Source organism: Hydrogenobacter sp. T-2, assembly GCF_033971325.1.
GTDB classification, from domain to species: domain Bacteria; phylum Aquificota; class Aquificia; order Aquificales; family Aquificaceae; genus Pampinifervens; species Pampinifervens diazotrophicum.
The window spans coordinates 1,207,445-1,262,017 of sequence record NZ_CP117180.1; the positions used below are offsets into that span (position 1 = coordinate 1,207,445).

Here is a 54,573-nt window from a genome sequence, read left to right on the forward strand (position 1 = left end):
AAAAGACCCATAATGCTAATAGACCTTGACAGGTGCATAGGTTGTCTTTCTTGTGAGGTTGCCTGTAAACAGGAAAAGGGGCTTGAGAACTTTGGCATAAGACCCATGAAGGTCTTCAGAGTAAGTGGCATTGGAGACAAGGCGGATGCCTTCTTTCTGCCTATGAACTGTTTTCACTGTGAGCCAGCACCCTGCGTTTACGCCTGTCCTACCTCCGCCATGAGGAAAAGAGAGGATGGCATAGTCTATGTGGAAGAGCTAAGGTGCATAGGCTGTAAGGCGTGCATAATTGCCTGTCCCTATGGAGCTATAGCCTTTAATCCTGCCACCATGAAGGTGGAAAAGTGTGATTATTGCTACAAAAGAGTGGATGCTGGACTTTTACCCTCTTGCGTGTCTAAGTGTGTTACCAACTGCCTGTATTTTGTGGAGATAGAGGATGTGCCAAAGGAAAGACATACCGCAAGAAGAATAGACTCAGAGCTATATAGAGAGCTTTTCCGCTGGAGGTTAGAAGAAGAACCTCTTGAGGTCCAAAACAATCCCTAAAAAGACACCCAGAGAGAGAAAAGGTCCGTATGGAAGAGCAAACTGCAGGCTTTTGTTTTTCAATATTATAGGTAGTGCATACAAAAGACCAAGCAAAGACCCCAAAAAGACCGCATATACAACACCCCAAAGACCAGCCACAGAACCTATAAAAGCCATGAGCTTTACATCTCCAAAGCCAAGCCCCTCTATTTTTCTGAGCTTTGTGTAATAGAGGTATATAAGTAGAAAGAGGACACCACCCACAAAAGCACCAAGTAGGCTTTCCTTTAGGCTAAAGTCCTGCCTTAAGACAGACACCACAAGCCCAAAGGCAAGTCCACCAAGCGTGAAAATATCTGGAAGTATAAAGGTATCCCAGTCTATAAGGCTTGCCACAAGAAGCATGGAGAAGAAAACAAAGAAAACAAGGCTCAAAAGAGGCTCTTCAAACCTTACTCTGCAGAGAACTGCCAAAAAGCCAGTAAAGGCTTCCACCAGAGGATATCTGATGGATATTTTTGCTCCGCAATGTCTACATCTACCTTTTAGGATAAGGTAAGAAACTATGGGAATGTTGTCATACCATCTTATTCTTTGACCACATTGAGGGCAATGAGAGGGAGGAGAGACAATAGAAATACCTCTGGGTATTCTATATATTAGCACGTTGTAAAAACTTCCCAGGCTTGCACCAAGTAAGAACAAGAAAACGTATTCTAAAAGTTGAAGGAACTCCACTGTGGATTAAAATTATAGTCATGAGGAAGGTCTTATACATACTGATTATTGTTTTCTTAGCCTCATGTCAGCAAAAGCAAAATGTGTCAAGTTTTGAGATAAAGGACATAGTGCCAAAGCATGAATACGCTATGCTTATAGTGGAGAGTGAGAGCTGTATTTACTGCAAACAGCTAAAAAAAGACCTTCAGAGCCCGAGCTTAGCTTCGGAGTTAGAGAACATGGATGTTTACAGCGTGCTTTATGAGAGCAACGCAAGAGTGAGATATATCCTCAAAGGGCAAGAGCATGTAAGCACGGAAGAGGAGCTTGTAAGGGCACTAAAGGTCAACTCCTTCCCTCAACTCTTCTTCTATGATAAGGAAGGCAATATAGTGCTTCATCTACCAGGCTACCAGCCACCCAAAACCCTTGCTTGCACTATTAGGTTTGTAAAAGAGGGAAAATATAAAGACACCAAGTATATGGACTACCTCAAGGCGGAAGAATGCATCTAAAAGCCATACTCTTTGACTTAGACGGGACGCTCATAGACTCTTACAGAGACATAGCCATACATCTCAACAAAACTCTAAAGGACTTTAACAAACCTCAGGTTGAGATACAAGAAGTCAGATACATGGTGGGAGGCGGTGCAAAAGAGCTTCTAAAAAGGTTCTTCCAAGATGGCATCCTTGAAGAGGCTCTAAAAGTTTTCAGAGAGTATTATCTCAAAGAGCCTGTTATTCACACAAAGCCCTTTGATGGCATAATGGAAGTTCTTGAAAGAGCAAGAAGCAAGGGTATAGAGCTTGCGGTGGTTACTAATAAGATGGAAAGCCTTTCTAAGGTCATACTTCAGGAGCTTGGTATGGCAGAGTATTTTTCAGTGGTGATTGGGGGAGACACGCTTTCTGAGAAAAAGCCTTCACCCTTGCCTGTGCTGGAAGCCCTAAGACATGTTGGTGCCTTGCCTTCAGAGGCTATCATAGTGGGAGATACGGAAGCGGACCTAAAGGCAGGCAGGCTCGCAGGTGTAAAAAGGGGTCTTGCCCTGTGGGGTTATGTTAAAGTTCAAGAAGAAGTTCCAGATTTTGAACTCCATAGCCCTTTGGATTTAGCCAATTTTTTTAATCCTTGATAACCTCAAAAACCTTAAGCCTTGAGGTAGAACCTCTTAGAAGTTGGACCTTTGACTTTGAAACTCCAAAGTGCTTTGCCAAAAGCTCTATGATTCTCTCATTGGCTCTACCATCTTCTGGTGGTTCTTTTACCGCAACCTCATATATGCCTTCCTCTACTTCTTTTACCCACTCCACCTTTGATTTAGGCTTAGCTCTTACTCTCAGTATCATTCTTCGGGCAGTTCTCTAATAGCCTTGTATTTTATCGTATATAACACCACAAAACCGTCTATGCCATGCTCTCTTGCAAGGCTTGTCTCCACCTCAAGCACTTGACCGCCTTCCTGCTCTATTGTGGATAAAACCTCGTTGAGCTTTTCGGTAATCTCTCTATCATTGCCCTCAAGGGAAATTACCATGCACCTGTATGCCATGCTTAAAAGTATATCTCATCAAGGCTATTAATTCCCTTATAAACCATAAAAAGCCTCTCAAGTCCTATGGAACAGCCCGCACAGGGAGGAAAGTCTCTGTAGGACTCAAGAAGCTCCTCGTCAAAGGGTAAATCCCTACCCCTTGCGAAGTTTTCCATCCTTCTTCTTATCTCCTCAGGGTTTGTTTCTTCACTCCAGCCGTTGGCTATCTCTATGCCCTTTATATATAGCTCAAACCTCTCCGCATAACCATCTACCACTTTGGCGTAAGAGCTTAATCTTTGAGGAAAATGGGTTATAAACTCAGGCTTTTCTCTGCCAAGATTTCTTTCCACATCCACATATATTCTGAAAAAGAGACTTTCCCAGTCTTCTTTGTCGTCAAATTCGTAGCCGTAGGCAAGTAGGTTGTTTTTGAATATTTCCTCATCCTCCGAAAGCACCACACCCGCATACTCCTCAAAGGCATGCTCAAGCCTTGTAGTCTTGTATTCCTTTGAAATTCCCAAAAACTCAAGCAAGTCAGCTATTTCTCTTATGAGATAACTGTAGTCCGCCCCAATCTTATACCACTCAAGCATGGTAAACTCTATCTTGTTGAGCCTTCCGCACTCATTGTTTCTGAAGACCTTTGCCACTTGAAATATGTCCTTTTTGTGCTTTGAGAGTAGCTTTTTCATAGAAAACTCTGGCGAGGTCTGAAGCCACAGAATCTTTTCCTTACCGCACTCCACAACCTTAAGCCCGATAGGCTCTACATTCAAGTCAACGTTGGGAAACTCAAGAAGCACGGGTGTATGGACTTCAAGATAACCTCTTTCTCTGAAGAATTCCCTTACTTTCTGAATAAACTCAGACCACTCAAAGACCATCTAAAGGATTATAACATGGGGAGAGCGACGGGAGTCGAACCCGCGACCCGTGGATCCACAGTCCACTGCTCTGCCAACTGAGCTACGCTCTCCTAATCTTTTTATTATAATCCCCTTAGCTCTTTCCTGCAAGGTTCATTATAAGGGCAGTTGCCACTGCACCAGCCATCTCCATTCTCAGCACATAAGGTCTTAGAAAAAGAGGCTTAAAACCTTTGCTTTTTAGAGTCTCCACCTCTTCAATAGACAGACCACCCTCAGGACCCACCAGAACACCGTAGCTTCTCTTAGTGAGGTCAAGGCTCTTTATATCAGCCTCTGCGGAGAAGTTATCAAGCACAAGAGAAACCTCTTCTTTGGCTTCCAACTCATATAGCCTTATAGGTCTACCTATCTCCATAGGTTTCGGTCTTTTGCATTGTTTAAAAGAGGCAAGGCTTAGCTTTTTCCATCTTTCCAACTTCTCTTCAACAACGCTTAACTTCTGAAAGCCTCTTTTACACACCAAAGGTATCAGCAAGTTTGCCCCTGTCTGGCTTGCCCTGTCTATTACTTCCTCCATAAGTCTTAGTTCTAAGGGTATACACTGGTATAGATTTACCTCTGGCTTTGGCAAAGGAATGTTTATCTCTTCCAGAGGCTTGCACAGAGCGTAGCCTTTTTCAATAGACAAAAGGATACTCAAGAATAACCTGCCTTCACAAAAAACCTCAAGCCTGTCTCCTTTTTTAACTCTTAAGGCTTTAAGGTGATTAAACTCTTGACCACCTATAACTAAGAAATCCCCCTCCTTACCAGTGCATATTAGCCTTTCCATAAGAGGAGCGGGGCGAATGCCCCGCCTGCGGTTACTTTACAGACTCTCTGAGTTCCTTCGCAGGTCTGAAGGCAACTACCTTTCTGGCTGGTATCTTTATCTCCGCGCCGGTCCTTGGGTTGCGTCCTTTCCTTTCTGCCCTTGTGCGAACTGCAAATATCCCAAATCCAGGGACAGCTACTCTTTCGCCCTTTTTAAGAGCTTCAGAGACTGCCTGAATGGCAGACTTGAGGGCGGCATCAGCTTGCTTTTTAGTAATGCCTGCCCCTTTGGCTATGGCTGAAACAAGCTCAGCTTTGGTCATGGCGTTCCCTCCTTACAAGGTTTTTTAGCAGTTTATAATGATATACCAAGTTAAGTCAAGATGCAAGAGTATTTTTGAGGATTTTAAACATGAGAAGCATAATTTTTGCAATTCTTGCAAGTTTTATGTGGGGGACAGCCCCAGTGCTTTTTAAGCTTGGTTTGAGAGGGGAGGTGCATCCTATAAGTGCCTTAGTTTTTCACAACCTTTCCGCCTTCTCGCTTGCGTTAGTGATTACAATTGTTATGGGTATGAAATTGAACTATCCATTTAGAGAAGTTATGCTTATAATGGCAGGTGGCATAATGTCAGGCTTTCTTGGACTCTTCTTTTTCTTTGAGGCTGTTAAGCGTGGAGAGGTATCGGTGGTAGCCCCTATAGCTTCCACATCACCCATTTGGGGTGCGCTTATTGCCTTTCTACTTCTTGGTGAACCCTTTAGCTGGCTCAGAGCCTTTGGTATACTTCTTGTGGTATGTGGAATAGTTTTAATAAGCCTATCCTCTGGCAAGTAGCTCTGGCTTTTCTGACAGGTTTTCTGTTATACCTGCCTTTTTCTAAATATGAGCTTTGGTTCTTTTTTCTTCCCGCTTTTATACTCCTTCTTCATATAAGGTCTGGACTTTACTGGCTTCTTTCTGGCTTTGTTTTCTTTTTTCTCTCCTTGAGGTGTGCCAACATCGCCAGTATAGACTACGGTGGCGTTAACCCTTTTCTTTCTTACGGGCTTTTCAGTCTATTTGCACTATTTCTTAGCCTCTACCAGTTTTACCTACCCTTCTGGCTGTGGAAAAGGCTTTTTGGAGGCAATTTATGGCTCTTACCCCTTTTGTATGTGGTCTTTGAAGTAATCCGCTCAAACTTTCCCTATGGAGGCTTTCCTTGGCTTATCGTGGGCTCTCTTTCCGTATACCTTCCTATTGTAAAACACAGCCTTCTGTATGCAAACGTCTATATTCAGAGCCTTTTTTTGATATACACCGCACTGTCTCTCTTACGTAGAAAGCTAAGGCTAACCATTTTTGTGTGGATTGTTCTTCTACTTATGGGCTTTTTTGCCCTCAGAGAAAAGGAAAAGGCAATGGAAAAAGCACCAGCTTTAAGGGTTGCACTGGTGCAAACCGCAGTGCCTCAGGAAGACAAACTCCAAAGGGAATCCTTTAGGAAACATGCAAGAGAAATACTTAAGCTGGTAGAAGAGGCTAATAAGAAGGGTGTGGACCTTATAGTTCTTCCAGAATCCGCCTTTCACTTTTTCTACTCAGAGGAAGATGATGAATACAACTTTGAGCTAAGGCTACTTAGCCAGAAGACACCCATTCTTGTAGGTCTTATTGACATAAGAGAAGGTCTAAAACCCTACAACTCCGCCTACCTTTTAAAGGATGGCATTGCTATCCAGAGCTACGACAAGATAAGACTTTTCCCGATAGGAGAATACATGCCCTTTCCCTTTGGCTTTCTAAAAGAGATTTTTCCAGCCATAAGTGGCATAGACTACGTCCCAGGTAAAAGTCTAATGCCTTTAGAATACAAAACCATGAGGATAGCCACACCCATATGCTTTGAAGTAGCCTATCATGGTCTTGTTATGGAGCTTTCTAAGAGGGCAAACCTCATAGCAGTCCTTACCAATGACGGCTGGTTTAAGAACTCTGACTGTGTAAGCCAACACTACCTCTGGGCAAGGGTAAGGGCTTTGGAAACCGGTAAATATGTGCTTTGGGTAAACAACTCAGGAGACACTGGCATAATAGACCCTATGGGTAGGGTCCTTGAGAGGATGCCATATATGAAAAGAGGTGTAGTTTATGGAGAGGTCTTACTTATTGACTAACCTACCAAACCTCTTATCCCTTCTTAGGCTAATACTTAGTCCGACGCTTCTTTTTGCTCCAAAGGATTACATAATTTTTATCTTTCTTCCACTTGCTATCTCTGACGCTCTGGATGGATTCCTTGCAAGGAAGTTAAAGGCTCAAACAGAGCTTGGCAAGGTGCTTGACCCTTTGGCGGACAAGGTAATGGTCCTGTGTGGACTTTTTGTATGCACCTTTAGGTTTAATCTTTTGCCTCCTGCCTTCCTTTACGCTGTTTTGTCAAGAGACTTGTTTCTCCTTATAGGCGGGCTTGTCCTTACCAGCAGATATGGAAAGGTTCCTTCCGCAAGGTTTTTAGGTAAGGCTTTTACCCTTACGCTGTCCCTTTTTATTCTTCTGTGTCTTGCAGGTTATTCTTCTCAGTTTATGCTCTGGGTTAGCGCGCTTATGCTTTTTCTTTCTTGGTTAGACTATGCCCTCTTTGGATTAAAAAGGCTCAGAAGTCAAACTTCCTTCTCAACCTAACTCTTGCCTCTTGAGTTCTGTCAGAGTAGTATCTGCCACCTATGGAGGTGTTGGGTGTGAGTTTTACATCTCCACCTGTATAAGTTTCCTTTGGGTTTTTCAGAGTGCTTTGCCTGTGTTCTACCGTTATTCTTGGAGTTAGGTCTTTGGAAATAGTCGCATTCAACCCAACCTCTCCTGTGGGAGATACCGACGGTGATACCTGGACTCTTATATCAAGACCTGTTGCGCGGTTTGCACCCTTTAGGAGACCACTTATCTGTGGTATCTGGCTTATAAGGGCACTGCCTACTGGTATTAGTCCTTCCGCTTCTCCACCACCGAGGACCAGCGCGGTGAGCACCTCTCTTATATCTCTGGGTGGCTCAGACCTGACTATCACCTTTGGATATTGAGGGTTTCCCTTAAGGTCAATTATTATGCTGTAGTCTGGTGTAGGGGTCAATATGGTAAGGTCCATCTGACTGTCCTTATTTGTAAGAGTTAGCTCGCCCCTTCTAACATAGAACTCCCTTTCAAAGTATCTCAAAGCACCTCCCTTAAGGTAAGCCTTTACCGTATAGTTGGGCTCATAAAAAGTGCCTCTTATCTTTGCAGAAAGGTCCGTATACACATAGCCCTCTGGAAGATTAAGTCTTAAAGGTTCAGAAGAGACAATAGATAGGTCAAGATTGACTCTCTTATAGCCTTCAGGACTTGCTCCAGCCCCTCTGTTGATTCTTTGCACATTAAGGACTCCAGAGGTATAAAACTCACCCTTTATATTTAAGTTCCTATAATCGGAGCTTAAAAGTCCCTTTCCAGAAACAAACATATTTGCTCTTATGGCATCACTTCTGTAGAGAATAGGTAGTTGTGTAGCTTCAAAGCTAAGCTGTGCGGTTTTTTCATCTCCCTGCAAGCCCAGAAGAATAGAAGCCCTTTCGTTTCCGCTTAGCCTTGCAAAGCCAGAGAGTTTGTTATCTTTAAAGCTTACCTCAAGCATGCCAGAAAGTGGAACTGCAAGGTATCTAGACCTAAGGGTTATCCTTTCAGAGCTTGCCTTGAAACTCAATCTGTCTGTGTAAGACAGCTTATAGGATATCTTACCCTCAGCATCCGCAAGGACCCTGCTTCTTATCACAGAAAAAAACCTGCTAAGATCAATAGTTCCTTCAGAGGAAAGCCTTAAACCATCCTCATAAGAGAGGTCAAGCCAACCTTCAATAACTCCATACATCTTACCCTTGAGTGAAACACTTTTAGCCTCATATTCTCCCTTTTGAAACTCTATGATTGAAAGTCTTTCTTGCCCTATGCTAAGTGTAAATGGTTCAACCTCTATGCTACCTCTTTCTATGCTTCCATACAATTTCACCTTAGGCACTACAAGGGTGATAACACCCTCTTTAAGGGTGAAACCTTTTATTAAGGCGTTTAGTTTGTCTTCCCTCATTTCTAAGTTTGCACTAATTGGGAAACTGTAGTTTTTATATTTACCCCTGCCTAAAACCTCAAGATTTATATCCCTATTCCTCCCACTCAAGCGGTATTCTGAGGCTATAAAAAGATCGCCTTGAGTGTGCTTTAGAGTGCCCTCAAGTTTGTAGGAGAACTCCCTGTAGTCATAATAACCTCTACCTCTTAGCTCATCTTTAAGGTCAAAGGAGAAGAAAATTTTCTGACCCTCTAGCCTTCCCTCAAATCCACCCTCTGGGTAAGAGAACTGAAAGGCATTTACATCCCATAGTTTTCCTCTAAAGTTGCCCTTTAACTGCTCACCCATTTTTTCTATCTCAAAGGATAGACCAGCCCAAGAAGACACCTTTTCTCTTACAACTCTACCTTCAATTCTTCCAGAACTCCATAGCCTGTTTTCTTTTACTTTCAAATCCACCCCTCCACTCAAAGATTCCAACTCAACGCCTGCATATAGAAGGTCCAAGCCTTCGAGCATTAAACTACCAAAGAAATCCTTATTCTTTAAAGAGCCTCTTCCTGAAAGAGAATAGCCCACTCCACTGAGGTTTATCCTATAGTTTTCTCCTTCAAGAAAAAGTTCGTAGTTGGAGTTTCCAAGGCTTATATCTCTTAAAAATAGGTTCTCAAGCCTTCCTCTTCCATAGCTAAATGCTTGACCTTCTTGAAGCCTAAAAGATCCATTGTAGGAAACTACCGCAGATAATTCCTTTTGCTTTATACTGTATCCTATTAGGTTCACGTTTCCCGTAAAATCTCTACCGTAGAAACTTCCGCTAAAGGAGAATAAGAAAGGTTGAGATACAGACAGCTCCATGTTTCCCCTTATCACACCTTCATAGTTGAGAGACAACCTAAAGCTGACGCCCATAAGCTCTTGGGTCTCAAAGTTTACTACAGGAGAATAGGACTGGAGATTTAAGGTCCTTTTTCTTAGGTCAAGCTCAAGCTGTCCATTAGCTACCGCAGAAATGCTCTGTTTTATTCCAATTAGCCGTCGGTCTACCGGAAAACCTCTAAACGTCGCCTGCAAGATTCCTTCCCTTAGAGAATAGTCAACTTCGGCAATAGTGAAGCGGTCTGTTATTACCGTTTTAATCTGGCTTCTTTCCCTCCATTTCCAAAGGTATTCTCCTTCCAACTTTAGATTCCTGAATTCCTTCCTATTTTTTATATCAAGCATCTCTGAAGACCCAGAGAAGTTCGCAATTACTTGAGTGTAGCTAAGATTTCCTGATAGTTTTATTTTAATCCTCGTGAGAGAAAAACTCTCCCTTTGAATAGGCTCTATGTATCCCTCTGCGTCAAAGCTTCCCCTCTTTCCTTCCCATACTCCCTTTAAGCTAACTTCATAAAGTTCGCTTTTCACTTGAGCTTGGTCTACTATAATTCTCTTCCCCTCTATGTGGGCTTTTTTAAGAAAGACCTCAATGTGGTGCATGTCCTTATAATGCTGCCAATAAGCCTGCATCCACCCAGTAGAATAGAGCTCTCCTTTTCTTAACTCTATCCTTGGTATAAAAAGAGTGAGACTTTCTCCATTATGGACATGGTTTGCGGAAATGTATAGCTTGTCTATCCTCAGGTTTAACCTACTTGCAAGTTTTACAAGAGGTCCAAAGTCATAGTCAAAAGGTTTATCAGAAGGTGGAGCTTTGGAAACCTCTATAAAACTAAGCTCACCAGCCTTAATATCCCATGGTCTTATAGCTCCGTCGTAGACAAAGATATGAAAAGCTTTTTCCTTAAGAGGCACATATAAAAGAAAACTCCTAAAGCTTAGACCCCTTTCAAAGCTAAGTCTTATCCCCTCTACCTCAATCTCTATGTTCCTCGCCATAAGATAGGGCTTTATAAAAAGAAAGTAGAGGGCAAGGAGCAGGAGTATAAAATAACCTATCACCTGCATAGATTTAGGTTATCATAGTTTCCATGGACAGTGTGCTTCTTATTCTCTTTGCCTACCTGTATGGCTCAGTGCTTTTTGGAGAGCATATAGCGAAGGCAAGAGGTGTGGATATAAGGTCTGTGGGTAGTGGAAACGTTGGTGCTACCAATGTGGGAAGAGCACTGGGTAAAAAATACGCTGTTTTGGTCTTTCTACTTGACTTTTCCAAGGGTTTAATTCCTATGCTTCTTGCAAGGCTCTACTTTGGACTTGATAGCTGGACTGCCTTTTTTGTAGGTCTTGCAAGCCTTCTGGGGCATATGTATCCAGTTTTTCACAACTTCAAAGGTGGAAAGGGTGTGGCTACCGCCTTTGGCACTCTTACTGCGGTCTCTCCACTAATTGCGGTTCTTTCCATAGCCTTCTGGGGGCTTATATTTAGGTGGAAAAGTATAGTTTCTGTTGCTTCTCTTTCTGCTTCCGCTCTTGCGGTTTTGCTCCTTCTTTTTTCAGATTACCCCTTCAAAATATTCTTTATGGCACTCCTTATGTTCTTCCTTATCCTATACAGGCACAAGGATAATCTTGCGAGGCTCTTAGAGGGTAAGGAACACAGCTTTAGGTCGTGATAGCGGTTATTTCTTTTAACCTAATCTTGCTCCTTTTCAGAGTGTTTTATGTAGTTTACTACCCCCTTGACCTCACACCAGAGGAAGCCCAATACTGGGATTGGTCGAGGCACTTAGACCTAAGCTACTATTCAAAACCACCTATGGTTGCCTATTTGAACTTTTTGACAAGAGAAATCTTTGGTGTTTCAGAGCTTGCGGTAAGGATAACACCTATAGTTTTTTCCTTTCTACTTTCTTTGCTTACTTACCTTTTTGTAAAAAAAGTTTTTGACGAGAGGTCTGCCATAATAGCCTCTACCTTGCCACAGATAACCATAGGCTTTGGCATAAACTCTCTGCTGATGACCACAGATGCGCCTTTTATCTTCTTTTGGTCTTTGAGTCTTATGGTGCTGTTTTTTGCTTTTGAGAAAAACCTTCTTTGGCTCTGGCTTTTGGCGGGATTTTTGGGTGGTCTTGCCTTTTTGAGTAAGTATCCAGCGGTTTTTCTTGTTCCCTGTGCACTTTTATATGGCATCTTCTTTAAAAGAAGCCTGCTTAAAGACTACAAGCCTTATCTTAGTCTAATTCCCGCCTTTCTTTTATCCTTGCCTGTTTTGTATTGGAACTATAAGCATGACTTCGTCTCCTTCAAACATGTTTCTACCCTTGCCAGCAAGTCCGCAAGCCTTTTAAACTTTGGCTCTTTCCTTGAGTTTCTTGCAGGTCAGGTTCTTTTGCTTTCAATTATTCCCTTTCTACTTTTGCCATACCTCTGGTTCAAAAACATAAAGAAAGAAAAAACCGCTTTTTTTGTTTTTTTCTCCCTTATACCCTTTCTCTTCTTTGCGGTGCTTTCTATTTTCAAAAGGGTAGAAGCCAACTGGGCTGGGTTTTCTTACTTTTCCGCCTTTATTTTGGTGAGCCTATATCTTTCAAAAAGCAGGCTACTTTTGCCTTCCTACCTTCTGGCAGGACTTTTGTTTGTGTTTTTGCACTTTACTCCTCTTCTTGATAAGGTTGGGCTTGGAGGGCTTCTCCCGCCTCACAGAGACCCCACAAAGGCAGGCATAGGTTGGTCTCAACTGGGAGAGGTAGTTTCAGAAATGAGAACAGCACAGGAGAGTATCATAAGCCCCCACTATCAAATTAGTGCGGAGCTCGCCTTCTATGTAAGAGGAAACCCAAGAACTTATTGCATAAACCTTGGAAGAAGAATGAACCAGTATGACCTTTGGGAAAAGGACTATGAAGGCAACGCCATCTTTGTCGATTATGCACCCATAAACCCAAGAGTCCTATCCGCAAGTGAGGGTATAATAGAAGAGGCAGAGCTTCCCATCTTTTGGAGAGGTAGGGAGATAAGGAGGTTTTACATATACAAGCTCAAAAATCTTAAAAAAGTGGAGGAAGAGATGCCAGGGAGTTATTAGGTTTTTAATGAGTTTATACTTGGTTGGGTTTTTCCTCTATTATTCTCTGCCCTATGTTTATGTTGACCATGTAAACTATTCCATTCCTTCTCCAGTGCCTATACCCTTTCAAAAGCGATGCGCATGCGTTATAAACCCCAAAAGCGTCTACAACAGCCCCTTGGGAAACCCGAGGAAGCTTCAAGAAGAGTTAGAAAAGAGAAATGCTTTAGCTTGTCATATGGAAGAGGAAAGAGTAAAGGGCTACCAAGATATCGGGCTTAGTAAATGGCTTTTATATTTTCTCTTTGAATACATACCTAAAACCCTTCTTCTTGAAAAGCCTTCAGACCCCTATTCTCTCATTAGTCTAAGCCAATGTAAACCCCTGGCATCAGATATGCCAATAATCATTTCCCTATGGAAGTTAGACATACCCAGTTACAGCTTTATACTGAGAGATAGGAAGAACCTATACTATGCAGGTCAGTGCGACCCTCACGAGAACACAGCCCTCATACCCTTCACAGGAAGCAAGAACCCACAAATATACGCGTATTCGCGAGCGGGTTTTTTCTTCCCAGGCGACCAGTTTAAAACCCCTGCAGTGCTAAGTGCAGACTTTTACGAAAAGAGAGTTTTGATATTTCTCTTAAGGGATGGCACAATATATAAGGTCTTTGACCAAAGGTCTATAAGAGAAACTCTACAAGATAGTGGCAATTATAGTGTGCAGGTCTACACTTACCGTCTTCGTTTTTGGAGGTTTTACTTTGGGCTTAGGTTTCTCTCCTGCACCCCAGCCTTTCACGCCATATAAGAAAGACCCATCTTATCGCCATATCTATGGATGAGAACCTTCTTTAAGTCCATGTATTTTTCAAGGTTTGGGTCTTCCTCAAGGGTCTTTTTTGCGTCTTCCTTTGCAAGCTCAAGCATAACCCTGTCTTGAGCCCTTGCAAGGTTTGCCACCATAAAGCCAAAGTATCCTGACTGAGAAACACCCAATAGCTCTCCAGGACCTCTCAGCTTTAGGTCTTCCTCTGCAATCTCAAAGCCGTTATTAGACTTTACCACAACCTTTAACCTCTTCATAGCCTCTTGGTCCTTCTTTAGTTCATCTGGCACCACAAGGTAGCAATAGGCTTGTTTGTCTGACCTTCCTACCCTTCCTCTAAGCTGATGAAGCTGAGAAAGACCAAACCGGTGTGCGGATTCTATAACCATAAGGGTTGCGGATGGCACATCCACGCCCACCTCCACCACAGTGGTAGCCACAAGGATATCTCCAGTGTCTTTGAACCTCTCCATAAATTCTCTCTTTTCTTCGTCCCTTAGCTTTCCATGAAGCAATAGCACCTCCTTGTCTGGAAAAAGGCTTTTCCACCTTTCATATTCCTTTACTGCGGACTTCATATCAAGGCTTTCTGATTCTTCAATAAGAGGATAGATAACATAGACCTTGTTTCCCAGCGAAAGCTCTCCCCTTACTGCCTGCAAAACCTTGTCAAACTCCGAATCAAATAGGAGCTTTGTAATAACAGGTTTTCTACCAATAGGCATCTGGTCTATTATTGAAAGGTCAAGGTCTCCATACAAGGAAAGAGCAAGGGTTCTCGGTATGGGCGTAGCACTCATCACAAGGCTATGAGGATAATAACCTTTACCCTTCTCCAAAAGAAGTTTCCTCTGCATAACACCAAAACGATGCTGTTCGTCCACCACCACAAAGGCAAGCCTATGAAACTCCACGCTCTCTTGAATTAGGGCGTGAGTGCCTACAAGCACCTTTATGTTTCCCCTTTCTGTATGAAAAAGCACGCTTTTTCTCTTAGACCCCTTTACAGACCCAGTCAAAAGACCCACATGAACCCCAAGAGGCTCAAGAAACTTCCTAAAGTTTTCGTAATGCTGAAGTGCCAATATCTCCGTAGGGACCATTATGGCACTTTGATAGCCTTCCCTTGCAAAGGCGTAAGCTATAGCCATAGCCACAACCGTCTTTCCACTTCCCACATCACCCTGCAAAAGCCTATTCATAGGTCTGTCTTCCTTTATGTCCGTCAGTATTTCCCTTATAGCCTTCATTTGAGCCTGAGTGAGCTTAAAAGGCAAAGAAGCTAAAAATTCCTTAATATGCTTTTCTGGTTCTTTGAGGGCTACCGCAGGTTGGCTCTTTACCTGAGACTTTATAAGATGTAAAGAAAGCTGAAACAGGAAAAGGTCTTCGTATATGAGCCTTTTTTGAAAAGGCGTGGAAAAGCTGTTTAGGTCTTCTTCGGAAAACCCGATTGGTCTATGTAAAAGGTATAGGCTTTCTCCAATAGGTGGGAAGTTTCTCTCTTTTATGACCCACTCAGGAAGATATTCAGGCATATACTTTGTAGTTTCAGAAAGTTTGTAGAGAATGCTCCTTATTCTTTCGTGTCTTTTCTCTGCGGATATACTCCTTAGCTCTCCGTCCACCCTTATATAGTAAAAGGGCAAAACCCTTCCAACCTCCGTCTCTTTTAGAAACTCGGGATGAACCATATACCTTTCGCCCGCAAACTCCTTTAGCTTTCCATAGACTATAAGCTCTTGACCTTTTCTGAAGCTATAAAGAGGTCTTTTGTCCTTGTAGCGAAACCTCAAATATAGGCTTTCTGTGCTATCCTCACACAAAACCCAAGCGGGATATTTTTCTTGTGGGTCATAACCTGTGGCAACCACTTTAACCTTTAAGGCTACCTTCTGCCCAGGCTTTGTGGTCTTTACCGTGTATAAAAGCCTTCTGTCTTCATACCTCAGCGGAGCAAACCAAAGGGCAGAATAGAGGTCTTTTATTCCAAAGGCTTTGAGGGTCTTCTTTTCCTTCTCATCAAGTATTTTTAGTTTATCCACAGGTTTGAAAAATGCCTCTATAGGCTTTTTCTCTACCTTGGAAAAGTCTACCTCAAGGGTAGGTAAAGGATGCCTTAGCCTATCCTCAATGACCTTTAGAATAGCCTTTTTCTTCTCAAAAGGAAGTTTGTCAAAATCCCTTAACATTTCAAGGTATGAGGGCTCAAGGCTGTCCTTTAAAAGGTTAAAAAGATACAGACCAACGCCAAAACTCCTCCTGAGACGCTTATAGTCTTCCTGGGATAAGTCTTTTATGAGCTTTACTGCCTTTTCTACTTTGTTCTCAGACATGGTTCAGTTGCTGGTTATTACCGCTTATAGCCCTTTTTGGCTGAGCTTCAAAAAACAAAGCACTACCACCCACAAAAGGTTCTACGTAAGTCCGATATTTTGATGGCATACAAGCCACAAGCAAGTTCACTATCTGCCTTTTCCCACATGCCCATTTAACAAAGGTTTTGAGTTTTCCCGGGAGAAGGGTCATAACAATTTTCTATTATATCTGTTAAGCCTAAAACCTATGCTTGTTATAATTTTCGTGTGTTCTCAAAGGACATAGCCTTAAAAGACATATTTGAAGAAATCCCACACAGACTTAGCAAAATACTTGCACCCGCACCCATAAAAGAGCTACTGCCTACCAACTTCCCTTCCACAGAGCTAAGGGTGGACTTCTTGGCAAGGCTTGAGGATGAAAGCATACTGCATATAGAGTTCCAGTCATTTAACGACACTAATATGCCCTTTAGAATGCTACGCTATTACCTTGCCATATTAGAGAGATATCCAAGCAGTCCTATAAAACAGCTCCTTGTGTATGTGGGAAACAGAAAGCTCAGAATGAAGTCAAGGCTAAGGCTTAGAAACCTTACCTTTAGCTATGAGATGCTTGACATAAGGCAGATAGACTGCAAGGTGCTTTTGGAAAGTCCAGACCCTATGGATAGGCTACTGGCATGTCTTTGTAGGGTTGAGGGCGAAGACTATCTTATCCAGAAGCTCATAAGGACTATGGAAGGCATGAACGAGGAAGAAAGAAAGGACTATCTTTTGAAAATCTTGACGCTAACGGAACTAAGACCTAACTTAAGGATAAGGCTAACAGAGGAGGTCAGGCACATGCCTATAGTGGTTAGACCTGAGGATATAAGACTGCCAAAGAGTATATGGTTATAACTCTCGCAGAGGGTAAACTTGGCTATGTGCCACAGGGTTTGCAAGGAAAGGTAATAAAGATAAAAGATAGAGAGTTTCTACATGCTTTAATTAAAAAGTTGATAAGTTCTGAAAATCTTTTGGAAGTATTAGGGCAGGAGCTGAAACTTTGACCCATAAGGTATATAATAACTCTCTGTGAAATTTCCACCGCAGGAACGGTTTTTCAACTTTGAGGAGTCAGAAAAGTTAAAGAAGTTTTTCCTAAAGGCTTGTGAGGTTTTTACTGAATATAGGTATATTATGCTACCTTCCATTGAGCTATACAGTCCAAGGCTTTATGATGAAGGTGCTTTCGTCGTAGGGAATTTGCAGGATGGAAGTCTTTTGTGTCTAAGAAAAGACTGGACGGTAAGCCTTGCAAGATTCTTAAGCCTTCAAAGGGATCTGGAACTTCCTCTTAGAGTTTTTTACTTTGGAAATACCTTTTCCACCAATATGGAGTTTGAGAGTTTTCAGGTGGGAATTGAGCTTCTTGGAGAGGCTTCTCCAAAGGCGGAAGTGGAAGTTATTCAAAAGATTGCAGACTATCTGAGGGCTTGTGGCCTTTCTGAGCTAACCGTAAGCGTGGGGCATGTGGGAATAGCCAAGGGTCTTCTCAAAAGATACGGAGAGGGATACAAAAAACCCTTGCTTGAAAAAAACTTCTCGGAGCTCTCCCACGCACCAGAGCTTAAGGACTTACTTACCACACAGGGCGATCCAGAGGTCTTGCAAGAATTCAAAAAGAAACATCCAGAGTTTTCCACAGAGTGTCATGAGCTGTTAGAAGTTTATGAAAACCTCAAAGACTTTAAGCTACTCTTTGACCTATCTGAACTTCGTCCTCAGGACTACTATACGGGGCTTGTCTTTGAGTTTTTCCACCCTTACCTTGGTTATCCTGTCGCTGGTGGTGGTAGGTATGACGGTCTTTATAAGACTCTTGGAAAGGAGCTGTGTGCGGTTGGCGGTGCGGTTTATCTTGATAGACTACTTGAGCTCTAAAAACTCTTCAAGTTTTGTTAGCTTTTCCCAGGGAAGGTTTTCCTTTCCAAAGTGCCCGTAGCAAGCGGTCTGCCTATATATGGGCTTTCTTAAGTCAAGAAACTCTATCATCTTCTTAGGGCTTGTGTGGAAAACCTCTAAGAGCCTTTCTCTTATCTTCTCTCTGTCCACCCTTTCTGTCCCATAGGTTTCTATATCAAAGGCTATTACCTCGCTCATACCAAAGGCGTAAGCCATTTGCACCATGCACCTATCTGCAAGACCGCTGGCTACCACATGCTTTGCCATCATGCGTGCCATATAAGAGGCGGTTCTGTCAGTTTTTGTTGGGTCTTTGCCAGAAAAGGCACTGCCTCCAGAATAAGCCACATCTCCATAGGCATCAGAAACTATCTTTCTACCAGTCTGTCCTGCATCCGCTACAGGACCACCAAGCACAAACCTTCCCGACGGGTTGATAAGAATACGTGTATCCCTTGATACTAAGCTCTGAGGCACTACCTTTTTGACCGCCTCTTCCGTAATAAAGTCCCTCAGCTTTTCAAGTTGAGTTTCTGGGTCATGTTGACAGAAAACTATTATGTCCTTCACAGATAGGGGTTTGTTGTCTTCGTATAGCACCGTTATTAGAACCTTGCCGTCAGGTCTGAGAAAGGGTGCCTTGCCAGACTTCCTAAGTTCAGAAATCTTGTGAGAGAGTCTGTGGGCAAGGCTTATGGGCATAGGCATAAGGCTTTCCGTTTCCTTGCAGGCATAACCCACGACCGTTGCAGTATCTCCTGCACCCTCTGAAGATATACCGAGCACTATCTCAGGGCTCTGTTCCTCTATGGAGGTTATTACCGCAGAGGAATCCGCATCAAAGCCGTGCTCTGGTCTGTTGTAGCCTATTTCTTTTATGGTCTTTCTGACAATGCCTGGTATATCCACATAGCTTTCTGTAGAGACATGACCTGCCACAAAGGTCATGCCAGAGATGAGAAGTATTTCAAGGGACACCCTGCTGTATGGGTCTTTCCTTAGAAATTCGTCCAGGAGAGCGTCCGCTATGAGGTCTGCTAACTTGTCTGGATGTCCCTCCATGGGGGACTCTGCCATCTTTATTGTCCTGCCCATGGAGGTTTATTATAAACTACTCAAGTATCTCAAGAACCACCCTTTTGTTTATCTTCCTTCCCATGGAAGAAAGGATGGTTCTGAGAGACCTTGCAATGCGACCGCCCCTTCCTATAACCTTTCCGAGGTCGTTTTTGTCAACCCTGAGCTCAATAACCACTGTTTTTTCTCCTTCAATTTCCTGCACGTTTACCTTCTCAGGGTTGTCCACAAGGGATTTGGCAGTTATTTCTACGATATCCCTTAGCTGGCTCATGGTTTACCTCCTGTTAGAGTATTTTTGAGTTTTTGAGTATGGCTTTTGCTCTTTCTGTAATCTCAGCTCCTTTTTGGAGCCACTCTTTTAACTTTTCTTCCTTTACCTCTATAAGCCTTTTGTTTACAGGGTCATAGGTGGCTATCACATCTACCACCTTACCATCCCTTGGTGCTTTTGCGTCCGCCACCACAAGCCTGTATATGGGGTGATGCCTTCTTCCGTATCTTGATACTCTTATCCTTAATGCCATTTTTTTTGCCTCCTCAGAGCAGTCAATGTATTATACACTATTTTCTTATAGAATTCAAGACCACACTAAGAGAAGAAAATGCCATCATAAGCCCCGCATACTCAGGCTTTAGGTATATGCCCTTCAAGTATAATAGCCCACCAGCTATAGGTATGCCCACAAGGTTATAAATAAAAGCCCAAAAGAGGTTTTCCCTTATCCTTCGCATGGTTTTAACCTTTATGTCAAAGAACTCTCTTAAGCCTTCAAGCCCTCTGAGCAAAATCACATCTCCTGCCCTCTTTGCCATATCTGTGCCAGAACCAAGAGCAAATGAGAGGTCCGCGCGAGCCATCGCAGGAGCGTCGTTTATACCGTCGCCTGCAAGCCCAACCCTGTAGCCTTCCGCTTTTAGCTCCTCTACCTTCCTTAGCTTGTCTTCAGGCTTTGCCTTGGCAAAAAACTCTGCTATGCCTAACTCTCTGGCTACCACCCTTGCTTTGTCCTCTCTATCTCCTGTGAGCATGCAAACCCTTATACCTTTTGAAAGGAGAAAATCCACCACCCTTTTTGCCTCTGGTCTTATGCGGTCCTCAAAGTAGAACTCCGCCAGCTTTGTACCATTTTTGTAGAGAGCTACACCTTCTTCTGACCTTCCAAGCATGTAATCTCCACATATTACACCAACTCCAGCCTCCTCTTTGCAGTTTTCAAAGTTTTCTCCTTCTAGGCCCTTTGACCTGCAAAAATCCCTTATAGACTGAGAGTAGGGATGGTTGGAAGCCTTTGCAAGACCACAGGCTACAAAAAGGGCGGAGCTGTGGTAGAGCTTAAGGTCAATAAGTTTGGGCTTTCCCTCTGTGAGAGTGCCAGTTTTATCAAGGAGCAGGATGTCTATTTCCTTTTCAAGGGCGGATGGGTCCTTTATGAGGACACCTCTTTTGTAGGCTCTAAAGAGCCCTACAGTAAGTGCAAGAGGAACCGCAATGCCAAAGGCACAGGGGCAAGAAACCACAAGCACCGCAAGGGAAAAGTTAACTGCCTTCTGTAGGTCTCCAGTGGAAGCATACCAAAATAGAAAGGTCAAAAGAGAAAGCAAAAGCACGAACTGAACAAAGTAGTGGGAAAACCTGTCCGCAAGGCGATGAATTCTTGGCTTTTTGCTAAGGGTCTCTTCTACAAGTCTTACGAGCAAGTTGGCATAACTACTGGAAAAGGTCTTTTCCACCTTTGCCTTTGCAAAACCAGAAAGCACCACACTACCAGATATGAGCCTATCACCAACAGATTTTCTAACGGGCAGGCTCTCTCCGCTTACAAGGGACTCATCCACTTCAAGAGAGCCTTCTAAAACTCTGCAGTCTACAGCTACCATATCACCACTTCTCAGAATTAGCGTATCGCCTACAAAAACCTCCAAGGGAGTTTTTTCTATCTCCCTTCCATCCTTGAAAACCCTTAACCTTACTGTTTGCAAAGAAAATAGGTCTTTTAAGCCTCTTAGGGCTTTGGACTTTACCCACTCTTCAAGGAACTTGCCAGTTTTTACAAAGGTTATGAGAAAGGCGGATGTTTCAAAGAAGGGCTCTCCAGGGAGAAAGTCAAAGAGAGTAAGAAGGCTATACAAAAGGGCAGAGGTGCTACCTAAGGCTACCAGCAAGTCCATATTGCCTACCCTTGCCCTAAGGGAACTTATTGCACCCTTGTAGAAGCCATATCCACCAATAAGCTGAATAGCTATAGCAAGCAAAACCTGTGTATAAAGACTAGGTGTGCTATGCACGAACATGAGAGCCATTATCAAAAGGCTTGAACTCCAGCAAAAAAGAAGTATCTCGAGAGACCTCTTTTTACCCTCTACCTTTTCAACCCTGTAGCCCAGAGATTCTATGACCCTTCCAATCTGGTCAGGGCTCAAAAGCTCCTCATCAAAGTCTACTGCTACTCTTCCCAACTCAAAGGAAACCTCTACCCTTTGAATACCCTTTAACCTCTTAAGGCTTATCTCTATAGCTCTTGCACAGTTTACGCAGGTCATTCCAGAGACTTTCAAACTTGCACGCATAGATTAAGTATGAGGTTTTGGGCATGTTAATTTCAAGAGGTTTATTTTGCTTTGTTTTTTAGATAATCTAAAACCCTTTGTGGGTCTGCGGAGGGGTCTACACCCCTGTATATTTTCTCCACCTTTAGCTCAGGGTTTATAAGCACTGTGTCTCTTGAGCAAAAGCCCGCTATTACAGTGACTCCATAAGACTTTGCCACGCTACCCTTTGGGTCGGAGAGAAATTCCACAGAAAGGTTGTATTTTTCTCTAAACTTCCTTATGCTCTCCACACTGTCAGTGCTTACTCCAAAAACCTTTACCCTTAGTCTTTCAAACTCTGGCATGAGCCTTGTATATTCCTTTGCCTGTGCAGTGCAACCCGGAGTGTCCGCCTTTGGGTAAAAGTAGAGGACTACCCACCTTCCTCTGTACTCTGAAAGGTTAACAGTTTTACCCTCGTGGTTTTTAAGACTAAAGAGGTAGGCTTGTTGACCTTCTTGCAGTGGAGCACCTGCCTGAGCTATACCAAGCAGAGCAAGGACTTTTATAATAAACTCCTTCATATTACCACCTCCAAAAGGAATAGGCTATTAGCAAAACACCAAGAGACAGAGGGATAAAACCCACATAAAACCAAAAGGTGGCAGAGCCTATCACAAGAAGAATACCACCCAGCTCAAGAATTTCCTTTCCCTTTGCCCTTGCCAAAGCACTGTAGCACCTTGACTGGATATAAAGCCCAACACCAGAAACAAAGGCAGTTATAAGAAGCCTTTTTATGTCAAAGCCATAGGAATCAAGCACATGCTTTGCCCATAGCCCACCCACTATGGCAAGCAAAAGCCCAAGCCCAAAGGTCTTTTTTAGCTCTCCCAAAGAGGACCTCTCCAAAAGCCCAGCCATACCATACATGAGAGCAAGACCACCAACCACTGCAAAAACCTCATGCAAACCACCAAGAGGAAGGATAAGAGTGCCAGCAAGAGCAAAAGTCTGTGGCTCTAAGTTAGTAGTCTTTTTAACCTCCTGCATCTATATATAAACATAAGCCTAAGGAATAGCCTTAACAAGACATTTGGTAGTAGGCTCTCTACGGTAAGATGGTCTTCTATCACCGTTGAGTTTCCCTTTGGTATGAATTTGTGTCTGTGTTCCCAGTGTCTTATAAAGAAAGGCTTTTTAAGAGCTATATCTGTAAAGCCAAAGGCTCCCACATCCCTTATAAGGCTTTCCATTATCGTAAAACCGAGAAACTTCAGCCTTATCACCATACCCTCCTTTAGCTCCTCTTCTGGCTCTACCTTAAAAAGAAAGGATAAGGGCGTTATCTTGAGGAGATTTGCTGAATTGTTAAAAAAGCCTCTTACTAATTCCATGGGTGCTGTAAGGTTACAGTAGGAGAAAAGTTCCATCTTCTTGAGAAAGTTTAATGGCTTTATGCAAAATGGTATGATATTTATCATGTGCTGGGTGAGAAATTTGGTATTATCAAGCAGACCTCCTGAAAAAGCTGTACCCAATAGCATAAGCATATACATACACAAGCACACAATTTAATGTCTCCATCCACTACCAGCATTAAAAAGTTTTATCTAACTTATAACACTCTCTACAACCTGCCTCTTACTTCCTAATTCCTTGCTTTCACACAGGGACTGTTTCATCCATTGTGTAAAAATAAAGTAAGGAGGTGTTAATATGAAAAAGCCAAGCAAAGAAAAAGTAGAGCAATGCCGTAGGGAGTTCAGCGAAGTCCTAAAAGACTTTATGGCTCAAACCATAGGCAAAATGCTACAAGCAGAGCTGGATGAATTCCTCTTATCTACAAGAGACATACAAGACATCCTTGAAGACATCTACGGCACAAGACTATCTGCAAGCACCATATCAAGGTTAACTGACAGAATAATGCCAGAGGTCAAAGACTGGAATAGACACAGATGGCTACAAAGAGATACTTGGCTTTTGGCTTGCAAGACAGGAAAGTGCTAGCTTTTGGGTAAATGTCTTGAATGACCTCAAGGCAAGAAGAGTAGAGGACATACTTGTAGTGGTAAGCAACGAGCTAAAAGGTATACAAGAAGCAGTAAGGAGCGTATATCCCATAAGCGACCATCAGAAGTGTCTGGTTCACAAGGTAAGGAACAGTCTAAAGAAGGTCAAATACAAAGACAGGAAGAGAGTAGCCAGTGCATTGAGGGCAATATACATGTCTACCACGCAGATGCAAGCTAAGGAGAACTTTGAGAGGTTTAGGAGGGAATACCAAGTAGAGTATCCACAGGTAGTGAGGGACTGGGAAAGAGAGCTTGAGGAGATATTGACCTTTTACAGATATCCCTATGAAATAAGGAGGATGTTGGCGACTACGAACTTTGTGGAGAGTATAAACAGCAAGATAAGGAAGGTAATATATGGCAATTTGTTGTGCCTAAAGGTATTGTGAAGGGGAATGAGGACATAGATTTTGACATGGTTGATTTTACAGTTGAAGAGGGTTAAGCTGGGGAAGGGCATAATTCTACCTACCCCTTAGAGGGTATAGGTATGCAAGCCCTCTCCAGCTTTATGATAAAATATTAAGCGTAGAAAAGAGGGCTAAACTACTCCTGCCCTATGGTGAGGGCTTTAAGGTGCGAGCCCCTTTCCTACTTATTTACACAGATGCTTTTCAGGGTATATAATACAGTTGCCCTGCTATAGAGCAAGGGCATATTGGGATGAATACCCGAAAAGTATAAAAGCTATACTGAAGGTCATAGATGGTATAATTTACACAAATTTTGAAACGGCCCCTTCTATAAGTAGTGTTCTTGGACAGAGCAAGTGGCTACCAAGGTGTAACTTAGATATAGGTCAAAAACAAGCGAATGAATGTCTAAAAAGGCTTATAGGGTAAGGTTTGTTAGATAAGGAAGGCATAGTTTTTCAAAAGGAATGCGAAGAAGGCGATAATTTAGTAGGCAAATTCTTCCTATCTCCTTAACAATCTAAAGGCAAACCCGCTTAGAAATATGACCGTTATAAGCCCTATAAAAGCCAAGATTAGGATGTATTTCACAGCTCTATCTCCGCATGCCTGCTGGCATGGCATTGGATGTTTACTGCCACCGGGAGAGAGGCTATGTGGCAAGGGTAAAGCTCCACCTTTACATCCACCGCAGTCACAGTCCCACCAAAACCCATAGGACCCCAACCTATCTTGTTTATTTCCTCTATAAGCTCCTCTTCTATTCTCTTGGCTACAGGGTCTTTACTTCTTTCTCCCACTGGTCTAAGTAGTGCCTTCTTGGCAAGCAAGGCACAGTATTCAAAGGTGCCACCTATTCCTACACCGACGGTGAAGGGTGGACAGGCATTAGGACCAGCAAGTTTTACCGTCTCAAGGACAAACCTTTTTACACCCTCCCAACCGTCCGCAGGCTTTAGCATGGCAAGGCGTGAGGTGTTTTCTGAGCCTGCACCCTTTGGTGCAAAGGTGAGCTTTAACCTATCTCCGGGAACTACCCTATAGTGTATCACTGCAGGAGTGTTGTCCTTTGTGTTTTTTCTTTCAAAAACAGGGTCATAAACCATAGAAGCCCTAAGATAGCCCTCTGTATAAGCCCTTCTTACTCCTTCGTTTATGGCATCTTCAAGAGACCCACCCACCACATGAACCTCTTGACCTATCTCCACAAAAACCACTGCCACACCTGTGTCTTGACAGTATGCCATCTGCTCCTCTTTTGCGGACTTTATGTTAAGGAGTATCTGGCTGAGGACCTCTCTTCCTATTTCAGATTCTTCTCTCCTTATGGCACTTTGATAGGCAAGCTCCACATCCTCTGGAATTTCATAGTTCGCCCTTATGGCAATTTCCCTTACCGCCTCTACTATCTGGTTATAGTGCACTTCTCGCATTTAACAGCTCCTCCACTATGGCTATGTTTTTCCTTACGGACTCCACAGACCTCTTCCACATCTGACGCTCTTCCTCTATCATAGGTATTTTAATCACTTCTTCTGCTCCATTGTTGCCCAATTTTACTGGCACGCCCACACACAAGCCTTCCGCCTCGTAGTACTTGCCAGCTTCTCCGTCCAAATACACAGAACATGGCAGTATTCTCTTGTTGTCTGTCACAATAGCTTCCACCATTTCCACTATAGATGCAGCAGGTGCATGATAGGCAGAAGTTCCCATAAGGTCTACTATCTCACCACCACCAAACTGAGTTCTCTTTATAAGCTCTTGGATTTTCTCCTTTGGTAGCATATCCTTTAAAGGTATGCCTCCCACGTTAGAAATAGATATGAGAGGGACCATTTCATCACCATGACCACCTATAACATAAGCGTTTATATCCTGTGGAGATATGCGTATTTCTCTTGATATAAAGGTTTTAAAGCGAGCAGAATCAAGCACGCCAGCCATACCCATAACCCTGTTTTTCTCAAAGCCAAGAATTTTATATACCGCATAGGTCATAAGGTCTACCGGGTTGGTAACTACTATAACTATAGCCTCAGGTGCGTATTCCTTTATTTTGCCTGCTATAACCGAGAGTATAGAGATGTTTTTTTCCAATAGGTCTTCCCTTGACATTCCGGGTCTTCTTGGAAAGCCAGCGGTTATAACAATAAGGTCGCTGTCCTTAACAGCTTCGTAGCCTTCACCTTCTGGTGTTACTGTGTAGCCTTCCACTCTTCCATCAATGTTCAATGCGGAAAGCATTTGCTGAATGTCAAGGGCTTTTCCTTTAACGGGCTCAATCATTCTGTCTCCATCCTTCTTTGGCAGGTCAAACATACGCACATCCACAAGACCTCTCAAAGCCAAAAGGCTTGCGGTATGCTCGCCTACATTACCTGCACCTATTACAGACACAACCTTGCGTAGCTTCATGTTAACCCTCCTTTACAGCATGTTATACTTCCTTAGGATTTCATACACCTTCTTGTCTTCCTCTGCAAGGCTTCTCAGTGCCTCAAGAAAGGTTTTGTCTTTATCTTCCAGCTTCTTTATCTTATCTTCAAAAGGCTTTAGTGTAGTCCTTCTGTCCCATATGGCAAAGCCTATAGTAGCCACAGTTATGGTAGTAAATATGCCAGTAATTATCCACAAAAAGTTGAAAAGCATGTCTATCTTGCGGTTTACTTCGTCTATACGCTTGTTCATTTCCTCAAAGCGAGTATCCATACGCCTGTTAGTTTCCTCAAAACGAGTATCCACACTTTTACTTAGTGCCTTTAGCTCTGCCTCCATTCTAATGAGCCTATCCCTATCCTCTAAGGTAAAAGGCACTTCCTTTGCATGCACCATGCTAAGGCACAAAACCAGGGCTAAGAGCCATTTGCTCATACTTCCACCTTTTGTTTTTTCTTTATCCAATTAAGCAGTCCACCTGCCAATAGCACAGAAACTTGCTTAGGTGTAAGGTTGTATTTGCATACTATTTGCTCTCCCGTGGTCTTGTTTATAACCACCACCTCCTGTCCAGCCTGTAGTCTTTGAGTGAGCTCTGGTATTTCTATCTCATCACCCAGAGAGAACTTGCTGTAGTCCTCTTTGTTTACAAATTCCAAGGGCACTATGCCAAAGTTTACAAGATTTGCATGGTGTATCCTTGCAAAAGACTTGGCTATAACCGCACGCACTCCAAGAAATCTGGGGGCAAGTGCTGCATGTTCTCTGGATGAGCCTTGACCGTAATTTTCACCACCTATTATTATGTTGGCTTTTCCTTTCTCATCCCTTATCTTCTTGGCTCTTGAGACGAACTCTGGGTCTACGTAGTGGTAAACATACTCGCTTATGGCGTAGATGTTAGACCTAAGGGGTAGTATTTTTGCACCTGCGGGCATTATGTGGTCTGTGGTTATGTTGTCTCCCACTATAAGGCTTACTTCTCCCTCTATGAGCTCTGGCATTTCGTCAAACTCAGGTAGAGGCTTTATGTTTGGACCTCTGTATATTTCCACCTTTCTCGCCTCTTCTTCAGGCAGTGGTGGTATAAAGGCTTCATCGCCGTATGGAAAGCTTTCTGGTAGCTCCACTCTTATCCACTTTATACCCTCTCTCTCTGCTAATTTTCTTGGGTCTATTATCTCTCCCGCTATGGCACAGGCTACACAAACCTCTGGAGATGCAAGGTATACTTTCGCATCAGGCGTGCCAGACCTTCCTTCAAAGTTTCTGTTAAAGCTCCTAATGGACACTCCACCGCTTGGTGGCGCATATCCCATACCTATGCATGGACCACAGGCACTTTCCAATATCCTCGCCCCTGCCTTTAGAAAGTTAAGGAGATTACCGTTTTGAGTTATAAGCTCAAGGGCTTGCTTTGAGCCAGGGGCTACCGCAAATATAACATCTGGATGAACCTTCCTTCCTTCGAGCATCTTGCCCGCTCTTGTAAGGTCCACGAAGGAGGAATTTGTGCAAGAGCCTATTACTACCTGGTCTACCTTTGTGCCTTCCACTTCTCTCACAGGCACCACATTATCTGGTGAATGAGGGCAGGCTATTAGTGGTTCAAGCTCAGAAAGGTTTATCTCAATTACTTCGTCATACTCCGCATCTGGGTCTGGCAAAAGCTCTATCCAGTCCTGCTCCCTGCCTTGAGCTTTAAGATACGCCCTTGTTATCTCATCGGATGGGAATATAGAAGTGGTTGCACCAAGCTCCGCTCCCATGTTGGTTATGGTTGCCCTCTCTGGCACAGAAAGCTCTTTTATACCCTCTCCAAAGTATTCAAAAATCTTTCCTACACCACCCTTTACCGTTAACCTTCTTAAAAGCTCAAGGATTATATCCTTTGCACTGACCCACTCTGGCATCTTACCAGTTAGCTTTACACCTACTATCTTTGGCATTTTTAGATAAAAGGGTTCACCAGCCATCGCCGCAGCCACATCAAGACCACCCGCACCTATGGCTATCATACCCACACCGCCAGAGGTAGGTGTGTGAGAGTCTGAGCCAAGAAGCGTTTTTCCAGGCTTTGCAAACCTTTCCACATGGACTTGATGACATATACCATTACCGGGTTTGGAAAGCCATATGCCATACCTTTTGGCAATGCTCATAAGATATTTATGGTCATCTGGGTTTCTAAAGTCCGTTTGTAGCATGTTATGGTCTATGTAGCTAACAGAAAGCTCTGTTTTGACCCTATCCACTCCCATTGCTTCAAACTGGAGATAAGCCATAGTTCCAGTTGCGTCCTGTGTGAGGGTTTGGTCTATCCTTATGGCTATCTCCTCACCGGGTATTAGCTTTCCGCTAACAAGGTGCTCCTTTAGTATTTTGTAAGCGACTGTTCCCTTTGCCATGCGTGCCTCCTTTCAAAAGGTGATGATTTATATTATAACTTTTTAACCTTTGAGATACCTTTCTACTTCCTGCTTGAGAGTAGGGCTTATACCCAGCCTTCTTAAAGTTCCCTCGTCCGCTTTTAGAAACTCGTAGAGGTTTTCAAAATTCCTGTAAATGAGCCTTTTCTTTACTTCTCCTATGCCTTTTACTTTATCCAAGGTGTCCTTTAGACCCTCCTTTAGTCTTAATTTCCTGTTGTAGGTAAGTGCAAACCTGTGTGCCTCGTCCCTAATTAGCCCAAAGACTCTGTATAAAATAGGATGTTGGGTCAGCCTTACTTCTTTTCTTTCCTCCGAGATAAGAATTTCCTCCTCCTTTGCAAGGGCATAGACCTTTATTGGTAAGGAAAATTTGTCTCTCACTCTTATAGCAACACTGAGCTGTCCATAACCACCGTCTATAAGCCAAAGGTCTGGCATTTTTTCCTCGCCTTCCTTTAGCCTTCTTGCTCTCCGTGAAAGGACTTCTTCCAAAGCTCTATAGTCATCTATCCCTTCAAAGCTCTTTATTCTGTATCTTCTATAAGCTCTTTTGTTCATGCTTCCCATTTCCCACACTACGCAAGAACCAACAGTGTATTCACCATAAAAGTGAGAAATATCAAAACCCTCTATTCTCTCTGGCATTGGAATACGTAGCACCCTATGAAACTCCTCCCTAAGAACCACAGGGTCAAGATGGTGTCCAAGGTTTTCCCTTATGAGTTCCTCAAGCTCTGGGCTTATATCCCTTCTTAGCTCAAAGTTTCCTCTTTGAGAGAGCCACCATAGGGTTTCTTCCGAAAGCTCAAAGTTCACAAGCAGGTTTTGAGGCAGAGGGCTCGTGTAGTAAAATCCCAGCAAAAACTCCTCAAGGTCTTCTTCCCTCTCAAGGACAAAAACTTGCTTGTCCACAAGCCTTCCAGACCTAATGAGAAAAACACCCAAAACCCTACCCATAGCGTAAAGAATATCCGCATTACCATATTCAAGCCCAGAGACCCTTTGACCCTTAGAGAGGTTTTCCAAAGCCTGTATTTGGTCTCTTAGCATGGCACATCTTTCAAAGTTAAGCCTTTGCATTTCCTCTTCTATCTTTTGGTATAGCTCCTCTAAAACTTCGCTCACCTCTCCAGAGAGCAAAGCAATAGCGGATTTTACCGACAGCCTATAAGATTCCTTGTCTATAAGACCACAGCAAGGTCCAGAGCAAAGTCCAAGATGATAATCCATACAGGGTTCTTTTCTTTCAGGGATTGGGTCGCAGGTTCTGAGTTTAAACACCCTGTGAATAAGTCTTTTAACCTTTTTAGCCTTTGAGGTGCTAAAGAAAGGTCCAAAAAGCTGTCCTCTATGTTCTGTGCCTCTTACCACTCTTACAGTAGGATATGGCTCATCGGTCAATAAAAGTAGAGGATAGCCACCGCCATACTTGTGGAGCACATTATAACGAGGTTTGTGGAGTTGAATAAGGTCTACTTCCAGCGTTAAGGCTTCAAAGGTGTTGCGTGTTATAACCCACTCCACAGAAGTGGAGTTTTCTATAATAGCTTTTTCCTTGCTGTCCTTTTCCGCCAGCTTGTAGTGTTGAAGGAGCCTATCCCTAAGGTTTTTTGCCTTACCTATGTATATGGGTTTGTTGCCCCTTTTGAAAAGGTATACGCCGGGTTTTTCTGGTGCCTTTTGAAGTTCTTCAAGGCTTAGCATAGTTATATAATATGTGCTATTCAAATAAACTAACCTTTTCTTTGAGCCTTCTTGTCGCTATCTCATAGTAGTGCTTATTTATCTCAATGCCAATAAACCTTCTACCTGTCTCTTTACAAGCTATAGCAGTAGAGCCACTACCCATAAAAGGGTCAACCACCAAGGCTTTTTCTTTTGTGGTAAGTTCAATCAGAAACCTCAAGAGTTTTATAGGTTTTACGCTTGGATGGTCATTGAAAGCACCCTTTTCTTTCCTGTCTGGTTTTTCAATTAGAAAATATCTATCCATAACCTCATCTATGCTATCTGTGGTTATTATGTTAGACGGGAACATCCCTTTTCCTTGCTTTATTTTGACATTAAACAACCCAACTCCATACTTTGCAAAATTTTCCAATAATGTGCCTTCTGGAGGCTTTTGAGCCACCATTATAGGCTCGTAGTTGCTTTTTACCTTCGGGACTTTGTATGCTCTTAGCTCTTCTCTTAGTTTTTCTTTCACCTCGGGAGGAAAAGCAGTTCTATCAAGAAAATGTTCAAGGCTAAAAGCCTTTGGCTGATTTTGTGTATATATCCATAGAAATATATCTCTAACCCAAAACCCAGCATCCTCCGTAGAACATACAAGCCTATGGAACAATCTTGGATGGGAAAAAGAGAGAAACCAACCACCCGGCTTTAAAATCCTGAAAACCTTATAAGCTACAGAGGAGAACCATTTTCCAAACTCTACAGCCTGCTCTGGAGAAAATTTCATACCTACAGGTAAGTATTTAACAGTTCCTACACTGCTTTTTGCCCTCAATACCTCTTCATGAGACCATTTATCGTCAAGTTTATCAAGAAAATAAGGTGGGTCTGTAAGGACTAAGTCCACAGTATTCTCTGGTATTTTTTCCAACCAAACAAGTGCATCACCAAGTATTAGTTCTATATCTTTCATAGTTCTTTCCCTTCATATTTTAGCTTTAAAATTTTGTAAACCTGTTTTTGAACCTCTTCAGATGCCCTCAACACTACTCTTGGATTTGCTATGGTTATAACTCTTCCGAGTTTATCAAAGACGAACCAATCTCTGTATGCACGGTTACATTCATCACACTGGGGTATGTATCCCTTAGATTCGTCCTTAGGGTCTATGTGAGCCCTTTGGAGCTTTGTTATGCGTCTTGGATTTTTTAGATTTGGTTTTCCCTCCTCCGAACCACAAGTAGCACATCTGTAATTGTAAACTTGTTTAAGTTTTTCGAAATCCACATCACTAATTCCAACTTTTCTATGTGGAGTCCAACCGGGATAAGGCTCTTCAAGAGACACCAAAAGGTAGCTATCCTTTGGAATTTTTACTTCCAAATGATTTCCTCTCGTGGATGATATTATATACCAACCCTTTTGTCTTGCAAGATGTCTTGCTTGTTGAACATCATTGGTATCAGGATACAAACTCCTGATAAACTGGGTTAGCTCAGACTTAGAAACTGGTCTGGTTTTGGGGTAATCTTTTGCGAGATATACTAGAACAAGCCCATCTTTAGTATACTTACCATTTTTTATAAGATGTGGTAGTTTTACACCTCTGTCTTTTAAGTGCTTCTCCCAATAAACCCTTACAAGTTCATATATACTCCTAATCTCTTCATCGCTTAGCATTTCAGGTTCAAATTATATCATGCGGAGACTCCTTCATCTCCAAGCCCTTCCCAGCTATTTTTCAAGGCTTAACATCAAGGTAAATATATAACTCCGAAAGGAGCTTTTCCACCGCCTTTTCTTTTTGCTTTGCCTCTAGAATAAGGTCTATTCTGTTTCCACCAAAGTGGTTGAGGAAGTCCATAAGGTCTTCTACCTTTATCCAGTCTCCGTGTTCACCAAAGCGATGCTTTCCCTCTGGCTCAGAGGATAGATGAAACTCTGGCACTCGCCCAGACCAAGTTTGCAGTATTTCACTTACCTCAAACTCTGAAGGATTTAGACGGTTATGATAGTAGTCAAAAACTATAGGTAAGTCCAGCTCCGCATCCAAAAGGTCTCTTACTGTGTAGTGTCTTTCATCGTTCTCCACTGCAAGATATCTATAGAGCCACTGGTTTTCCCTTAGGGTATTCTTTAACCTCTTGAGGCTTTCTCTTTTGTCTTCATAAACACCACCTGCATGAACCACTACAACTCCCTCAGCTCCAACGCCTAAGGTTTCCAAAACCCAAAAGTGATATTCCAATTCCCTCAAAGATGCGTCCACCACCTCCTTTTTTGGAGAGTTTAGCACCACAAACTGTCCTGGGTGCATGGTTATCCTTATTGGAAACTTCCTCAAGGTCTTGGAAAACTCTCTTAATTTTCCCTCCACCTCCTTCAGCCAGTCCTTTTTGAAAGAGGGATGAGATGCAAAAGGCACAAGGTCTGAACCCAGCCTGAATATACCACAGCCTAAGGATAGGGAAATCTCTAAGAGCCTTTCAAAGTCTTTTAGGTTTTTCTCTACAGTATACATAAGCCTTTCATAGCTAAGGTTTGATAGCCTAAACTTCCTATTAGTAGTTATTTTGCCATCTGCAGTAGAGCAGAAAAACCCTACCTTTATGCCCTTGAGTTCAAACACAGGGGAATTATACTTATTTCTTATGTTCGTTGATAGGGTAAAAATACGCGTTAAGGCTGGGGATGGTGGCAATGGTGCGGTTGCTTTTCTAAGGGAAAAATACAGACCCTTTGGTGGTCCTGCGGGTGGAGATGGTGGAAAGGGTGGGGATGTGGTTTTGGTAGCCACAGGGAGAAAACATACCCTTTATGACTTTAAGTTTCAAGCGCATTTTAAGGCTCAGAGGGGAGAGCATGGTAAAGGGAAAAACCAGAAGGGCAAAGATGGAGAAGACCTAATAATAGAGGTGCCTGTTGGCACGGTGGTTATTGATGCGGACACTGGAGAAGTCCTTTGCGACCTTGTAAAAGATGGGCAAAGGTGCGTGGTGGCAAAGGGTGGGAGAGGTGGAAGAGGCAACGCACACTTTGCAACACCTACCAATCAAACACCAAGATACGCAGAAAAAGGGGAGAAGGGAGAAGAACGGTGGCTCATATTGGAGCTAAAGCTCATAGCGGATGTGGGTCTTGTAGGGCTTCCTAATGCGGGAAAGTCCACTCTAATATCTGTCCTTACAAGGGCAAAGCCAAAGATAGCGGACTATCCCTTTACTACCCTTTCTCCTGTCTTGGGTGTTATGGAGTTGGACGAAGAGAGGCATGTGGTAATTGCGGACATCCCCGGTCTTATAGAAGGTGCGAGCCAGGGAAAGGGTCTTGGTCTTGACTTCCTGAGGCATATAGAAAGAACTAAGTTGCTCCTGCACTTGGTAGACATATCAGATGGAAGGACAGAGGACCCTATAAAAGCCTTTCAAACAGTCTTGAAGGAGATGGAAAACTACAGTCCAGAACTCCTTAAAAAGCCTCAGATAGTGGTGGGAACAAAACTTGACGCCCTATCAGACAGGTCTTATATAGAAAGCTTAAAGAAGGTCTTTGAAAGTATGGGTTATCCCTTTGTAGCCATATCCGCTGTGACTGGTGAGAACCTCAATGATTTAAAATACCTCATAGGAAGGAAGTTAGAGGAGCTTAAGGATGCAGAGCTTGGGAAGATACAAGTTGTCTCTTAGTCCACATCAACCACAGGAAATAGAACCCAATGAAATAGAAGAATCTTTGCAGTTTTCCGACCTTGCGGAAGAGCCAAGGGTATACGATGGATACGTGCCAGAAAATTTCAATCTTGTGTTTATAGACGGAGTAAGACGCACCGAGTGTCTTGCCTATGTTAGAGATGAGGAAACAGGGGAGAGTTTTGAAGGTGCTTTCTTATCCTTGGGTGCTGGTGCTTTAAGGATAGAATATGGAAGGCTAAACCTCTTAAGGGAATCTCTTATACTCCATAGAGTGGAACGGCTTTTCTTTCATAAAGGTGGTATTCTTATGGACGAATTGCTTGGCTTTAGACCGTATCCGGTTGAGGGAGAGCTTTCTGTGGAAATTAACAGATACATGAAAGAAGAGCTTGAGGCAAGGCTTGCCCTACAAATTCAAAAGGAAGTCAAGGACAGTCTTGTAATATGCGATGGAACTTTGAGCTATAAGCTCAGGAAAACGCCCTTTCTGGGTCTTGTAAAAAGCATGAAAAAGCTCTATATGGATAGGTCGTATCTTCCTCTTTTATACATTTTGAAGCCTGGACAAAGAAGTCCCATAGTGAAAGTTCACCATCAGCAGGAACAAGAAGAGAAGGAAAAGGTAGATAAATATACATGGTATGTAAAGCTCACAGAACACGAAGGGCTACAAGGTCTTGTAAGAGTTGAGGTCTTCAAAAGGGACTTTGAAGAGGTCAAAAGACTTGCCAACATTTCCGCAGGAGTGCTTCCTCTCTTTGCCAGCCAATCCTTCCAAGATAGAAGGTCGCCTCAAAATCTTTTACCCATAGGTAGGCTTGAAAAGTTTCTCAGACTTCATTTAGGTCCATACCGCATTATAAGGAGGCAGATAGAGAGCTTTTTCTATGCTTGAGGTCTTTCTTACCGTAAGCATTGCATACATACTCAAAAGGCTTGGTCTATTTTCCGAGGAACATTCTAAAGTTTTGGTAAACTACGTGTTATATTTTGCCCTTCCTTTGTTAAGTTTTAAAACCGCACATAATATAGGTCTTTCTAAGGAAGTGGCTTTTATCGGCGTTGGTGCTTGGCTTGTAATAGCTCTGTGTATACTCACTTCGTATCTCGTAGGTAAGGCTCTCAAGCTCAAAAAATCAGACCTCAGGACGCTTATGATGGCTTCCGCCTTTGGCAATACAGCCTTTCTTGGCTATCCTTACAGTTTTACCTACTTTGGAGAAGAAGGGCTAAAGTATGCGGTTATTTACGACAGCGTAGGTTCTTTTCTTGCGGTCTCTTCTGTGGGCTTTTTAATAGTGAGTGGCAATCTTCAATTAAGGTCCATAATACTCTTTCCACCCTTTCTTGGCTTGTTATTTGGCTTTCTGCTAAGGGCTTATGAGCTTCCAGCCTTCTTTTGGAAATTTGTGGACTTTTCTATTGCATCGCTACTGCCAGTGGTTTTGTTTTCTCTGGGTCTTTCCCTTAAGTTTTCTCATGTTGGTAAAGGTCTTAAACTCTTGGCTACCGCCATTGGCATAAAGATGTTCCTATCTCCACTTTTTGCCCTTTTGGTATTTAAAGCCTTGCCTGTGAGCGAAACCGCTTACAGGGTCTCTGTGCTTGAGTCCGCTATGCCTACCATGATAACCGCAAGCCTTTTGGTGCTAAGGTATGGGCTCAACCATAGCCTTGCCTTTGCCAGTGCAGGTCTTGGCATTCTTTTGAGTTTTTTGAGCATTCCCGCATGGGTTTATATCCTAAATAAGCTCTAAGAAAGCCAGACAACCTCCCTTTGCAAAACCTCTCTGTAAAACCTCGTATCCTTTAGCTTTTCTATCTCCTCTTCTGTATAAACCAGCAAGTCCGCAGGCACAGGAAGTTCAGTGGTATCAAAGGCAAGAGGTCTTCTTATAAAGGGTTCATCGCTTTTGGAAACTACCACCACTATATCCACATCGCTTCCCACGTTCCAATCTCCTCTTGCGTAAGAGCCGAAATAACCCACCTTTACCACTTCGGGATGTTCTTTTTTTACCTTCTTCGTCCATTCAACGAGAGCCTTTTCCACATCTTCCTTAGAGACCCATCTGAAGACGGACGAATTCAAGAACCTTACTGGCATAATCTATTGCCTCCTTTGCTTGCTTCTGTGTAAAGTGTTCGTAAGGTGCACCCATAGGAAAGCCGTTGGGATATCTTGTGGGTATGTAATAAAGGTCAAGCATTTTGGCAAGGTCTAAAAGCTCTTCAGGGATTTCTATTGGTAAATCCTTAAGCAGTCTGCTAAGAGAATGACCCCAAGCTTCTTGCTTAAAGTAATAGTGAAGAGCCTTTAGAGCTTTTTCTGCGGACTGATGGCTGGCAAAACACGCCCATTCGTAATCCCCCATCTCCAAAGACCTTTTGGCATGCTCAAGGTCTCGCTCAGCCTGTTTATACCAATCTATGCTTCTATCCATGAAAAGAATTATAATTTTCTATACAGCCGGAGTGGCGGAACTGGCAGACGCAGGGGATTCAAAATCCCCCGCCCGCAAGGGCGTGCGGGTTCGACTCCCGCCTCCGGCACCAAAGCCATGAAGAAGGTTATTGTTTTATTCTCCGGTGGAATGGATAGCACCACCCTCTTGTGGCTCTGTAAGAAAGAATTTCAAGAGGTCTACGCTCTATCCTTTGACTACGGACAAAGACACAAGGTGGAGCTAAAGTATGCAATAGAGTTGGCTCAAATAGCGGGTGTAAAGGAGCATATCTTGGTAGAAGTACCTCACTATCGGCTAATTAAAGGTTCAGCTTTACTGGAAGGTGGTCCAGAAGTGCCAAAGGGAGAATACACCCAAGATGTGCCACCTACGAATGTGCCGATGAGGAACCTTGTCTTTCTTGCCATTGCCAGCTCCTTTGCGGACAGCCTTGGGGCGGAATACATAGCCATAGGCGTTCACGCCCTTGACACTCCCTACCCCGACTGCAGGACAGAGTTTATAACTGCGATGGAATCCGCCATAAATGCTGGCTCTGCCTACGTGGCAAAAACAAAAAGAAGAGTGCATGTATACGCTCCCTTTCTTGGTATGAGTAAGGTGGATATAGCAAAACTTGGAAAGGAGCTTGGCGTCCCCTTTGAAAAGACCTATTCCTGCTATATGGGAACTGAGCCCCCTTGTGGTGTGTGTGCTACCTGTATTCAAAGACAAGAGGCTCTCAAGGCTATAGGGTATGTTTAATTAATAGACAAGTTCTTAGTTTAACTTCCTTAACCTGCATAGGCTCACTTCCACTATTTTTACAACTTTAAAAGTATTTCCTCTACCCTCTTCACAGGATTCTCCGCCCTCAAAATACTTCTACCCATCACAATTATGTCCGCACCAGCACTTAGAGCCTCTTCAAGGCTTACCACCCTCTTTTGGTCTTCCACAGGGTCTCCCTCCAACCTAACACCGGGAACAACCGCAATAAAAGGCTTAGAGGCTTTCTCTTTGAGATAGCTTAGCTCTTTACCCGAGCACACTATACCGTCAAAGCCTTCCTTGAGGGCAAGTTCTGTAAGGTGGAAAACCTGTCCCTCTCTGTCTCTGCAAAAACCAATGTCTTGTATATCCTCATCGTCAAGGCTTGTTAGCAGAGTGACTCCAAGTAGCTTGAGCTTTCCTTTTACCTCCACTGCGGACCTGAGGGCAGATTTCCCTGCGGATATATGAATTGTAAGATAGTCCGCACCCAACTCCTTTGCGGATAAAACTCCTTCCTTTACCGTATTGGGAATGTCGTGGAGCTTAAGGTCCAGAAATAACTCAAAACCTTCCTCTTTTATGTAGTCTGTTATTGCCCTATGATGGCAGATGAAAAGTTTATAGCCCACCTTAAAAAGGAGAGGATAGCCCCTAAGAGACCTCACCAAGTCTTTGGCTTGTTGAAGGTTTGTGTCTAAGGCTATGCAGAGCTTAGCCATAAAGCCTCCTCCTGAAGTTCTCAAGAAGCCTTAGTCCAGCCTTTTGGCTCTTTTCTGGATGAAACTGGACCGCAAAGATGTTTTCATACTCTATTGAAGAGACGAAGTCAATACCGTAATCTGTGGTGGTAAGAACTATATCCTGTCTCTTTGGCACTACATGGTAAGAATGGACAAAGTAAAAGTATTCGCCCTCTCTGATGCCATTAAGAAGGTCAGAAGGCTTTTGCCTCCAGAGCTGATTCCAACCTATATGTGGCACTTTAACCTTTGGTGGAAGTAAAAGCACCTCACCCTCAAGCACTCCAAAGCCTTCTGTTTCTCCAAACTCATAACTCCTTTCAAAGAGTAGTTGAAGCCCAAGGCATATACCCATATAGGGTTTTCCCTTCTCAATATGCCTTAGTATCTCTTTCAAAAGCCCCAGTTTCCTTAAGTTTTCCATGGCATCCCTAAAGGCACCCACACCCGGTAAGACCAATACCTCTGCCCTTTTTACCTCTTCTGGGTCTGAGCTGACCTTTATAGAAAAGCCTACCTTCTCAAGTGCCTTTGACACGCTCCTTAAATTGCCCATTCCGTAGTCTATCAAAAGAAGCATCTATGCACCCAGCAAAAGAGATATCTCCGCCAACTTGCCCATGGTAAGCAGGACCCCTAAAAGTATAAGCAAAAGCCCGCCCACGACCTCCACAACACCAAAAAAGCGTCCAAAACTTCTCACAAAGCCAAGAAAGGCAGAGAGCAAACCACCCGCTATGAGAAAGGGAATACCCATACCCATAGAATAGGCAAAGAGAAGGCTTGCACCCTGAAGAGCGGTTTCCTGTTGACTGGCATACAGCAGGATTGAGCCAAGCACTGGACCTATGCACGGACTCCATCCAAAGGCAAAGAGCATACCCACCGCCAAAGCACCCAATCCAGAAACACTACCCTTCATTTCCTTTCTCATCTGCCTGTATAACACCTCATGAAGACCAAAGAGGTAAAGAAAAGCCACCACAAGGGCTATGCCCAATAGGTCAAAGAGGGTCTTCTGAGGAATAACTCCCAGAAAAAAGAAAGCAAGTATAAGTGCGGATACGCCTGCCAGCTCCTTTAAAAAACTGGGTCTTAGCATAACACCGGCAAAATGCAGACCAAAGAAAACCACTATACCACCACCCACCTTTGCTATGTGGTCTTGATACTCTCTCAAGAGCCCACCTATACCCGTTGCGGTAGCACCCATAAAGGTAAAGACTACGGAAAAACCCACCACGAAAAGAAGCGAAGCCATAAAAGCCTTTTGGCTAAAGCCACCCTTTTCTTTTACCTCCTGTGCTCCTATGCCAGATATGTAGGATATATAACCGGGAATTATTGGCAGGACGCAAGGAGACAGAAAGGACAACAAGCCAGCGGTAAAGGCTATAAGAAGAGATACCTCGCTCATTTCTCACCTCCATGATAAATATATTACTCCAGCACTTCAAAGGGTTCACGACCAGCAAGACTAAGGAGCTTTGCCCACAAGAGGATAAGCTTATACCGAGCTTCCATGAGCTGTCTTTCCGCCTCGCTTTTTTCCGCCATGGCATAGCCAAGGTCAAAGGCAAGCTCCAGCTCGTATTCAGACCTTCTCAAGGTTAAATTTTCCTCCGCAAAGCGATCTTTTGCTATAGCCTCTGTGAGCTTAGCCCTTAGGTATTCCCACTCATAGGGTGCGGAGAAAAACATTAGCCTCAGGCTTGCCTCAATGCCTTCCCTTTCTGACTGGGCTGACCTTTTTAGAGAAGCCAAGTAATCAACCTTGTATTGTCTGCTTGCATCATAAATGGGTGTGGAAAGCTCAAGACCGCTTTTATCTGTGGATATCCTCAAGTTGAGCCTTGGAGATATTACTTGCTTTGCGGATTTTATGTCCTCCTCGTAGCTTTTAACCTCAAGGTCTTTTATTCTTAGGCTCGTGTTTTCCTCAAGGGCTTCTTTTAAAAGCTCTGGGAAGGGTTTTATGAGCCTATCTACTTCTCTTGTTGGCAGGTCTTCAACCTGTATTATGGCTTCGTAGGGTATGCCAGCAAGCTCCTTTATTTGAAGAAGGGTGTGATTATACATGTGCTGTGCATAGAATAGCTCTGACCTTTTTTCTCTGTAGACGCTTTCAAGTCTAAGGACTTCGTGGTCTGTGGCAAGTCCCAGCTCTTTCCTTTCCCTTGCCCTATCAAAACGCACATAGGCTATAGCCATCTCCTCTCTCTTTACCTCGGTAAGCTTTCTGTATAGCTGAGCTTCTGCAAAGAGCCTTATTATCCTAAGCTGTAGGTCTATGTGGAGTTGTCTTAGCATCAGCTGTGCGGTATCTCTCCTTATCTTTGAAAGCTCTATCCTTGACTTAGTCCGCTGGAATTCATACAGAGTGCTTACTACAGTAAGGTTAGCATCTAACTTCGTATCCTTTTTATCAAGGTCATAAAGAAGTGAAGCACCTGCGTAGACTATGGGTAGGTAATACTTTTGTGCAAGCTGATAGTCTATCTCAAGAGCGATTATCTGATGTCTTAGTCTCTGAAGTTCCTTGTTGTTTTTGAGTGCGAGTTCATACACCTTTTTGTAATCAAGGGTTATTATCTCCTGAGAGAAAGACATACCAAAGAAAAGAAGGATGGCAAGAAATATCATCTCCCTTTGTTTTCTCTCAAGAACTGCACCAAGTTTTTATTTCTGTAATGTCCTTCCACCACATACCTGCCTATGAGAACAAATTCCTGAGGTTCTATGTAACCCGGCACCTTTGCCACCACCTTACCCTCTTGGTCAAAAAACATAAGGACTGGAGTTAGCCTAACACCGTGCTTTAGGGAAAACTGTCTCTCTGTGAGCTTTTTCCCATCAAGGTCCACCAATTCATTAGCCCCTCTTATATCTATTTCCACCATGTAGAAATACTTTGTGAAATACTCCTGAACTCTCCTGTCCTGAAAGGTCACCCTCCTCATCTTGTCACAGAAGGGACACCCCTCCTGATGGAACATTATAAAAAGAAACTTGTTTTCCTTCTTTGCTTCCTCAAAGTCTTCTTTCAGATTAAGAAAGGAAGGCTTCAAAAAGGGTATGGCTTCCGCAGAAAAGACAAGTAAGGGAGTTAAAAGTATTAGCAGGAAATATTTAGCTACATACTTCATGGCGTAAACCTCCACATAGTTCTCTTACCTTTTTTCCCATTTCTTCCACAGGCATAATATAAGTATATGCACCGGCTTCCATGGCGGAGCATGGCATTCCACACACTACACATGTAGAGGGCTCTTGAACTATTACGGTAAATCCCTTTTCCTTAAACTTCTTTGCACCCTCCGTGCCATCATTTCCCATACCTGTAAGTATAAGAGCTACTGGACTTTTCGCCTTTTCCGCCATGCTCTTGAAAAGCACATCAGCAGACGGTTTTACTATTGTTTGAGGTTCTTCATGAACTCTGAGTATAAAAGACTCATTTTTCCTTTCCAAAGAACCATTCTTTCCTCCTGGGATAACTACGAAAAGCTCCCCTTCAAGCTTCATCCCATCGTAACCCTCTTCTACCCTTAGATGGGTTTCCTTTGAAAGCCACTCCGCAAGCCCCTTTGTAAAGGTAGGAGGCATGTGTTGAGCTATAACCACAGGAACAGGAAGTCTTCCCATGTTTTTTATTAAAACAGGCAAAACCTTTGGTCCACCAGTTGAAACACCAATGCCCACAATATCCACCGCACTTTGGGTTTTTGTTTCTTGAACCTTTAAATCCTGTGGAGAAAAGGGCTTTCTCTCAGACTTTTTCCTTGTGTAAAGCCTTAGCTTATCTACAAGCTCTTCGGCAACCTTTGAAAAGTCAAACTTTAATTTTGCAGAGCCCTTCGAGATAAAGTCAACTGCTCCAGCCTCAAGGGCTTCAAAGGTTATCTTTGCTCCTTCAGTGGTATGGTCACTTATGACTATTATGGGAACATCCATATGCTTTTTTATTTCCTTTATAGCCCTTACTCCATCCATCTTTGGCATAACTATATCCATGGTTATTATGTCAGGCTTTAGTTCAAGGGCAAGCCTTACTGCCTCTTCTCCATCCCTGGCTTCCCCCACCACTTCCACATCCTTTACTTCTTCAAGAACCTTCCTCAATGCCATTCTTATGAATTTGGAGTCATCAACCAAGAGAAGTCTCACTCTACCCATGGCTTATAAAAATATGAAAGCCTTCCACAAAATCGCCTCTCGATTTTCCCGTCAGGGTTGTCCAGAGGACCCATAATCAAAAAGCCTCCCTTCCTCATAGCTCTTATTAGATTATCATACACCTTTTTTCTCGCTTCATCGCTGAAGTATATAAGCACATTCCTGCAAACTACTAAGTCCACGTCCTTAATTGGGGGTTCGTCCATCAGATTATGCAGGTGAAATTCCACAAGGTTCTTTATTTCCTCTTTTACGTGGTAATTGTTTCCATCCTTTAAGTCAAAGTATTTAAACAGGCTGCGGGGAGTGTTTCTAAAGGATCCCATAGGGATATCTTTATATACTCCCTTTGTGGCAGTCTGAAGTGCATTTAGAGATATGTCGGTTCCAATGATTGTTAGCTTACCTTTAAGTGTATGGGCGATGTAGCCAAGCGAGGTGAGGTATTCTACCGCAAGCATGGCGATAGTATAAACTTCTTCACCGGTTGCACATCCTGCTGACCATATCTTTACGCCCTCTTCGAGCCTTTTAAAAATTTCGGGAAATATAGAATCCCTAATGCACTCAAAAACTTCCTTATCTCTGTAAAAATATGTTTCCTGCACACTAATTGCATCTATTATCCTCTGCCAACTATCTTCTTTTATATTCTTACCCTCAATGCCTATAAATATCTCTTTATTATCCTCGTATAGTTTCTTTAATCTATCTAACCTGGTTCCAGAAAGGACAATGCCTATTCTTTTTTCTATGAGCTTTAAGACTTCAGAAAACTCCATTAGCCTCTTAATTCTTCTACCTTCTTAGTGGTCTCCTCCACCCTCTTTGTCAGCTCCACCATCTGTGAAAGGACTTCTTCGGAAGCGGACGCATTGTTATTGCTTATCTCCTTGAGGCTTTCCATGTTACGGGATATTTCTCCCATACCTGCAGAGGTCTCTTCCATGCTTGCAGCTATCCTATGAAGCATTTCCCTTATTTTTCCTACTGCCTCCCTTATACTCTCAAAACCCTTACGGACAACATCTGTATTCCTGTAGCCTTCTTCTATGATGGAGACAACCTCCTGAACCGTCTGACTTACTGAGCCTGCCATCTTACCCACCTGCTCCGCAAGTCTACGAACCTCATCCGCAACAACCGCAAAGCCTCTTCCTTGTTCTCCAGCTCTTGCCGCCTCTATTGCAGCGTTGAGTGCAAGAAGGTTTACCTGTTCCGCAATATCTTGAATTGCACCAGCTACATGCCTTATTCTCTCTCCTCCCTCTCTTACCCTTTTCATGGAGCTACTAAAGTCCTCCATAAGCCTTGAGGATTCTTCAACAAAGTTTGAGGTTTCATTAGCGGACTGGAAGGCGAGCTCTGTGCTGTTTGAGGTCTCTCCGAGAGCAGAACTTATCTCCTCTATAGCGGTTGCCATTCTTCCTGTAGCCTCGGTCTGTTTTCTTGTGCCTTCCTCCACCATCTCCATTGCTTTGCTAACTTCAACCGATGCGTTAGCCACAGATAGCAAAGAATCCACGAGAAACTCCATGACTTCCATAACCTTATTTATCTTCTCCTTTACCACAAGCAGATCCCCCTTCTGGTCTGATGTTATCCTTTTGGAGAAGTCTCCCTCAGAGGCGGATACCATAACCTCTCTAATCTCATCTACCACATTGTTAAGTGAGGACAAAAGCATGTTTAGGTTTTGTGCCATTTTCCCAAACTCATCCTGACTTTTCACCTCAAGCCTTTTTCTAAAATTCCCCCTCTCCACAACTTCCCTTATTACCGTCTCCAACTCCGTTAAACTGCCTGACAGCCCCCTTATTATGAAAAGGGCTAATAAAAGGGAGATAAGCAACGCTGGAAAGCCAAGAAGTGTTAAAAGGAAGAAGCCCCTAATAGCGGATGTTTTCATAGACTTGACCTCTTGCTTTGCTAAACTTACGAGGAACTCTCCTACCTCCCACATTTGGTCTATCCTCTCCGTAGACACCTTAAACCACTCATCTGGGTTAACCCCAAAAAAGTCCTCCTTCTCCCTTATTAGCTGTCTAAACTTTTCTACCTCACTATCCTTTACCCTTTGTGCATACATCTCAACCGCTTTGCTTGGTGCTATGTCAGAGAAAACTCTAAGATAAGACTCTTGATTGGTAACCGCCCTATACCATATGTCTCTGTCTGAAGGTTCAAGCACATCCTTTGTAAATACGCTCACAAGTATAGCTCTTTCTTTTTCTGCACTTTCCTGTATATAAGCCAAAAGAATACTGCTTTCAAGACGTCTAAACAACCTGGCATCGTGCACTTCCCTTATCTCTTCCTTAAGGGCTATTAAGAGGCTCTCTATTATGTTGCTATAAAGATTAAAAGCATCCCCAGGTGTCATCTCAATTTTATCGCTCATATCTCTTGCATCCTTTAGGGGCAGAAGCCTGTTTTTGAATTCCTGTGGTAGTTTTTCTATTGCCTGGTCAGTTTCCACTCTTTGTTTTTTGAGCTGGTCATCAAACTTTGTACCAGCGTGCGTCAAAAAGCTAACAGTTAAACCCCTCTCCCTCTGTATTTGGTAAACTACCTCGAGTATCGCCTCTTGAAGGTCAATGATGCTCTCCGCATGCCTCACATAGAGGAAGGGTCGGAGGACTATAAAGTAGGCAGAAAGGGTAGCGAAGAGTGTGGTTACAAGAAAAGGAAGCAAGAAAAGAAGCATAACCTTTTTTCTGACGCTCAACCTTTTAAGCATGGCTGACCCTCCTCATATAGCCAATGAGCACCTGATAGTGGTAGTTTATAAGGAGCATTTTTTTGTGTGCGACCCTTTTGTCTTCTACCTTATCTGGGTGGTTCAGTTTTACAAGTCTTCTGTATGCTCGTTTAAGTTCTTGCTCATTTAAGCTATTAAGCCCGAAGAACTCCATGGATTCTCTTATTTTTGCTGGATACAGGTTTGGACTTTGGCAAAAACGCCAGTAGGTTTTTACATAGGAAGCTACAAGACTCCTCTTTTTTAAGGCAAACTGTGGATAATATGTAATCACATCCTCTATAGGGAAATACTTGAAGAGCTTTCTTATCATGTAAGATTCAAACCACGTCTTTAAAAACTCTTCATGCTTCCCATCAAAGCTTCTATAAAGGTCATAGAAGAGGGACTGAAAAAGCTCAAGCCTTTTTCTGTATATGTAGTCAAATACCCTAAAATAAAAGGTCTTCATATGCTATCCACCACGCGGTCAAACTCAATAATGCTTATTAGTCCTTGGGGCAATTGGGCGACGTTTCGTATGTATTCGCTATACCTTCCAGACATGGGGTTTGGCTCAAGTTTTTCCTCTTCGATCCTTATCACACCCACCACTTCATCCACAAGAATCCCTACCTTTCCCTTATGGCTTTCTACCAACACAACTCTATCACCTTCCCTTTCCCTTCTGAGCCTTAGTATGGTTTTGAGGTCAATAACGGGGAGTATCTCTCCTCTTATGTTTATAACACCTAAGATAAGTGGAGAAGAAAAGGGAACAGGCACTATGGGTAGGAGCTTTGATATTTCCACCACCTCCTTCAGAGGAACACCAAAGAGCTCCCTCTCAAGATAAAAGCCCAAAAATTCAAAGAACTTGCTTACTCTCTGAAGACCCTTCTCCTTTACCACAGGCACTAAGTCAGCCATGGGCATACCTCCTTACACATTCAGCGAGGGCTTGTATTCTGTCTATTATCTGTTGAGAGTCAACAACATAATCCATAAGTTTGTTTATTGCCTCTTCAAGTTTTCCTTCCTTCATGAGCTGGATAATATGATTGCCATCCCTATGATACTTAATGTGTGGCTCTTCTATAGCCTTAAAAAGGTTCACACATTCATCGCCGTATCTTTTCACGTCCTCAAGACCTGTAGAATAATACCATTTACCCAAAGCACACTGAGTATGGTCCGCTAAGAACTCAAACCTCTTGTAAACTACGCTGTCGGTAACATTTTTCATAAAGTTAGCATGGTCTATAATGCGTTGAACGATGTTGATGTAGTCAGAGAATACACGGTCATCCTTTTTCATATCCCTTATGCTTAGCACTTGATCCCAGGCATCTTTGAGCATTTCGAGGGTGTGCTTTGCAGTATTGGCTGTTAGGTTGAGTATGTTCATTATGGTGGAGAAACTTCTCTGAAAATCCTTTGTGTTGCTGGTTATGTTTTTGTATGTGTCGATGATATCTTTAGAAATGGCTTTCACATCTGTAACTATGGTGTTTATAACCTCTCTCACCTGTGTGGTGCTTTGGGCTGTCTTTTCTGCAAGTCTACGAACCTCATCTGCAACAACCGCAAAGCCTCTACCAATCTCTCCAGCCCTCGCCGCTTCTATAGCTGCGTTGAGAGAGAGGAGGTTTGTCTGTTCTGATATTTCAAGGATCAGGTTCAGAACCTCTCCCGTTTCACCCACTTTTGCCTCTGTTTCAACTGTTGAATTCTTTAGAGATTCTAAGCTACGGGCATCTGCAAGGGTTTTGTCTAATATGTGCTTTAGCACCTCCGCTATGTAGCTTTCCAAGATAGCTGCGGTAGAATAGTTTTTGGCGGAATTGTAGTAAGAGAGTGCAACATACATAGACTGTCCAAAGATTATGTTTTTCTCCACAAACCTTTGCCAGGTTACATCAGTCCAGATGGTCAAATAGGCTACTATTTCACCCTTTGAGTTGGTCAATGCGGACCTGTCGCTTTGTATTATCACATTACCTACCACTATATCTGCGTTTCTCTTTACTTCTCCGGGTTTTGTTTCCCTAAGAAGCTCCTTTACTCTTTCTGGGTCTTTATGGAAGATGTGTATGGATTGCCCTACTATGTTGGAGGAGTCTATCTTATAACCATAAGTCCTTTCTATCTCCGAAGACAACCTATCTATTATCCTTTTGCCTGCGTTGTTTACAAAGATTATTCTGTTGCCATCCCTACCCGGTTTGAACTCTGTATCCGCAATGTAAACGCCTTCATACTGTAGGTTTTCTATGATTTGCCAAGCCATGTGGTTCTTATCTTTTAGCTCTTCTTGTTCCTTGAGTAGTTTACTTATCTCCTCCTTATAGGCTTTCTCCAATTCTGCTACTTTTTCTTTGAGTTCTTCTCTCTCCGCGATGAGCCTTTCTATCTCACTCCTGAGGCTGTTTTCTGTCTTTTCCTTTTGCAGATTTTCCTTCTCCAGTTCAACCACCCTTTGGGAGAGGTTTTCTATCTCAAGCTCTCTGTTTTTGAGTTGTTGCCTGCAAGCTTCAAGCTCTCGCTCAAGCTCCCTTATCCTTTTACCTCCAAATATCATCACCACACCTCCTAATAGGTTTATTGTTATGCCTTCTGCAATTGATAAACTTCCAATTGCTCTAAGCTGTGAGAGTTATTCTTTAACTTCTCTATTAGACCATCAATGAGGTGGAAAAGCTTCATGGAAGCGGCCTCCATCTTCTCAAAGTTTTCTCTTAGCCTGTTGGCATTCTTAATGAGTGCCCTCATGGGGTCAGGGACCTCTATAATTCTTAGGTTCTCTTCCGCGTATCTGTGAACGAGCTCGTGAGGTTCAGAGAGCTGGATAAACTCTGGAAGATGGGCATAAGATTTCATTCCTTCGCTGTAGTACCATTTTCCGAGATTACAGCTTCTGTGGTCGGAGAAGAACTCCTTCCCCTTGCCTAACCTAAAGATGGTTCTGTAGGCGTTGCTCTTAAATATGATATGGTCTACCTTATAACCCGCCAACTTTAGGAACTTACTGGTGCTGGCAATCTTTTCGCTTGCATCCTTTATCTCGTGGTTAAAGGAAATGACATTTTTCATAAGACCCTCTATGGATTCTACCGCATGGTCTACCTTTTCCTTCACATCTTTGGCTTTTTCCAAGGTGCTCTTAGCCTCTTCCTTTAGGGAGTTTAGCACTTCTTGAACCTGCAGGGTTGCCTTCTGGGTTCTTTCCGCAAGCCTACGAACTTCGTCCGCAACAACTGCAAAACCTCTCCCCGCCTCTCCAGCCCTCGCCGCCTCTATTGCTGCGTTTAGAGCAAGGAGGTTTGTCTGCTCCGCTATGTCCCTTATAAGGTTTATAACTGCAGTGACCCTCGTGCTTTTCTCTACTAGGGAATTGACTACCATGCTGGTATCCTCTGAAAGGCTTTTAAGGCTGTCTACTTCTTGCAGTGTAGACTTTATACCTTCTACCGTATCCTCCGAAGACCTTACAACCTTTTCCATCATATGCTTTATGGTTTCCACCTCTTCTCCAGCTTTATAAAAGTCCTTTTTCAGAAGCTCAAGGTTATAGCCTATACCATTACCTAAATTGCCGAATTCTTCCACCATTTCAAACATCTCTGCAAGCATATAACTTTTCTCTATACCTTCTATAGCTTTTTGTATCCTATCTGCTGTAGTCTTAAATATCCCAGGAAAGCCTGATGAAACAAGCTTTCTGAAAAATTTACCTTGCTGGGCGTATTCTACCGCATAAACGATCTCCCTAAGAAAACACTCTACAATGTCTATAAAGTAGTTAAACTCTCTAACGGTCTCCCTAAGCTTGCCCTGAGCCTTTGGCATATACACCCTATCCTCCAAATACCCCCTGACCGCTTGGTGTAGCACCCTGCAGGTTTCTTTGAAAAACTCCTCCACTTGAGCCTTTTCCTCCTTGAGCCTTTTGTTTTCCTCCTCCAGCTCCTTTTCCCTTTTTAGCTTTTGAGATAGTATCTCCTCATCCTCATAACACTTTTCTTCTAAGCCTCTGAGACGCTGAGCTATGGCTCTTAGTTCCTCCTCAATACCAAGCCCAAGGTCCGGCAATTCCGCTTCCTTTCCATCCAAAACATCCTTCAAAAAGGTTTTTAGCCTTTCCATTTCCTTTCTCATGTTTATTCCCTCCAAAGTGTCCATATCCATTCTTCATAGGGCATGCCTTTCAGAACTTCCTGAAGAAGCCTCTCACTAGCCTGCATGCCACCAGACCTCTCCGCTTCAAGTAGCTTCTTGTATATCTCCTCTACTTTCCTAACCGCTTCTTTATTCGCCCTCCTTCTGTCGCTCTGATAACCGATTATATTTGTTCCACTTTCATCCCAAGAGGGTGTGACATGGGCGTATACCCAGTAGTAAGAGCCATCCTTTGCCATGTTCTTCACATAACCCCAGAATTCCTTGCCTTGCTTTATGGTATCCCAAAGGAGCTTGAAGACTATGCGAGGCATATCTGGATGCCTTATGATGTTGTGGGGCTTGCCTACAAGCTCTTCTTCAGTGTATCCTGTCACTTCGCAGAATACTTCATTGGCGTAAGTTATTACGCCCCTTGGGTCTGTCTTGGAGACCAAAAACCTGTCTTCTGGCACCTCCCTTTCTTTGTTTACCGGGGTTGGTCTTTCCATAGTTTACCTCCCTTCAAGATTTTTTATTAAATTATCAAACTCATTGAATATTTTTGAAAGACTTTCTTCAGCTTCGTTAAACTCGTGGAGTATTTCATCCCTTCTTCTTATAAGCTCATCCGCTGGGTTTTCCTTTTTCAGCACCTCAAGGACTTTTTCAATATGTTGGTGGAAGCTGTCATGATAGCCTTCAACCTCCCTGTATTCTGTATAATCTCCAAACCTTTCCATGCCATATCCATAATACCAATGAGCAAAGGTGCAGTTCTTACTATCTCTGTAAAAACCTGTATCCACAAGGTTGTATATACAGAAATATGCATTATGCTTGAAGATTATAAGGTCAAGTTTGTTGGCGGTTATATTAAGAACATCCTCTATAAGGCTTGCATGCTTTGATGCTTCTTCCGCACTTTTGCTAAAGGCTTCCATTACTTTTCTTAATGAATACACATTTTCCGAAGATTCCTTTACATTCCTTACCACCTGCACCGACTTTTCCAATGTAGCTCTCACCTCCTCTTGTATACTTGTGAGTATATGAGCTACCTCTTCTGTTGCCTTCTGGGTTCTTTCCGCAAGTCTACGAACCTCATCCGCAACAACCGCAAAGCCTCTTCCCTGCTCTCCAGCCCTTGCCGCCTCTATTGCGGCGTTTAAGGCAAGGAGGTTTGTTTGCTCTGCTACCTCCCTTATAAGTTCTATTATACCCACCACATTCTTAGCTCTTTCTGAAAGAGTTGTTATACTCTTGTTTTCCTCTTCAACGCTTTCTACCACATCCACAAAACTTTTTGAGACACCTTCAAGTAATTCAACTCCTCTCTTGGAGAGCTCTGAAGTTTTCTGACTTTCTATGCTTATGCTTTTTGCCTTTTCTACGCTCCTAAGAAGGTCGTGGTATATTACCCCAAGACTTGAAGCAATACCACCACCAAGCTGGCCCAGTTGGGCATTAAGCTCTATCCTCTTCTTTAGCTCTGCGTCTTCTTTCATGTCATGTAGAGGTTTTTTGAGAGCTTGAGCGGTTTGCTTAAATAGTCCAGGAAAACCCGTATCCACCACAGGCCTGAAAAACTTACCCTGTGCTGCGTACTCTATAGGAGTTCTTATCTCTCTTAGGAAGGTTTCTACCACGTCAAGGAAATAGTTAAGGTTTTTCGCCATTCTTTTTAGCTCACCCTCGTCCTTTAGAAGAACGATCCTGTCATCCAGCTTCCCCCTTGATGCAGTTTCTAAGAGAAGGGCTATACGGTGTATGGTGTTTTTTGCATGCCTTACGCTTACAAAGATAACCCAAGCAAGTAAGAAGTTGGCAATGTTTAGGACCCTTATTGGTTCAAAGCCGTATTTGTAAAACTCCACACCAAGAGCTATAGCAAAAAGAAGTATAGAGGCTATGTTAGCATACTGAACCTTATCAAGACTGCTCCATCTCATATAAAACCTCCTAAAATACTCCTACAGTTCTCCTTATTAAACCCACAGGGTCAAGGATTAGCACTATGCTACCGTCTCCTGTGATTGTAGCTCCAGAGATGCCTTCTATGTCTCCAAAAACCTTACCAAGTGGTTTTATAACCACCTCTTCATCTCCCAGCATATCTTCAACAGCAAGAGCAACCCTCCTATTACCTATCAAACAGACCACTATGTAGCCTATTTTGTTCATATGTATACCGAGTATCTCTCCAAGGCTAAAAAGGGGTATTGTGCTTTCTCTAAGTATAAGCACATCTTCTCCAGACACATGGGAAACCATTGCATCATCACCACTCACTATTTCAAGCACGGAGTATATGGGAATGGAGAAGAGTCTTCCACCAATACTAACAAGAAGGGATTTTATGATGCCTACGGTGAGCGGGAAGCTCATAACCACCCTTGTCCCCTTACCCCTTTCGCTCCACACATCCACCGTTCCTCTGAAGTTTATAACTGTGTTCATAACCACATCCATACCCACGCCTCTGCCGGAGACCTCGGAAACCCTGTCTGCGGTAGAAAAGCCTGGACTGAATATAAGAGACAGAAGCTCTTTCTCCGTCATCTTCTCTGCTCTTTCTGGTGTTATTATGCCTTTTTCTATAGCCTTTCTTTTTACCTTCTGCACATCTATGCCCCTTCCATCGTCCTCAACAGATATAAAAACCCTGTCCCCTTGATAGTAGGCTTTGAGCTTTAATTGCCCCACTTTTTGTTTCCCTAATCTCTCCCTCTCTTCTACTGGTTCTATACCATGGTCAATACTGTTTCTAAGAAGATGTATAAGTGGTTCTTCAAGTTTCTCTATTAGAGATTTGTCCATCTCCGTATCTTCTCCCTCCATTATAAGCTGGACTTCTTTTCCTAAGAGCCTTGAAAGGTCCCTTACCACTCTTGGAAACTTTTGAAAGAGCTTTTTTACAGGTTGCATTCTTGTTTTCATAACCGCAAGCTGTAAATCGCCCACTATACGGTCAACGGAAGAAACAACTGTTTCTAATTCTTCAACAGCCCTTGACTGGTATTCTTCAGATAGAGATTGGATAGTTTTTAAAAGTCTGTTCCTTTCAAGCACCAGCTCACCTACAAGGTTCATAAGGTTCTCTATCTTTTGCACATCTATACGCAGGACCCTCTCCACCTCTTCTTCTTTTTTACCTTCTTTCCTTTCACGAGACTTTTCTTCCTCTACCTTCTCCTCTTTTGCGGGACTTTGAGCTTCTAATGTAGAAGGCTCCTCCATATTTTCTTCAAGGAATCTTCCTTCCGCATACAACATCATAATTTTGTCTGCCTCTTCTTCTATTTCTTTTGATATCTCTGCCGGTAGTGTAGTTTTCTTAATGAGGTTGTCTATGAAATCTATAAGCTCCTCCGGTCTTTTATCTGGAGGCATAAGGACAAGTTCTTCAAGTATTTCTTCTATGCTTTTACCCTTAAGATGGGAAAGACCATACTTATCAAGTAGCTCTTCAAGGGATGGTTTCTTTTCTTTTTCTGAAGCAATCCTTCCACCTTGCAGTATTGTGGAAAGCATGTGGATAAGAGATTGGTCTATACTGACTTCTTCATTCCTTGAGTAAAGGAAAAGGGCCTCCCTTATAAAGTCAATAGCTTTGAGGATTGCATCGCCTATTTCTCGGCTAAAAGAAAGTTCACCGCTTCTGATTTTACCGAGCACATCTTCCGCCTTGTGTGCGGTTTCCACTATTGCGGAAAGACCAAGAAAGCCAGCACCTCCCTTTATGGTATGCATACTTCTGAAAGCTGAGTTTATTAAGTCTGAATTCTCAGGGTCTTTTTCCAGTTCTAAAAGTATCTGTTCAAGATTATCAAGATGCTCCTTAGCTTCCACAACAAACTCTTCAAATATCTCCCTCATTTCTTCTGGTATCATAGCTTGCCACCTCCTGCTTTATCAACAAGCTCAAGCATCTCCTTTGCATCAAACTTGACAAGGTAAGCGTCCGCACCCACGCTCATTGCCTTTTGTTTGTTCGCCTCATCGGAAAGTGTTGTATTTACTATAACTGGCAGGTGCATAAGTCCGGGTGTCTCTTTTATTTTCCTGGTAAAGGTAAGACCGTCCATGCGGGGCATTTCAATATCTGTAAACACAACCTGCACAAAGTCCTTTATGTTTTTGTTTTCCGCTTTTGCCCTTTCAAGAAGTTCGTTGAGTTTTTCCCACGCTTCAAGACCATCCTCACAAGCTATGATAGTGTGTCCAGCACTTTCTAATGTGTCGCTTATTATTTTCCTTGCCACAGCAGAATCCTCAGCAAGAAGAATTGTGTAGTGCATCGTTTCTTTTTGAGCCAATTCTTTTGCCTCCATCTCTCCAAATATCTTGAGAATACCCATATCGTGCAATATGCCCTCAAAGTCAAGTATGAGAAGCATCCCTTCCTCCGTATCCACAACTCCCGTTATTCTGCCACCAAGCTTTATATTCAAAACCTCTGGAGGCTTTTTTATGTCCGCCCAGGATATACGCATTATCCTCTTGGCGTCATGCACTATAACACCAACCTTCTCTCTGAGGAATTCAAGATGAAGCAGATACTTTCTCCGCTCTGGAGGTTCAGGTATACCCATCCATCTTGCCAAGCTGACCACAGGTATAAGCTCTCCTCTTACTTCAGCCATTCCCTCTAAAAACTCTGGCATGTTTGGCACTCTAGTTATCTGAGGAAGTCTTAAAACTTCTCTTACCTTTGCCACATTAACACCCAGTATCCACTGATAGAGACCTTCAGGCCTGTCTTCGTATACCCTAAAATTAACTATCTCAAGCTCGTTCGCCCCAGTCCTCAAAACCTCAGGCATCGCATAGGTGTCCATGTTTAACCCTCCTTCTTCATGTCCAACACCTCATTTTCTAATTCCCTTACCACAGCCTTCATTTCTCCAGCTATCTTATTGGAGATCTCCGCAAGCTTTCTGAACTCTGCAGCAACAACAGAAAAGCCCTTACCCATCTCTCCCACCCTCGCAGCTTCAATAACCGCATTGAGTGCGAGAAGATTGGTCTGCTTTGCAATGCGTGTGAGATTGTCAGAAAGCTCCCTTATCTTCTCCATCTGCCCCAAGAGTCTCTCCAGAGCTTCCACCTTTTCCATGACTTACCTCCTCAATGTTTTTTTCAAGCTCTTCCATATATTCCTTCATTTTTCCCATAAGGTCCCCATAGATTTCCTTTACAGCCTTAAGCCTGTCTTCTATTATTTCCAGTATGGTCCTAGTATCATCTGAGGTATCCTTGAGGGACTTTATATCCTCAAGACCAACCTCTATCTTTTCCGCTATGTTCCTTATTCCATCTCTTATTTCCTTAAGGTTTCTACTTATGTCTTTTGCAGATTCCATAGACTTCTGGGCTAACCTACGAACCTCATCCGCAACTACCGCAAAGCCTCTTCCTTGCTCTCCAGCTCTTGCCGCCTCTATTGATGCATTGAGGGCAAGGAGATTGGTCTGTTCTGATATACCCTCTATTATCCTCGTTATGTTTTCTATGTATTTGGATTTTTCCCTGAGCTCGTCTGTCAGCTTTTTCATGTTATGCATGTCCTGAGTTTCTTC

61 protein-coding genes, 2 tRNA genes and 2 pseudogenes (3 of these 65 cut by a window edge) are annotated in these 54,573 nt (G+C 43.0%); 19 read left to right on the forward strand and 46 right to left on the reverse strand.

Going from position 1 to position 54,573, the window contains the following annotated elements; genetic code table 11:
• Window position 1: a 1-nt sliver of a hypothetical protein gene (locus tag IAE16_RS07070; RefSeq protein ID WP_323700080.1), read on the forward strand. Its footprint begins 422 nt before the window's first position; only 1 of the gene's 423 nt is visible here; its start codon lies off the left edge, out of view; the stop codon is cut by the window's left edge — 1 of its three bases falls inside, at window position 1.
• Window positions 1–549, forward strand: the 3' portion of a protein-coding gene (locus IAE16_RS07075; RefSeq protein WP_323700081.1) for a 4Fe-4S dicluster domain-containing protein. 3 nt of this gene lie to the left of the window's left edge; the window shows 549 of its 552 coding nt (coding positions 4–552); the start codon falls outside the window, past its left edge; it ends in the stop codon at window positions 547–549. Before IAE16_RS07070 ends, IAE16_RS07075 begins: the two co-directional genes overlap by 4 nt.
• Here IAE16_RS07075 and IAE16_RS07080 read toward each other — a convergent pair.
• The gene (locus IAE16_RS07080) at window positions 511–1,236 is read right to left on the reverse strand and encodes a prepilin peptidase (protein WP_323700082.1); all 726 of its coding nucleotides are present in this window, start codon (window positions 1,234–1,236) and stop codon (window positions 511–513) included. The genes IAE16_RS07075 and IAE16_RS07080 overlap by 39 nt on opposite strands.
• A 53-nt stretch (window positions 1,237–1,289) precedes the next feature.
• Here IAE16_RS07080 and IAE16_RS07085 point away from each other — a divergent pair, with 53 nt between their 5' ends.
• Complete coding sequence (locus tag IAE16_RS07085; RefSeq protein WP_323700083.1) at window positions 1,290–1,766, forward strand: thioredoxin family protein; 477 nt, start codon at window positions 1,290–1,292, stop codon at window positions 1,764–1,766.
• Window positions 1,757–2,389: an HAD family hydrolase gene (locus IAE16_RS07090; RefSeq protein WP_323700084.1), complete on the forward strand. Its 633-nt coding sequence runs from the start codon at window positions 1,757–1,759 to the stop codon at window positions 2,387–2,389. Before IAE16_RS07085 ends, IAE16_RS07090 begins: the two co-directional genes overlap by 10 nt.
• Here IAE16_RS07090 and IAE16_RS07095 read toward each other — a convergent pair.
• From IAE16_RS07095 to IAE16_RS07120, 6 genes are all read right to left on the reverse strand, one after another.
• Entirely contained in the window at window positions 2,379–2,603 is a 225-nt protein-coding gene (locus IAE16_RS07095; RefSeq protein ID WP_323700085.1) for a DUF167 domain-containing protein, read from the reverse strand. The genes IAE16_RS07090 and IAE16_RS07095 overlap by 11 nt on opposite strands.
• A complete protein-coding gene (locus IAE16_RS07100) occupies window positions 2,600–2,806 on the reverse strand; it encodes a hypothetical protein (protein ID WP_323700086.1) in 207 nt (68 codons plus the stop codon). The genes IAE16_RS07095 and IAE16_RS07100 overlap by 4 nt, the downstream gene beginning before the upstream one ends.
• A 2-nt stretch (window positions 2,807–2,808) precedes the next feature.
• Window positions 2,809–3,678: an elongation factor P--(R)-beta-lysine ligase gene (gene epmA / locus IAE16_RS07105; RefSeq protein WP_323700087.1), complete on the reverse strand. Its 870-nt coding sequence runs from the start codon at window positions 3,676–3,678 to the stop codon at window positions 2,809–2,811.
• Between the two features lie 16 nt (window positions 3,679–3,694).
• Window positions 3,695–3,770: transfer RNA gene (locus IAE16_RS07110), tRNA-His, on the reverse strand.
• A 23-nt stretch (window positions 3,771–3,793) separates the two neighbouring features.
• Window positions 3,794–4,495 carry an RsmE family RNA methyltransferase gene (locus tag IAE16_RS07115; RefSeq protein ID WP_323700088.1) on the reverse strand — a complete coding sequence of 234 codons (702 nt, stop codon included), beginning with the start codon at window positions 4,493–4,495 and terminating at the stop codon, window positions 3,794–3,796.
• Between the two features lie 31 nt (window positions 4,496–4,526).
• Window positions 4,527–4,799, reverse strand: coding sequence for an HU family DNA-binding protein (locus IAE16_RS07120; RefSeq protein WP_323700090.1), 273 nt, complete (start codon window positions 4,797–4,799; stop codon window positions 4,527–4,529).
• An 89-nt stretch (window positions 4,800–4,888) separates the two neighbouring features.
• Between IAE16_RS07120 and IAE16_RS07125 the strand changes: the two genes are divergently transcribed.
• From IAE16_RS07125 to IAE16_RS07135, 3 genes are read left to right on the forward strand one after another with little or no spacing between them, the layout of a single operon-like run.
• Window positions 4,889–5,314: an EamA family transporter gene (locus IAE16_RS07125; protein ID WP_323700092.1), complete on the forward strand. Its 426-nt coding sequence runs from the start codon at window positions 4,889–4,891 to the stop codon at window positions 5,312–5,314.
• Window positions 5,275–6,636, forward strand: a complete 1,362-nt coding sequence (lnt, locus tag IAE16_RS07130) for an apolipoprotein N-acyltransferase (protein WP_323700094.1) — start codon at window positions 5,275–5,277, stop codon at window positions 6,634–6,636. The genes IAE16_RS07125 and lnt overlap by 40 nt, the downstream gene beginning before the upstream one ends.
• A complete protein-coding gene (locus tag IAE16_RS07135; RefSeq protein WP_323700095.1) occupies window positions 6,611–7,144 on the forward strand; it encodes a CDP-alcohol phosphatidyltransferase family protein in 534 nt (177 codons plus the stop codon). The genes lnt and IAE16_RS07135 overlap by 26 nt, the downstream gene beginning before the upstream one ends.
• Here the strand turns inward: IAE16_RS07135 and IAE16_RS07140 are convergent.
• Complete coding sequence (locus IAE16_RS07140) at window positions 7,116–10,511, reverse strand: translocation/assembly module TamB domain-containing protein (RefSeq protein ID WP_323700096.1); 3,396 nt, start codon at window positions 10,509–10,511, stop codon at window positions 7,116–7,118. The two genes, IAE16_RS07135 and IAE16_RS07140, sit on opposite strands and share 29 nt — an antisense overlap.
• A 23-nt stretch (window positions 10,512–10,534) precedes the next feature.
• Here IAE16_RS07140 and plsY point away from each other — a divergent pair, with 23 nt between their 5' ends.
• From plsY to IAE16_RS07155, 3 genes are read left to right on the forward strand one after another with little or no spacing between them, the layout of a single operon-like run.
• Window positions 10,535–11,119 (forward strand): glycerol-3-phosphate 1-O-acyltransferase PlsY, encoded by a 585-nt coding sequence (gene plsY / locus IAE16_RS07145; protein ID WP_323700097.1) that lies wholly within the window; start codon window positions 10,535–10,537, stop codon window positions 11,117–11,119.
• On the forward strand, window positions 11,116–12,534 hold the full coding sequence (locus IAE16_RS07150; protein WP_323700098.1) for a glycosyltransferase family 39 protein: 1,419 nt from the start codon (window positions 11,116–11,118) through the stop codon (window positions 12,532–12,534). Before plsY ends, IAE16_RS07150 begins: the two co-directional genes overlap by 4 nt.
• 7 nt (window positions 12,535–12,541) lie before the next feature.
• The gene (locus IAE16_RS07155) at window positions 12,542–13,333 is read left to right on the forward strand and encodes a hypothetical protein (protein ID WP_323700099.1); all 792 of its coding nucleotides are present in this window, start codon (window positions 12,542–12,544) and stop codon (window positions 13,331–13,333) included.
• Here IAE16_RS07155 and recG read toward each other — a convergent pair.
• Both recG and IAE16_RS07165 read right to left on the reverse strand, forming a co-directional pair.
• A complete protein-coding gene (gene recG, locus IAE16_RS07160; protein WP_323700100.1) occupies window positions 13,321–15,687 on the reverse strand; it encodes an ATP-dependent DNA helicase RecG in 2,367 nt (788 codons plus the stop codon). The genes IAE16_RS07155 and recG overlap by 13 nt on opposite strands.
• The gene (locus IAE16_RS07165; protein ID WP_323700101.1) at window positions 15,680–15,880 is read right to left on the reverse strand and encodes a DNA adenine methylase; all 201 of its coding nucleotides are present in this window, start codon (window positions 15,878–15,880) and stop codon (window positions 15,680–15,682) included. The genes recG and IAE16_RS07165 overlap by 8 nt, the downstream gene beginning before the upstream one ends.
• 56 nt (window positions 15,881–15,936) lie before the next feature.
• Here IAE16_RS07165 and IAE16_RS07170 point away from each other — a divergent pair, with 56 nt between their 5' ends.
• The 3 genes from IAE16_RS07170 to IAE16_RS07180 are packed head-to-tail and all read left to right on the forward strand — an operon-like array spanning window position 15,937 to window position 17,598.
• Window positions 15,937–16,572, forward strand: a complete 636-nt coding sequence (locus IAE16_RS07170; protein ID WP_323700102.1) for an RpnC/YadD family protein — start codon at window positions 15,937–15,939, stop codon at window positions 16,570–16,572.
• On the forward strand, window positions 16,563–16,724 hold the full coding sequence (locus IAE16_RS07175) for a hypothetical protein (RefSeq protein ID WP_323700103.1): 162 nt from the start codon (window positions 16,563–16,565) through the stop codon (window positions 16,722–16,724). Before IAE16_RS07170 ends, IAE16_RS07175 begins: the two co-directional genes overlap by 10 nt.
• Window positions 16,725–16,749: 25 nt before the next feature.
• The gene (locus IAE16_RS07180; protein ID WP_323700105.1) at window positions 16,750–17,598 is read left to right on the forward strand and encodes an ATP phosphoribosyltransferase regulatory subunit; all 849 of its coding nucleotides are present in this window, start codon (window positions 16,750–16,752) and stop codon (window positions 17,596–17,598) included.
• Here IAE16_RS07180 and metK read toward each other — a convergent pair.
• Genes metK through IAE16_RS07215 form a run of 7 tightly spaced genes read right to left on the reverse strand, consistent with a single transcriptional unit; the run spans window position 17,584 to window position 22,712 of the window.
• Entirely contained in the window at window positions 17,584–18,714 is a 1,131-nt protein-coding gene (gene metK / locus IAE16_RS07185; protein ID WP_323700106.1) for a methionine adenosyltransferase, read from the reverse strand. The genes IAE16_RS07180 and metK overlap by 15 nt on opposite strands.
• A 16-nt stretch (window positions 18,715–18,730) precedes the next feature.
• A complete protein-coding gene (locus IAE16_RS07190) occupies window positions 18,731–18,970 on the reverse strand; it encodes a KH domain-containing protein (RefSeq protein ID WP_323700108.1) in 240 nt (79 codons plus the stop codon).
• A 13-nt stretch (window positions 18,971–18,983) separates the two neighbouring features.
• Entirely contained in the window at window positions 18,984–19,223 is a 240-nt protein-coding gene (rpsP, locus tag IAE16_RS07195) for a 30S ribosomal protein S16 (protein WP_323700110.1), read from the reverse strand.
• Window positions 19,224–19,260: 37 nt separating this feature from the next.
• Window positions 19,261–21,267, reverse strand: a complete 2,007-nt coding sequence (locus IAE16_RS07200; RefSeq protein WP_323700112.1) for a heavy metal translocating P-type ATPase — start codon at window positions 21,265–21,267, stop codon at window positions 19,261–19,263.
• A gap of 41 nt (window positions 21,268–21,308) precedes the next feature.
• Entirely contained in the window at window positions 21,309–21,812 is a 504-nt protein-coding gene (locus IAE16_RS07205) for a peroxiredoxin (RefSeq protein ID WP_323700113.1), read from the reverse strand.
• A gap of 1 nt (window position 21,813) precedes the next feature.
• Entirely contained in the window at window positions 21,814–22,281 is a 468-nt protein-coding gene (locus tag IAE16_RS07210; protein ID WP_323700115.1) for a hypothetical protein, read from the reverse strand.
• A complete protein-coding gene (locus IAE16_RS07215; protein WP_323700116.1) occupies window positions 22,251–22,712 on the reverse strand; it encodes a hypothetical protein in 462 nt (153 codons plus the stop codon). The genes IAE16_RS07210 and IAE16_RS07215 overlap by 31 nt, the downstream gene beginning before the upstream one ends.
• A 325-nt stretch (window positions 22,713–23,037) precedes the next feature.
• Here IAE16_RS07215 and IAE16_RS07220 point away from each other — a divergent pair.
• A pseudogene (locus IAE16_RS07220) lies at window positions 23,038–23,695 on the forward strand (IS256 family transposase).
• Between the two features lie 611 nt (window positions 23,696–24,306).
• Here IAE16_RS07220 and IAE16_RS07225 read toward each other — a convergent pair.
• The 8 genes from IAE16_RS07225 to uvsE form a co-directional block, all read right to left on the reverse strand.
• Window positions 24,307–25,152, reverse strand: coding sequence for a fumarate hydratase (locus IAE16_RS07225; protein ID WP_323700118.1), 846 nt, complete (start codon window positions 25,150–25,152; stop codon window positions 24,307–24,309).
• Window positions 25,133–26,137, reverse strand: a complete 1,005-nt coding sequence (locus IAE16_RS07230) for a malate dehydrogenase (protein WP_323700120.1) — start codon at window positions 26,135–26,137, stop codon at window positions 25,133–25,135. Before IAE16_RS07230 ends, IAE16_RS07225 begins: the two co-directional genes overlap by 20 nt.
• A gap of 12 nt (window positions 26,138–26,149) precedes the next feature.
• Window positions 26,150–26,593 (reverse strand): hypothetical protein, encoded by a 444-nt coding sequence (locus IAE16_RS07235; RefSeq protein WP_323700121.1) that lies wholly within the window; start codon window positions 26,591–26,593, stop codon window positions 26,150–26,152.
• On the reverse strand, window positions 26,590–28,566 hold the full coding sequence (locus IAE16_RS07240) for an aconitate hydratase (RefSeq protein WP_323700123.1): 1,977 nt from the start codon (window positions 28,564–28,566) through the stop codon (window positions 26,590–26,592). Before IAE16_RS07240 ends, IAE16_RS07235 begins: the two co-directional genes overlap by 4 nt.
• A 42-nt stretch (window positions 28,567–28,608) precedes the next feature.
• Entirely contained in the window at window positions 28,609–30,294 is a 1,686-nt protein-coding gene (gene uvrC, locus IAE16_RS07245) for an excinuclease ABC subunit UvrC (RefSeq protein ID WP_323700124.1), read from the reverse strand.
• 16 nt (window positions 30,295–30,310) lie between these two features.
• Window positions 30,311–31,237, reverse strand: coding sequence for a DNA-methyltransferase (locus IAE16_RS07250; RefSeq protein ID WP_323700126.1), 927 nt, complete (start codon window positions 31,235–31,237; stop codon window positions 30,311–30,313).
• Complete coding sequence (locus IAE16_RS07255; protein WP_173832901.1) at window positions 31,234–31,944, reverse strand: hypothetical protein; 711 nt, start codon at window positions 31,942–31,944, stop codon at window positions 31,234–31,236. The genes IAE16_RS07250 and IAE16_RS07255 overlap by 4 nt, the downstream gene beginning before the upstream one ends.
• Before the next feature lie 61 nt (window positions 31,945–32,005).
• Window positions 32,006–32,893, reverse strand: coding sequence for a UV DNA damage repair endonuclease UvsE (gene uvsE, locus IAE16_RS07260; RefSeq protein ID WP_323700127.1), 888 nt, complete (start codon window positions 32,891–32,893; stop codon window positions 32,006–32,008).
• Window positions 32,894–32,915: 22 nt separating this feature from the next.
• Here uvsE and obgE point away from each other — a divergent pair, with 22 nt between their 5' ends.
• The 3 genes from obgE to IAE16_RS07275 are packed head-to-tail and all read left to right on the forward strand — an operon-like array spanning window position 32,916 to window position 35,713.
• Window positions 32,916–33,950: a GTPase ObgE gene (obgE, locus tag IAE16_RS07265; protein WP_323700128.1), complete on the forward strand. Its 1,035-nt coding sequence runs from the start codon at window positions 32,916–32,918 to the stop codon at window positions 33,948–33,950.
• The gene (locus IAE16_RS07270; RefSeq protein ID WP_323700129.1) at window positions 33,916–34,851 is read left to right on the forward strand and encodes a DNA double-strand break repair nuclease NurA; all 936 of its coding nucleotides are present in this window, start codon (window positions 33,916–33,918) and stop codon (window positions 34,849–34,851) included. The genes obgE and IAE16_RS07270 overlap by 35 nt, the downstream gene beginning before the upstream one ends.
• On the forward strand, window positions 34,844–35,713 hold the full coding sequence (locus IAE16_RS07275; RefSeq protein ID WP_323700130.1) for an AEC family transporter: 870 nt from the start codon (window positions 34,844–34,846) through the stop codon (window positions 35,711–35,713). The genes IAE16_RS07270 and IAE16_RS07275 overlap by 8 nt, the downstream gene beginning before the upstream one ends.
• On the opposite strand, the gene IAE16_RS07280 is transcribed toward IAE16_RS07275, so the two are convergent.
• Both IAE16_RS07280 and IAE16_RS07285 read right to left on the reverse strand, forming a co-directional pair.
• On the reverse strand, window positions 35,710–36,063 hold the full coding sequence (locus IAE16_RS07280) for a nucleotidyltransferase domain-containing protein (protein WP_323700131.1): 354 nt from the start codon (window positions 36,061–36,063) through the stop codon (window positions 35,710–35,712). The genes IAE16_RS07275 and IAE16_RS07280 overlap by 4 nt on opposite strands.
• A complete protein-coding gene (locus IAE16_RS07285; protein ID WP_323700132.1) occupies window positions 36,017–36,400 on the reverse strand; it encodes a HEPN domain-containing protein in 384 nt (127 codons plus the stop codon). Before IAE16_RS07285 ends, IAE16_RS07280 begins: the two co-directional genes overlap by 47 nt.
• Before the next feature lie 25 nt (window positions 36,401–36,425).
• Between IAE16_RS07285 and IAE16_RS07290 the strand changes: the two genes are divergently transcribed.
• Both IAE16_RS07290 and queC read left to right on the forward strand, forming a co-directional pair.
• Window positions 36,426–36,512, forward strand: a tRNA-Leu gene (locus IAE16_RS07290).
• 5 nt (window positions 36,513–36,517) lie between these two features.
• Complete coding sequence (queC, locus tag IAE16_RS07295) at window positions 36,518–37,168, forward strand: 7-cyano-7-deazaguanine synthase QueC (protein ID WP_323700133.1); 651 nt, start codon at window positions 36,518–36,520, stop codon at window positions 37,166–37,168.
• Window positions 37,169–37,227: 59 nt separating this feature from the next.
• On the opposite strand, the gene pyrF is transcribed toward queC, so the two are convergent.
• From pyrF to IAE16_RS07385, 19 genes and pseudogenes are all read right to left on the reverse strand, one after another.
• Entirely contained in the window at window positions 37,228–37,896 is a 669-nt protein-coding gene (gene pyrF, locus IAE16_RS07300) for an orotidine-5'-phosphate decarboxylase (protein WP_323700134.1), read from the reverse strand.
• A complete protein-coding gene (hisH, locus tag IAE16_RS07305) occupies window positions 37,889–38,497 on the reverse strand; it encodes an imidazole glycerol phosphate synthase subunit HisH (RefSeq protein ID WP_323700135.1) in 609 nt (202 codons plus the stop codon). Before hisH ends, pyrF begins: the two co-directional genes overlap by 8 nt.
• The gene (locus IAE16_RS07310) at window positions 38,498–39,334 is read right to left on the reverse strand and encodes a cytochrome c biogenesis CcdA family protein (RefSeq protein ID WP_323700136.1); all 837 of its coding nucleotides are present in this window, start codon (window positions 39,332–39,334) and stop codon (window positions 38,498–38,500) included. It abuts the gene before it with no gap.
• A gap of 23 nt (window positions 39,335–39,357) precedes the next feature.
• Window positions 39,358–40,560 (reverse strand): TolC family protein, encoded by a 1,203-nt coding sequence (locus IAE16_RS07315; RefSeq protein WP_323700137.1) that lies wholly within the window; start codon window positions 40,558–40,560, stop codon window positions 39,358–39,360.
• On the reverse strand, window positions 40,557–41,063 hold the full coding sequence (locus IAE16_RS07320; protein ID WP_323700138.1) for a thioredoxin family protein: 507 nt from the start codon (window positions 41,061–41,063) through the stop codon (window positions 40,557–40,559). The genes IAE16_RS07315 and IAE16_RS07320 overlap by 4 nt, the downstream gene beginning before the upstream one ends.
• On the reverse strand, window positions 41,047–42,093 hold the full coding sequence (gene cheB / locus IAE16_RS07325) for a chemotaxis-specific protein-glutamate methyltransferase CheB (RefSeq protein ID WP_323700139.1): 1,047 nt from the start codon (window positions 42,091–42,093) through the stop codon (window positions 41,047–41,049). The genes IAE16_RS07320 and cheB overlap by 17 nt, the downstream gene beginning before the upstream one ends.
• Entirely contained in the window at window positions 42,081–42,875 is a 795-nt protein-coding gene (locus IAE16_RS07330) for a CheR family methyltransferase (protein ID WP_323700140.1), read from the reverse strand. Before IAE16_RS07330 ends, cheB begins: the two co-directional genes overlap by 13 nt.
• Window positions 42,875–44,833, reverse strand: coding sequence for a methyl-accepting chemotaxis protein (locus tag IAE16_RS07335; protein WP_323700141.1), 1,959 nt, complete (start codon window positions 44,831–44,833; stop codon window positions 42,875–42,877). Before IAE16_RS07335 ends, IAE16_RS07330 begins: the two co-directional genes overlap by 1 nt.
• On the reverse strand, window positions 44,826–45,305 hold the full coding sequence (locus IAE16_RS07340) for a J domain-containing protein (RefSeq protein ID WP_323700142.1): 480 nt from the start codon (window positions 45,303–45,305) through the stop codon (window positions 44,826–44,828). Before IAE16_RS07340 ends, IAE16_RS07335 begins: the two co-directional genes overlap by 8 nt.
• Window positions 45,302–45,763, reverse strand: a complete 462-nt coding sequence (locus IAE16_RS07345) for a chemotaxis protein CheW (protein WP_323700143.1) — start codon at window positions 45,761–45,763, stop codon at window positions 45,302–45,304. The genes IAE16_RS07340 and IAE16_RS07345 overlap by 4 nt, the downstream gene beginning before the upstream one ends.
• Window positions 45,756–47,414 (reverse strand): methyl-accepting chemotaxis protein, encoded by a 1,659-nt coding sequence (locus IAE16_RS07350; RefSeq protein WP_323700145.1) that lies wholly within the window; start codon window positions 47,412–47,414, stop codon window positions 45,756–45,758. Before IAE16_RS07350 ends, IAE16_RS07345 begins: the two co-directional genes overlap by 8 nt.
• Before the next feature lie 26 nt (window positions 47,415–47,440).
• Window positions 47,441–47,926: a CZB domain-containing protein gene (locus tag IAE16_RS09750; protein ID WP_438617129.1), complete on the reverse strand. Its 486-nt coding sequence runs from the start codon at window positions 47,924–47,926 to the stop codon at window positions 47,441–47,443.
• Window positions 47,918–48,187, reverse strand: a pseudogene (locus tag IAE16_RS09755) (methyl-accepting chemotaxis protein); the annotation flags it as partial. The pseudogene IAE16_RS09755 and the gene IAE16_RS09750, both read right to left, overlap by 9 nt.
• A gap of 806 nt (window positions 48,188–48,993) precedes the next feature.
• Complete coding sequence (locus IAE16_RS07360) at window positions 48,994–49,503, reverse strand: PAS domain-containing protein (RefSeq protein ID WP_323700147.1); 510 nt, start codon at window positions 49,501–49,503, stop codon at window positions 48,994–48,996.
• 3 nt (window positions 49,504–49,506) lie between these two features.
• On the reverse strand, window positions 49,507–50,943 hold the full coding sequence (locus IAE16_RS07365; protein ID WP_323700149.1) for a methyl-accepting chemotaxis protein: 1,437 nt from the start codon (window positions 50,941–50,943) through the stop codon (window positions 49,507–49,509).
• A gap of 10 nt (window positions 50,944–50,953) precedes the next feature.
• Window positions 50,954–52,885 (reverse strand): chemotaxis protein CheA, encoded by a 1,932-nt coding sequence (locus tag IAE16_RS07370; protein WP_323700150.1) that lies wholly within the window; start codon window positions 52,883–52,885, stop codon window positions 50,954–50,956.
• Window positions 52,882–53,832 (reverse strand): chemotaxis protein, encoded by a 951-nt coding sequence (locus IAE16_RS07375; RefSeq protein ID WP_323700152.1) that lies wholly within the window; start codon window positions 53,830–53,832, stop codon window positions 52,882–52,884. Before IAE16_RS07375 ends, IAE16_RS07370 begins: the two co-directional genes overlap by 4 nt.
• A 2-nt stretch (window positions 53,833–53,834) precedes the next feature.
• A complete protein-coding gene (locus tag IAE16_RS07380; protein ID WP_323700153.1) occupies window positions 53,835–54,110 on the reverse strand; it encodes a methyl-accepting chemotaxis protein in 276 nt (91 codons plus the stop codon).
• Window positions 54,046–54,573, reverse strand: partial view of a methyl-accepting chemotaxis protein gene (locus tag IAE16_RS07385; RefSeq protein WP_323700154.1) — the 3' portion only. 384 nt of this gene lie beyond the right edge of the window; the window shows 528 of its 912 coding nt (coding positions 385–912); the start codon falls outside the window, past its right edge — the gene reads right to left on this strand; the stop codon is at window positions 54,046–54,048. Before IAE16_RS07385 ends, IAE16_RS07380 begins: the two co-directional genes overlap by 65 nt.

Excerpts from the sequence above, each read along its gene's own strand:
- IAE16_RS07350 (WP_323700145.1), bottom strand. The coding sequence starts at position 47,414 with ATGATATTTGGAGGTAAAAGGATAAGGGAGCTTGAGCGAGAGCTTGAA.
- IAE16_RS07310 (WP_323700136.1), bottom strand. The coding sequence starts at position 39,334 with ATGAGCGAGGTATCTCTTCTTATAGCCTTTACCGCTGGCTTGTTGTCC.
- IAE16_RS07250 (WP_323700126.1), bottom strand. The coding sequence starts at position 31,237 with ATGAAAGATATAGAACTAATACTTGGTGATGCACTTGTTTGGTTGGAA.
- IAE16_RS07230 (WP_323700120.1), bottom strand. The coding sequence starts at position 26,137 with ATGAAGCTACGCAAGGTTGTGTCTGTAATAGGTGCAGGTAATGTAGGC.
- IAE16_RS07320 (WP_323700138.1), bottom strand. The coding sequence starts at position 41,063 with ATGAAGTATGTAGCTAAATATTTCCTGCTAATACTTTTAACTCCCTTA.
- IAE16_RS07275 (WP_323700130.1), top strand. The coding sequence starts at position 34,844 with ATGCTTGAGGTCTTTCTTACCGTAAGCATTGCATACATACTCAAAAGG.
- IAE16_RS07330 (WP_323700140.1), bottom strand. The coding sequence starts at position 42,875 with ATGGAGTTTTCTGAAGTCTTAAAGCTCATAGAAAAAAGAATAGGCATT.
- IAE16_RS07335 (WP_323700141.1), bottom strand. The coding sequence starts at position 44,833 with ATGCTTAAAAGGTTGAGCGTCAGAAAAAAGGTTATGCTTCTTTTCTTG.
- IAE16_RS07345 (WP_323700143.1), bottom strand. The coding sequence starts at position 45,763 with ATGGCTGACTTAGTGCCTGTGGTAAAGGAGAAGGGTCTTCAGAGAGTA.
- IAE16_RS07365 (WP_323700149.1), bottom strand. The coding sequence starts at position 50,943 with ATGAGATGGAGCAGTCTTGATAAGGTTCAGTATGCTAACATAGCCTCT.
- IAE16_RS07175 (WP_323700103.1), top strand. The coding sequence starts at position 16,563 with ATGGTTATAACTCTCGCAGAGGGTAAACTTGGCTATGTGCCACAGGGT.
- plsY (WP_323700097.1), top strand. The coding sequence starts at position 10,535 with ATGGACAGTGTGCTTCTTATTCTCTTTGCCTACCTGTATGGCTCAGTG.
- IAE16_RS07115 (WP_323700088.1), bottom strand. The coding sequence starts at position 4,495 with ATGGAAAGGCTAATATGCACTGGTAAGGAGGGGGATTTCTTAGTTATA.
- cheB (WP_323700139.1), bottom strand. The coding sequence starts at position 42,093 with ATGGGTAGAGTGAGACTTCTCTTGGTTGATGACTCCAAATTCATAAGA.
- IAE16_RS07155 (WP_323700099.1), top strand. The coding sequence starts at position 12,542 with ATGAGTTTATACTTGGTTGGGTTTTTCCTCTATTATTCTCTGCCCTAT.
- IAE16_RS07270 (WP_323700129.1), top strand. The coding sequence starts at position 33,916 with ATGCAGAGCTTGGGAAGATACAAGTTGTCTCTTAGTCCACATCAACCA.
- obgE (WP_323700128.1), top strand. The coding sequence starts at position 32,916 with ATGTTCGTTGATAGGGTAAAAATACGCGTTAAGGCTGGGGATGGTGGC.
- hisH (WP_323700135.1), bottom strand. The coding sequence starts at position 38,497 with ATGCTTCTTTTGATAGACTACGGAATGGGCAATTTAAGGAGCGTGTCA.
- IAE16_RS07240 (WP_323700123.1), bottom strand. The coding sequence starts at position 28,566 with ATGGCAAAGGGAACAGTCGCTTACAAAATACTAAAGGAGCACCTTGTT.
- IAE16_RS07210 (WP_323700115.1), bottom strand. The coding sequence starts at position 22,281 with ATGCAGGAGGTTAAAAAGACTACTAACTTAGAGCCACAGACTTTTGCT.
- IAE16_RS07135 (WP_323700095.1), top strand. The coding sequence starts at position 6,611 with ATGGAGAGGTCTTACTTATTGACTAACCTACCAAACCTCTTATCCCTT.
- IAE16_RS07100 (WP_323700086.1), bottom strand. The coding sequence starts at position 2,806 with ATGGCATACAGGTGCATGGTAATTTCCCTTGAGGGCAATGATAGAGAG.
- queC (WP_323700133.1), top strand. The coding sequence starts at position 36,518 with ATGAAGAAGGTTATTGTTTTATTCTCCGGTGGAATGGATAGCACCACC.
- IAE16_RS07090 (WP_323700084.1), top strand. The coding sequence starts at position 1,757 with ATGCATCTAAAAGCCATACTCTTTGACTTAGACGGGACGCTCATAGAC.
- IAE16_RS07380 (WP_323700153.1), bottom strand. The coding sequence starts at position 54,110 with ATGGAAAAGGTGGAAGCTCTGGAGAGACTCTTGGGGCAGATGGAGAAG.
- IAE16_RS07360 (WP_323700147.1), bottom strand. The coding sequence starts at position 49,503 with ATGGAAAGACCAACCCCGGTAAACAAAGAAAGGGAGGTGCCAGAAGAC.
- IAE16_RS07120 (WP_323700090.1), bottom strand. The coding sequence starts at position 4,799 with ATGACCAAAGCTGAGCTTGTTTCAGCCATAGCCAAAGGGGCAGGCATT.
- recG (WP_323700100.1), bottom strand. The coding sequence starts at position 15,687 with ATGTCTGAGAACAAAGTAGAAAAGGCAGTAAAGCTCATAAAAGACTTA.
- IAE16_RS07200 (WP_323700112.1), bottom strand. The coding sequence starts at position 21,267 with ATGCGTGCAAGTTTGAAAGTCTCTGGAATGACCTGCGTAAACTGTGCA.
- uvrC (WP_323700124.1), bottom strand. The coding sequence starts at position 30,294 with ATGCTAAGCCTTGAAGAACTTCAAAAGGCACCAGAAAAACCCGGCGTA.
- IAE16_RS07235 (WP_323700121.1), bottom strand. The coding sequence starts at position 26,593 with ATGAGCAAATGGCTCTTAGCCCTGGTTTTGTGCCTTAGCATGGTGCAT.
- IAE16_RS07255 (WP_173832901.1), bottom strand. The coding sequence starts at position 31,944 with ATGCTAAGCGATGAAGAGATTAGGAGTATATATGAACTTGTAAGGGTT.
- IAE16_RS07095 (WP_323700085.1), bottom strand. The coding sequence starts at position 2,603 with ATGATACTGAGAGTAAGAGCTAAGCCTAAATCAAAGGTGGAGTGGGTA.
- IAE16_RS07280 (WP_323700131.1), bottom strand. The coding sequence starts at position 36,063 with ATGCCAGTAAGGTTCTTGAATTCGTCCGTCTTCAGATGGGTCTCTAAG.
- IAE16_RS07215 (WP_323700116.1), bottom strand. The coding sequence starts at position 22,712 with ATGATAAATATCATACCATTTTGCATAAAGCCATTAAACTTTCTCAAG.
- pyrF (WP_323700134.1), bottom strand. The coding sequence starts at position 37,896 with ATGGCTAAGCTCTGCATAGCCTTAGACACAAACCTTCAACAAGCCAAA.
- metK (WP_323700106.1), bottom strand. The coding sequence starts at position 18,714 with ATGGGCAGGACAATAAAGATGGCAGAGTCCCCCATGGAGGGACATCCA.
- IAE16_RS07205 (WP_323700113.1), bottom strand. The coding sequence starts at position 21,812 with ATGAAGGAGTTTATTATAAAAGTCCTTGCTCTGCTTGGTATAGCTCAG.
- IAE16_RS07125 (WP_323700092.1), top strand. The coding sequence starts at position 4,889 with ATGAGAAGCATAATTTTTGCAATTCTTGCAAGTTTTATGTGGGGGACA.
- IAE16_RS07285 (WP_323700132.1), bottom strand. The coding sequence starts at position 36,400 with ATGGATAGAAGCATAGATTGGTATAAACAGGCTGAGCGAGACCTTGAG.
- IAE16_RS07085 (WP_323700083.1), top strand. The coding sequence starts at position 1,290 with ATGAGGAAGGTCTTATACATACTGATTATTGTTTTCTTAGCCTCATGT.
- rpsP (WP_323700110.1), bottom strand. The coding sequence starts at position 19,223 with ATGGCATTAAGGATAAGAGTATCAAGATACGGAAGAAGGCATCACCCC.
- IAE16_RS07340 (WP_323700142.1), bottom strand. The coding sequence starts at position 45,305 with ATGAAGACCTTTTATTTTAGGGTATTTGACTACATATACAGAAAAAGG.
- IAE16_RS07315 (WP_323700137.1), bottom strand. The coding sequence starts at position 40,560 with ATGATATTTCTTGCCATCCTTCTTTTCTTTGGTATGTCTTTCTCTCAG.
- epmA (WP_323700087.1), bottom strand. The coding sequence starts at position 3,678 with ATGGTCTTTGAGTGGTCTGAGTTTATTCAGAAAGTAAGGGAATTCTTC.
- lnt (WP_323700094.1), top strand. The coding sequence starts at position 5,275 with ATGTGGAATAGTTTTAATAAGCCTATCCTCTGGCAAGTAGCTCTGGCT.
- IAE16_RS07190 (WP_323700108.1), bottom strand. The coding sequence starts at position 18,970 with ATGAGCCAGCTAAGGGATATCGTAGAAATAACTGCCAAATCCCTTGTG.
- IAE16_RS07375 (WP_323700152.1), bottom strand. The coding sequence starts at position 53,832 with ATGGACACCTATGCGATGCCTGAGGTTTTGAGGACTGGGGCGAACGAG.
- IAE16_RS07165 (WP_323700101.1), bottom strand. The coding sequence starts at position 15,880 with ATGACCCTTCTCCCGGGAAAACTCAAAACCTTTGTTAAATGGGCATGT.
- IAE16_RS09750 (WP_438617129.1), bottom strand. The coding sequence starts at position 47,926 with ATGAAAAATGTCATTTCCTTTAACCACGAGATAAAGGATGCAAGCGAA.
- IAE16_RS07225 (WP_323700118.1), bottom strand. The coding sequence starts at position 25,152 with ATGCGAGAAGTGCACTATAACCAGATAGTAGAGGCGGTAAGGGAAATT.
- IAE16_RS07140 (WP_323700096.1), bottom strand. The coding sequence starts at position 10,511 with ATGCAGGTGATAGGTTATTTTATACTCCTGCTCCTTGCCCTCTACTTT.
- IAE16_RS07370 (WP_323700150.1), bottom strand. The coding sequence starts at position 52,885 with ATGATACCAGAAGAAATGAGGGAGATATTTGAAGAGTTTGTTGTGGAA.